Genomic DNA, 56,689 nt, shown 5'->3' with positions numbered 1-56,689 from the left:
GGCCACCTCCTCGGCGGCATCGCGGTCGGGCAGCACCAGTACATGTCGCACGTTCACCGGGCCATTCTCGGATACGGGGTGGGAGAGGCCGCGGTGCGGGGGGCTGTCAGTGCGGCGTGGGATGCTGGACGCGATGGCCACCAGGAAGAACTCCACCGACGATCCGCTCGCCCCGCTCACCCTCGCGGTGGGGCAGGAGGACCTGCTGCTCGACCGCGCCGTCCGGGAGGTGGTGGCGGCCGCCCGGGCCGCCGACGCCGACACGGACGTGCGCGACCTCGCCCCGGAGCAACTGCAGCCCGGCACGCTGGCCGAGCTGACCAGCCCCTCGCTCTTCTCCGAGCGCAAGGTGCTGGTCGTACGCAACGCGCAAGACCTGTCCGCAGACACGGTCAAGGAGGTCAAGGCGTACCTCGCGGCGCCGTTCGAGGAGATCATCCTCGTGCTCCTCCACGCGGGCGGGGCCAAGGGCAAGGGGCTGCTGGACGCGGCCCGCAAGGCCGGGGCCCGGGAGATCGCCTGCCCGAAGATGACGAAGGCGGCGGACCGGCTGGCGTTCGTCCGGGGCGAGTTCCGGACGCTGGGCCGGTCGGCGACCCCGGAGGCGTGCCAGACGCTCGTCGACGCGATCGGGAGCGATCTGCGGGAGCTGGCGAGTGCGGCAGCGCAGCTGTGCGCGGACGTCGAGGGCACCATCGACGAGGCCGTGGTCGGCCGCTACTACACCGGCCGGGCCGAGGCCTCCAGCTTCACGGTCGCCGACAGGGCGGTCGAAGGCCGGGCCGCAGAGGCACTCGAAGCCCTGCGTTGGTCGCTGTCCACCGGCGTAGCCCCGGTGCTGATCACCAGCGCGCTGGCACAGGCGGTACGGGCCATCGGCAAGCTCGCCTCCGCGCCGCGGGGGGCCCGGCCGGGAGACCTGGCTCGGGATCTCGGCATGCCGCCGTGGAAGATCGACCGGGTGCGTCAGCAGATGCGGGGCTGGTCGGCGGACGGGGTCTCGGAGGCCCTGCGTGCCGTGGCCGCGGCCGATGCGGGGGTCAAGGGCGGGGGCGACGACCCCGAGTACGCGCTGGAGAAGGCCGTCGTGGCAGTGGCCCGCGCGGCTCGCCCGGCACGCCGCTAGGCCCTGTCGTCAAAGTAGCGCCGGTCAGGCCCGCGGCGTCCGGTGCCGTGCATCGCAAGGCGGAGGGGCTCCCGATTACTGGGCGTACTTGGGTGCCCCGACAACGCTGGGGGCACCTCCCAGCGGTAGCTGGGGGACGAGGTGCGGTACCGGGCGTCGCAGGCCTGGGGGCACCTCCCAGCGGTAGCTGGGGGAGGGACTTTGATGACAGGGCCTAGCTCCTCCGGCCAGGCCCCTGGCCTCGGGCCCCCGCCGAGTCCGCGCTGCCCCGGGCTCCCCATGCCGCCCCGGGCCCGCCCGGGCCGGCTCGCCCGCTGAGCCGCCCCCGGCTTGGATGCACCTTGCGGTGAACCCGACCGGTCGCCGAGGCCCGGAGCCGGGCGGGGCGCCGCTGCACGGGCCGGCCCCTCCCCGCCCTTCGCCCTCCCCCGGCTACCGCTGGGAGGTGCCCCCACCCGGGGCTGCGCCCGCACCCCGTACCTCAAGCGCCGACCGCGCCGGGGGTGCCGCCCGGACCCCGAGCGCCGACCGCGCCGGGGCGGGGGCGTGTTCCCGGAAAGGCGAAGGCCCCGGCCACCGCCCTGGGGAAGGGGGTGGCCGGGGCCTTCGGTCACTGCTCGGTTGCACCGCACCCGCGTGGCGAACGCTTCGTGTGCGGCGCGGGGGGCCGGTCAGGAGCGGGAGAGAGGGCCCGCTGGATCCGTTCCGGCGATCACATCAGAGCTCAGCCCTGAAGGGTGGCAACCTTGGAGGCCAGCGCCGACTTCTTGTTGGCGGCGGCGTTCTTGTGGATGACGCCCTTCGAGACGGCCTTGTCGAGCGCACGCGAGGCGGCGCGAGAAGCCACGGTGGCCTTCTCGACGTCACCGGCGGCCACGGCCTCGCGGGCCTTGCGGATCGCGGTCTTGAGCGAAGACTTGACGGCCTTGTTGCGCAGGCGCGCCTTCTCGTTCGTCTTGTTCCGCTTGATCTGGGACTTGATGTTCGCCACGAAAGAGCCTTTTCAGGTTCAGAGTTTGATCTTCGGATTGTGTCCCGACAGCTGAGAGGGCATACGAGACACAGCTGCCCAGGCTACCAGGCACGCTCCGACCGGCCCAAACCGAGCGCATCGCCCCGTCCATGGGACCATGGGAGCCTGCGTACAGATCCGACGAGAGCCGGACTTCGCTCAGACCGACGCTCCGACAACGCTTCCGACTGCGACCCGAGAATCAGGACACTGCGTGCCCGCGATCCCCAGCCACGTGCCCGAGCCGAGCCGTACCGACCCGGCGCTGATCCGCAACTTCTGCATCATCGCGCACATCGACCACGGCAAGTCGACGCTTGCCGACCGGATGCTCCAGCTCACCGGTGTCGTCGACCAGCGGCAGATGCGCGCCCAGTACCTCGACCGCATGGACATCGAGCGTGAGCGCGGCATCACGATCAAGTCCCAGGCGGTCCGACTGCCCTGGGCGCCCACCACGGGCGAGGACGTGGGCAAGACGCACATCCTCAACATGATCGACACCCCCGGGCACGTCGACTTCACCTACGAGGTCTCGCGCTCCCTCGCCGCCTGCGAGGGCACGATCCTCCTGGTGGACGCCGCCCAGGGCATCGAGGCCCAGACCCTCGCCAACCTGTACCTGGCGATGGAGAACGACCTCGCGATCGTCCCCGTCCTGAACAAGATCGACCTGCCGGCCGCCCAGCCGGAGAAGTTCGCCGAGGAGCTCGCGAACCTGGTCGGCTGCCAGCCCGAGGACGTCCTGCGGGTCTCGGCGAAGACCGGCCTCGGCGTCGACGCCCTCCTCGACAAGGTCGTCGCCACCGTCCCGGCCCCGGTCGGCGTCAAGGACGCCCCCGCCCGCGCGATGATCTTCGACTCGGTCTACGACTCGTACCGCGGTGTCGTGACGTACGTCCGTGTGGTCGACGGCCAGCTCAACAAGCGCGAGCGCATCCGGATGATGTCCACCGGCGCCACCCACGAGCTGCTGGAGATCGGTGTCTCCTCCCCGGAGATGACCCCGGCCGACGGCATCGGCGTCGGCGAGGTGGGCTACATCATCACCGGCGTGAAGGACGTCCGTCAGTCCAAGGTCGGTGACACGATCACCAGCCTGCACAACGGCGCGACCGAGGCCCTCGGCGGCTACAAGGACCCGAAGCCGATGGTCTTCTCGGGCCTCTACCCGCTCGACGGCTCCGAGTACCCGGACCTGCGCGAGGCCCTGGACAAGCTCCAGCTCAACGACGCCGCGCTCGTCTACGAGCCGGAGACCTCGGCGGCGCTGGGCTTCGGCTTCCGCGTCGGCTTCCTCGGCCTGCTGCACCTGGACGTGGTCCGCGAGCGCCTTGAGCGCGAGTTCGGCCTCGACCTGATCGCCACCGCGCCGAACGTGGTCTACCGCGTCGTCATGGAGGACGGCAAGGAAGTCACGGTCACCAACCCGAGCGAGTTCCCCGAGGGCAAGATCTCGGACGTGTTCGAGCCGGTCGTCCGGGCCACCGTGCTCGCGCCCACCGAGTTCATCGGCGCGATCATGGAGCTCTGCCAGACCCGCCGCGGCACGCTGCTCGGCATGGACTACCTCTCCGAGGACCGGGTCGAGATCCGCTACACCCTCCCCCTCGCGGAGATCGTCTTCGACTTCTTCGACCAGCTGAAGTCCAAGACGCGCGGTTACGCGTCCCTCGACTACGAGCCCACCGGCGAGCAGTCCGGCAGCCTCGTCAAGGTCGACATCCTGCTGCACGGCGACAAGGTCGACGCCTTCTCTGCCGTCACCCACAAGGACGCCGCGTACGCCTACGGCGTGCGGCTCGTCGCCAAGCTGCGCGAGCTCATCCCGAGGCAGGCCTTCGAGGTGCCGATCCAGGCAGCCGTCGGCTCGCGCGTCATCGCCCGCGAGACCATCCGCGCCATCCGCAAGGACGTCCTCGCCAAGTGCTACGGCGGTGACATCTCCCGTAAGCGGAAGCTGCTGGAGAAGCAGAAGGAAGGCAAGAAGCGCATGAAGATGGTCGGCTCGGTGGAGGTGCCCCAGGAGGCCTTCATCGCCGTCCTCTCCAGCGACGAGTCCGGCGGCAAGAAGAAGTAGCCCGCCTGGCTTGAACGGCCTCGAACTGCCGTGGATCGCATACGGAACAGGCCCCCGCGCAGAGGCGCAGGGGCCTGTTTCGTTATGAATCGGCGTCTCAAGGGCTCTTACGCGCCAGGCGGAGGGCCCCTAGTCTGATCACTGCCCCTTGGTTACTCGCCAGTTACAAGCCCTGGTTGCAAGCCCTGTTGGAAGCCGTCATTCACCGCCTTGGATGACAGGCCCTGCCGCGTGGTCCGGAGGACGTCCGTGAGCGACACACAGACCTTGATCGAGAACCGCCCGCCCACCGTGGCGGCACTCTTCCTTGAGCGTGTCGCCGCCACGCCGGACGCCGAGGCCTACCGCTTCCCGGTGCCGGCGGCCGGCGGCACCGGTCCCGACGACTGGAAGTCGCTGAGCTGGGGCCAGGCGGCCGAGCGGGTCTTCGGCATCGCCGCGGGCCTGCTGACCCTCGGCCTGCAGCCCGAGGAGCGGGTCGCGCTCGCCTCCAACACCCGCGTCGAGTGGATCCTCGCCGACCTGGGCGTCATGTGCGCCGGCGGCGCCGTGACCACGATCTACCCCAGCACCAACGCCGAGGAGTCGGCGTTCATCCTCTCCGACTCGGCCAGCCGCGTGCTGATCGCCGAGGACGCGTCCCAGCTGGCCAAGGCCCGCGAGCGGCGCGCCGACCTGCCCGAGCTCGCCCACGTGGTGGTCCTCGACGCCGCCGACGCGGTGCCGGCCGAGGGCGACCCCGAGGGCTGGGTGCTCTCCCTCGCCGACCTGGAGGCGCGCGGCAACGAGTACCTCGTCCAGCACCCCGCGGCGGTCAAGGAGCGGATCGCGGCCATCACGGCCGACCAGCTCGCCACGCTGATCTACACCTCGGGCACCACCGGCCGCCCCAAGGGCGTACGGCTCCCGCACGACAACTGGTCGTACATGGCCAAGGCCACCGTCGCCACCGGCATGATCTCCAGCGACGACGTCCAGTACCTGTGGCTCCCGCTCGCGCACGTCTTCGGCAAGGTCCTGACCTCCGGCCAGATCGAGGTCGGGCACGTCACTGCCGTCGACGGCCGCATCGACAAGATCATCGAGAACCTGCCGGTCGTCCAGCCCACCTACATGGCGGCCGTCCCGCGCATCTTCGAGAAGGTCTACAACGGGGTCGCGGCCAAGGCCCGGGCCGGCGGCGGCGCCAAGTACAAGATCTTCCAGTGGTCCGTCGGCGTGGCCCGCGAGTACGCCAAGGTCACCCAGGACAACTACCGGCGCACCGGCAACGCCACGGCCCCCTTCGGCCTCGCCACCAAGCACAAGATCGCCGACACGCTCGTCTACGCCAAGCTCCGCGAGGCCTTCGGCGGCCGGCTGCGCGCCGCCGTCTCCGGAGCCTCCGCCCTGGCCCCCGAGATCGGCTACTTCTTCGCCGGCGCCGGCATCAACATCCTGGAGGGCTACGGCCTCACCGAGTCCAGCGCGGCCTCCTTCGTCAACCCCGGCGAGGCCTACCGCACCGGCACCGTCGGCAAGCCGCTCCCCGGCACCGAGGTGCGGATCGCCGACGACGGCGAGATCCTGCTCCGCGGCCCCGGCATCATGCAGGGCTACCACCTCCAGCCCGAGAAGACCGCCGAGGTGCTGGAGGAGGACGGCTGGCTGCACACGGGTGACATCGGCGAGCTCTCGCCCGACGGGTACCTGCGCATCACCGACCGCAAGAAGGACCTGATCAAGACCTCGAACGGCAAGTACGTCGCCCCGGCCGAGATCGAGGGCCGGTTCAAGGCGATCTGCCCCTACGTGTCGAGCATCGTGGTGCACGGCGCCGACAGGAACTTCTGCGCCGCCCTGGTCGCGCTCGACGAGCCCGCGATCCTGGGCTGGGCCGCCGAGAACGGCCTCGAAGGCAAGACGTACGCCGAGGTCCTGGCCGCGGCCGAGACGAACCGGCTGATCGAGACGTACGTCCAGACCCTGAACGAGGGCCTCCAGCGCTGGCAGACGATCAAGAAGTTCCGGATCCTGCCCCGCGACCTCGACGTGGAGCACGGCGACCTCACGCCCAGCCTCAAGCTGAAGCGGCCGGCCGTCGAGCGTGAGTTCAAGCACCTGATCGACGAGATGTACGAGGGCTCCCGCGAGGCGTAGCGCCTGCTGCGGGCGGTACGGGGCCGGCGGCCCGGGGGCGGCCGGCCCGCCGCACGGCCGCCGGGCGTCTTCCGGACGGCCCGCACCCCGGCCGGGGTGCGGGACAATGGGTGCATGCCTTCCGCACTCCCCGACGGTGAACCCATGCCCGAAGACGGTTCGCTGCCGTCGCATGCCCTGGCGGGTGCCGGGGACCGGCCGCTCGGGTTCTACCTGCACGTCCCGTACTGCGCCACGCGGTGCGGGTACTGCGACTTCAACACGTACACCGCGACCGAGCTGCGCGGCACCGGCGGCGTGCTCGCCTCCCGGGAGAACTACGCCGACACCCTGATCGACGAGGTCCGCCTCGCCCGCAAGGTGCTCGGCGACGACCCGCGGGCCGTGCGGACCGTGTTCGTGGGCGGCGGCACGCCGACGCTGCTGCCGGCCGCGGACCTCGTGCGGATGCTCGCGGCGATCCGCGAGGAATTCGGCCTGGCCGAGGACGCCGAGATCACCACCGAGGCCAATCCGGAGTCCGTCGACCCGGCGTACCTGGCCGAACTGCGGGCCGGCGGCTTCAACCGGATCTCCTTCGGCATGCAGAGCGCGAAGCAGCACGTCCTGAAGGTGCTCGACCGCACGCACACGCCGGGCCGGCCCGAGGCGTGCGTCGCGGAAGCGCGCGCGGCGGGCTTCGAGCACGTCAACCTGGACCTGATCTACGGCACCCCGGGGGAGTCGGACGAGGACTGGCGGGCGTCCCTGGCGGCCGCGCTCGGGGCCGGACCCGACCACATCAGCGCCTACGCGCTGATCGTCGAGGAGGGCACGCAGCTGGCGCGGCGGATCCGCCGGGGCGAGGTCCCGATGACGGACGACGACGTGCACGCGGACCGGTACCTGATCGCGGACTCGGTGATGGCCGAGGCCGGGTACTCCTGGTACGAGGTCTCGAACTGGGCCACCTCGGAGGCGGGCCGCTGCCTGCACAACGAGCTGTACTGGCGCGGGGCCGACTGGTGGGGGGCGGGGCCCGGGGCGCACTCGCACGTGGGCGGCGTGCGGTGGTGGAACGTGAAGCACCCCGGTGCGTACGCCGCGGCGCTGGCGGAGGGCCGCTCCCCGGGCGCGGGGCGCGAGCTCCTGTCGGAGGAGGACCGCCGCGTGGAGCGGATCCTGCTGGAACTGCGGCTGGTGGACGGCGCCCCGCTGTCCCTCCTGGCCCCGGCCGGGCTTGCGGCGTCGCGCCGCGCCCTGGCGGACGGCCTGCTGGAGGCGGGCCCGTACGAGGCGGGCCGCGCCGTCCTCACCCTGCGCGGGAGGCTCCTCGCCGACGCGGTGGTCCGCGACCTGGTGGACTGAACACTCGGCGGAGTGGATCCGTGCGAAACCGGGGGGCCGGTGTCCACGCTCGTCCACAGGCTGCCGTCGTTGCTGGACACCGGCGAATTCGGCACCCTGCCCAAGTTCAAGCGGCACCGCCGACCGTGACGAAGTCGATCAGCTCCTCGACGCGGCCCAGCAGGACCGGCTCCAGGTCCTTGTAGGACGTCACGCGGGACAGGATGTGCTGCCACGCGGCTCCGGTGTTCTGCGGCCAGCCCAGGGCCCGGCAGACGCCCGTCTTCCAGTCCTGGCCCCGCGGGACCACCGGCCACGCCCCGATGCCCAGCGCGGACGGCTTCACCGCCTGCCAGACGTCCACGTAAGGGTGGCCGACGATCAGGACGTCCGGGGAGGCCGCCGACGCCGCGATACGGGACTCCTTCGAGCCCGGGACCAGGTGGTCCACCAGGATCCCCAGGCGGGCGTCCGGGCCCGGGCCGAACTCCGCCACGATCGCGGGCAGGTCGTCGATGCCCTCCAGGTACTCCACCACCACCCCCTCGATCCGCAGGTCGTCGCCCCAGACCCGCTCCACCAGCTCGGCGTCGTGCCGGCCCTCGACGTAGATCCGCCCGGCGCGGGCCACGCGGGCGCGCGCCCCGGGGACCGCCACGGAGCCCGACGCGGTGCGCAGCGGCGCCTGCGGCGCCCGCGAGGGGCGGGTCAGCGTCACCACGGCGCCCTCCAGCAGGAACCCCCGCGGCTCCAGCGGGAACACCCGCCGCTTGCCGAAGCGGTCCTCCAGGGTCACCGTGCCCGCCTCGCAGGCCACCACCGCGCCGCAGAAGTCCGTACCCGCCACCTCGACCACCAGGTCGGGCTCGGCCGGCACCTCCGGGACGGGCTGGGCGCGCTTCCACTGGGGGGTCAGGTCGGGGGAGTACTCACGCATCCGGCCGACAGTAGAAGAGCGCGCGCCCTCAGAGGCCCGACACGCCGAACTGCGCGCGCAGTGTGTCCCGTTGCGCACGGACGAAAGCCGCGGAGACCACCGCTCCGTGACCCGGCACGTACAGTGCGTCGTCCCCGCCCAGCGCGAGCAGCCGGCCGATGGCCGCCGGCCACTGCGCCGGCACCGCGTCCGGGCCCGCCTGGGGTTCGCCCGACTCCTCCACCAGGTCCCCGCAGAACACCACCTCGCGCTCGCCCGGCACGCACACCGCCAAGTCGTGCCGGGTGTGCCCGGGCCCGACGTTCGCCAGCAGCACCTGCACCCCGCCCAGCTCCAGCGTCCACTCGCCGGACACCGGATGCCTCGGCACCACCAGCAGGTCCGCCGCCTCGGCCGCCTCCGCCGCGTCCAGTCCCTGCCGTACCGCGTCGTCGCGCAGCTCCTCGCGGCCGGCCGACAGCTCCGCGTCCAGCCCGACCGCCCCGAACACCTCGGCGCCGGCGAACGCGGCCCCGCCCAGCACGTGATCGAAATGTCCGTGGGTGAATGCGATATGCGTCACGCGCCGGCCGGTCAGCCGTTCCGCCTCGACCCGCAGCTGTGCGCCCTCCCGTACGCACGAGCCCGGATCGATCAGGAGGACCGACTCGTCCCCCACCACCAGTCCCACGGTGCAGTCCCACACCGGAAGCCGCCGTCGGCCGGTCCGCCCGGTCAGCCGCTCCCAGCCCGCCTCTTCCCAATGCACGTCCATGCCGCGACGCTACCTTGGCGGGCCGCCCTTGCCAGGGGCTGACTACCCGGCCGTACACTGGCCGGGGGATCTCTGGCACTCGAACGCCCGGAGTGCCAACGCAGCAGATGTGACCGACCACGACAAGCGCCGACGACCAGCTGGAGGTGTGCGCGATGCTCAGCGAACGCAGACTCGAGGTGCTGCGCGCCATCGTCCAGGACTACGTCGGGACGGAGGAGCCGGTCGGCTCCAAGGCGCTCACCGAGCGGCACCGTCTCGGCGTCTCGCCGGCCACCGTGCGCAACGACATGGCCGTGCTGGAGGAGGAGGGCTACATCGCCCAGCCCCACACCAGCGCCGGCCGGATCCCCACGGACAAGGGCTACCGGCTCTTCGTCGACAAGCTGGCGGGGGTCAAGCCGCTGTCGACGCCCGAGCGCCGGGCCATCCAGAACTTCCTCGACGGCGCCGTCGACCTCGACGACGTCGTGGGCCGGACCGTACGGCTGCTCGCGCAGCTGACCCGGCAGGTCGCCGTCGTCCAGTACCCGAGCCTGACCCGGTCCACGGTCCGGCACGTCGAGCTGCTGTCGCTGGCTCCGGCGCGGCTCATGCTCGTGCTGATCACCGACACGGGCCGGGTCGAGCAGCGGCTCGTCGACTGCCAGACGCCGTTCGGCGAGACCTCGCTCGCCGATCTGCGGGCGCGGCTCAACAGCCGGGTCGTCGGCCGCCGGTTCACCGACGTGCCGCAGCTCGTGCAGGACCTGCCGGAGTCGTTCGAGCCGGAGGACCGAGGCACGGTGTCGACTGTGCTCGCGACCCTGCTGGAGACGCTGGTCGAGGAGGCCGAGGAGCGGCTGATGATCGGCGGAACCGCCAATCTCACGCGCTTCGGACACGATTTTCCCCTGACGATCAGGCCGGTGCTCGAAGCGCTGGAGGAGCAGGTCGTGCTCCTCAAGCTGCTGGGCGAGGCCAATGAGTCGGGAATGGCCGTACGGATCGGGCATGAGAATGCCTACGAGGGACTGAACTCCACGTCCGTCGTCTCGGTCGGCTACGGTTCGGGCGGCGAAACTGTCGCCAAACTCGGCGTGGTCGGACCGACCCGCATGGACTACCCCGGAACGATGGGAGCGGTACGCGCAGTGGCACGTTACGTCGGACAGATCCTGGCGGAGTCGTAAGTGGCCACGGACTACTACGCCGTTCTCGGCGTACGCCGCGACGCATCTCAGGACGAGATCAAGAAGGCCTTCCGCCGCCTCGCGCGGGAACTCCACCCGGACGTGAATCCGGATCCGAAGACGCAGGAGCGCTTCAAGGAGATCAACGCGGCCTACGAGGTGCTCTCGGACCCGCAGAAGAAGCAGGTCTACGACCTCGGCGGAGATCCGCTGTCCTCCTCGGGCGGCGGCGGTGGCGCGGGCGGATTCGGGGCGGGTGGCTTCGGCAACTTCTCCGACATCATGGACGCCTTCTTCGGCCAGGCCTCGCAGCGCGGCCCGCGCTCGCGGACCCGCCGCGGCCAGGACGCCATGATCCGCCTCGACCTGGAGCTGGACGAGGCCGCCTTCGGCACGACCAAGGACATCCAGGTCGACACGGCCGTCGTCTGCACCACCTGCTCCGGCGAGGGCGCAGCCCCCGGCACCTCGGCGCAGACGTGTGACATGTGCCGTGGTCGCGGTGAGGTGTCGCAGGTCACCCGGTCCTTCCTGGGCCAGGTCATGACCTCGCGCCCCTGCCCGCAGTGCCAGGGCTTCGGCACCGTGGTCCCGACCCCGTGCCCCGAGTGCGCGGGCGACGGCCGGGTCCGCTCCCGCCGCAGCCTCACGGTCAAGATCCCGGCCGGTGTCGAGAACGGCACCCGGATCCAGCTCGCGGGCGAGGGCGAGGTCGGCCCCGGCGGCGGCCCCGCCGGCGACCTGTACGTGGAGATCCACGAGCTGTCGCACCCGACCTTCCAGCGGCGCGGGGACGACCTGCACTGCACGGTGACCATCCCCATGACGGCCGCGGCCCTGGGCACCAAATGCCCGCTGGAGACGCTGGACGGCATGGAGGAGATCGACATCCGCCCCGGCACCGGGTCGGGCCAGTCCATCCCGCTGCACGGGCGCGGCGTCACGCACCTGCGCGGCGGCGGGCGCGGCGACCTGATCGTCCACGTCGAGGTCACCACCCCGGGCAAGCTGGACGCCCAGCAGGAGGAGCTGCTGCGCCAGCTCGCCAAGCTGCGCGGCGAGGAGCGGCCCATGGGCCAGTTCGCGCCGGGTCAGCAGGGACTGTTCAGCCGCCTGAAGGACGCCTTCAACGGCCGCTGACCGGCCCGCGGTCACACGTACGAGCCCGGTCCGGGGGCACCCCGGACCGGGCTCGCCGCATTGATCCGGACGCCCCCGGCGGAGCGGACTATGCCAGGCGAATGCGGTGATTCGGCCCGGTGGTCGGGACGTGGCACGATGCAGTCCATGTCCTCCGCACCGAACGGTCTCTCCCCGTACCCGATCGTGCAGGCTCCCATGGCGGGCGGCGCCTCCTGTCCGCCGCTCGCGGCCGCCGTGTGCGAGGCGGGCGGGCTGGGCTTCCTGGCCGGCGGCTACAAGACCGCCGACGGCATGTACCAGGAGATCAAACGGCTGCGCGCACTCACCCGGCGCCCGTTCGGCGTGAACCTCTTCATGCCGCAGACCGGGTACGTGGACCCGGCCGCCGTGGAGGCGTACCGGGGGCAGCTGGCCGGCGAGGCCAGCTGGTACGAGATCTCCCTGGCCGACGAGGACATCATCGGCACCAGCGACGACGGCTACGACGCCAAGCTCGCGATCCTCCTCGAAGACCCGGTTCCCGTGGTCTCGTTCACCTTCGGCTGTCCCACGCCCGCGGTCCTCGCCTCCCTGCGCAAGGCGGGCACGTACTCCGTCGTCACCGCCACCTCGGTCGACGAGGCCCGCGCCGCGCAGGCCGCGGGCGCCGACGCCGTCTGCGTCCAGGGCGTGGAGGCGGGCGGCCACCAGGGCACCCACCGCGACGACCCGCAGGCCGACGGCACGGCGGGCGTGGGCCTGCTCGCGCTCGTGGCCCAGGTACGGGAGGCCGTGGCCCTCCCGATCATCGCGGCGGGCGGTCTGATGCGGGGCTCGCAGATCGCGGCGCTGCTCGCGGCGGGCGCGGAGGCGGCGCAGCTCGGCACCGCCTTCCTGGCCTGCCCCGAGTCGGGCGCGCACCCGCTGCACAAGAAGGCGCTGACGGACCCCCTGTTCGCCCACACTGAGCTGACCAGGGCGTTCTCGGGGCGGCCGGCCCGGGGCCTGGTAAACCGTTTCATGCGCGAGCACGGGCCGTACGCCCCGGCCGCGTATCCGCAGATCCACCACATGACCGCCGGGCTGCGCAAGGCGGCCGCCGCGGCCGGGGACCCGCAGGGCATGGCCCTGTGGGCGGGCCAGGGTCACCGGCTGGCGCGGGCGCTGCCCGCGGGGGAGCTGGTGGAGGTGCTGACGGCCGAACTGGCCGAGGCGCAAAGCGCGTTGAAAGCAATGCAGAAGAGGAGTGCGTCATGACCGCCCCCGTGTTCGTGGTCGAAGAGGTCCCCGCGGGGCCGGAGTTCGTGCTCGACGGCCCGGAAGGCCGGCACGCGGTCTCCGTGAAGCGGCTGAACCCGGGCGAGGCGGTGGTCCTCACGGACGGCCGCGGCGGCTGGGCGCAGGCCGTGGTCAAGGTGGCCGAGGGCAAGGACCGGCTGGTCGTCTCGGTGTCCGATGCCGGCCGGGAACCGGAACCGGCCGTCCGGATCACCGTCGTCCAGGCCCTCCCCAAGGGTGACCGCGGCGAGCTCGCCGTCGAGACGATGACCGAGACCGGCGTCGACGCGATCGTCCCCTGGCAGGCCTCGCGCTGCATCACCCAGTGGCGCGGCGACCGCGGCGCCAAGTCCCTGGCCAAGTGGCGGGCCACGGCCCGCGAGGCGGGCAAGCAGTCCCGCCGGGTCCGCTTCCCGGAAGTGGCGGAGGCCATGTCCACCAAGCAGGTCGCGGCGCTGCTCGCCGGGGCCGACCTGGCGATGGTCCTCCACGAGGACCGGGACGCCCCCTCGGGGGCCCTGGCCACGGCCGAACTCCCGGCCGGCGGCTCCATCGTCCTGGTGGTCGGCCCGGAGGGCGGGGTCTCCCCGGAGGAGCTGGCCGTCTTCGCCGAAGCAGGCGCCCACCCCTATCGTCTGGGCTCCTCGGTCCTGCGCACCTCCACCGCGGGCACCGCGGCGACGGCGGTCCTCCTGGCGCGCACCGGCCGCTGGTCCTGAAACGCGGGTGAGGGCGCCGACGGCGCCGGATACGATGCCCAGGCTGATCAACACCGGCGTCGACGGCCCGTCAACGCCACTGTCACGGAAGGCGGAGCAATGGCCGGGGAACCGCAGGCGGACTGCCTGTTCTGCAAGATCGTCGCGGGGAGCATTCCGGCGACCGTGGTCCGGGAGACCGAGACGACGTTCGCCTTCCGGGACATCAACCCGCAGGCGCCCACGCACATCCTCGTGATCCCCCGGGTCCACTATCCCGACGCGGCCACGCTCGCCGCCGCCGAGCCGGCCGTCGCCGCCGATCTGCTGCGCGAGGCCGGTGAGATCGCCGCCGAGGAGAAGGTCGACGACCACGGCTACCGCGTGGTGTTCAACACCGGCGCCGGTGCGGGCCAGACCGTCTTCCACGCGCACGCGCACGTCCTCGGCGGGCGCGGCCTCCAGTGGCCCCCCGGATAGTCCGTGTCCGTACGAGAGTTCGTGGTGCTGGGCACCGCCAGCCAGGTGCCCACCCGCCACCGCAACCACAACGGCTACCTCCTGCGCTGGGACGGCGAGGGCATCCTCTTCGACCCGGGTGAGGGCACCCAGCGCCAGATGGTCCGCGCCGGCGTGGCAGCGCACGACATCAACCGGATCTGCGTCACCCACTTCCACGGTGACCACAGCCTCGGCCTCGCCGGGGTGATCCAGCGCATCAACCTGGACCGGGTCCCGCACCCCGTGACCGCCCACTACCCGGCATCCGGACAGGAGTTCTTCGACCGGCTCCGGTACGCCACCGCCTACCGGGAGACCGTCGCGCTCTGCGAGGAACCCGTGTCCGCGGACGGGACGCTGGCCCGGGGGCCCTCGTACACCCTCGACGCCCGCCTGCTCTCGCACCCGGTCGAGTCCTTCGGCTACCGGATCACCGAGCCCGACGGGCGCCGCATGGTGCCCGAACTGCTCGCACGGCACGGGATCAAGGGGCCCGACGTGGGCCGGATCCGGCGCGAGGGGCAGCTGGGCGGGGTCACGCTCGACGACGTCAGCGAGCACAAGCCGGGGCAGAGCTTCGCTTTTGTGATGGACACCCGGTTGTGCCCCGGCGTGGACGCCCTCGCCGAGGGGTGCGACATGCTGGTGATCGAGTCCACGTTCCTCGACGAGGACGAGGCGCTGGCCGCCGACCACGGGCACCTCACCGCCGGCCAGGCGGCCCGGGTCGCGCGCGACGCGGGCGTGCGGCACCTCGTGCTCACGCACTTCTCGCAGCGTTACGCGGACCCGCAGGAGTTCGAACGCCAGGCCCGCGCGGCCGGTTTCGAGGGCCGGCTGACGATCGCCGCGGACCTCGTACGGGTCCCCCTGCCGAAGCGCGCCTAGAGCCCGCTAGAGCCCGGACGACTCCTGCTCCCGGTTCCGGGAGCGGCGGGACGCCGGGGAGAGCAGCAGCACCCGGCGCGGGGTGCGGCGGTCGCGGACGGGCGTGCCCGCAGGCTCCGGTCCGGTCGCGGTCGCGGTCGCGGTTCCGGTCCCGACCCCGGGATCGGGCCGCGCCGCCGTGGCCGGCGCTCCGCCGCGGCGGACCGGCCCTTCGGCCGCGGCCGGGCGCAGCGCGACCGCGGTCATCGGCCCGGCCACGACCAGCAGCAGCCCGCCGAGCACCAGCCCCATGCCCGGGAAGCCGAACCCCTCGGCGAGCAGGCTGCCGGCCACGGGGCCGCACGCCGTGCCCAGCGAGGAGGCGGATCCGGCCAGCACCGCCCAGCGGCCGCGCGGGTCGAGGGCCGCCGCGAGCCCGATCACGTACGAGAGGACGACCGGGTACACCGCGTTCCACAGGATCTCCCCGGTGGCGAACCGGGCGAGCCCGTCCGCGGAGGCGGTCAGCACCACGCAGCCGGCGATGGCCGCCGTGCCCGCGCCGATCGGTACCGCCCGGCCCAGCCGGGCGCCGAACCCGGAGGCGGCCGTGACCCCGAGCAGGCCCGCGCCCAGCGCTACGGCGAAGACGATCCCCAAGGTGGGCTCGGGCAGGCCCGCCTGCTCGGCGCCGATCCGGCCGCTGACGCCCCACAGGGCCTCCTGGGTCAGCGACCAGAGCAGCAGGCAGCCCGCCAGCACCGCCCCGGCTCGCGGGTACGGCAGCCGTCCCGAGCCCCGTACGGCAGGACCGGGGCCGGTGGGCCCGCCGAGCCGGCCGGTCGCGGGCCAGGCCAGTGCCGCGACCAGGGCGATGGCCGCGAACGGCAGCCCGTGGCCGCCGCCGAGGCGCGGCAGGGTGAGGTACAGCGCCCCCGCGGTCGCCGAGACCGACAGCAGCCCGAGGGCGGAGGTGCGGTGCGGATCGCGCTGCCCGGCGATCCCGGAGGCGGCCACGGCGGTGGCGGTGCCGGAGCCGAAGCCGCCGACCACCACGCCCGCGACCACCAGCGGGAGCAGGGCGGTCGAGGCCGCCGTGCCGTAGCCGAGGGCGGCGAGCAGCAGTCCGAGCCGGGCCAGCGGACGCGGCCCGCGGCGGGGGATGCGGGAGGCCAGGGTGAATCCGGCCGTGGCGGAGCCGAGCAGCAGGGCCGTTCCGACGAGCCCGGCCTGCGCGGGGCTCAGCGGGAGATGGGTGTCGAGTCGTCCGACCACGGTGGGGAGCAGGTACGAGGCGAGGTACCCGGCCGTGAAGAGGGCCACCACGGGCCAGGCGGCGGGCGGCGCGGAGGTGTTGTCGGACACGGCTGTTCCCGGTGATGCGCAGGTGGGGGCGAGATCTTCCGCGGGACCCGCGGCGCCCTTGTCTATCAAGTGGTTCACGACGCACAGAAGAGCGGCACGGGAGTGATGTGAGACACACTGGGTTTTGGGCCTGCCGGGGGCGGGCAAGGCTGGCAGCTTTCCACCGAATGCCCGCTTGCAGAAACGAGCCTTCGTACCAAACGGGGAGTACACCGTGACCAGTCGGGACAGCCGCACCAGCCGCAACGCAGCCGTGGACCCGCTCGGTCCGTTGCGGGACCCCGCGGAAGCGGGGTTCGACGTCTACCTGACCGGCACGGTCTTCCTCGACATCATCTTCACCGGCCTCGACTCGGCCCCCGTCCGCGGTACGGAGTCCTGGGCGCGCGGCATGGGCTCCAGTCCCGGCGGAGTGGCCAACATGGCCACCGCGCTGGCCCGGCTCGGCCTGCGCACCTCGCTGGCCGCGGCGTTCGGCGACGACCACTACGGCGAGTACTGCTGGGACGCGCTGGAGCAGGGCGAGGGCATCGACCTGTCGATGTCGCGGACCATCCCCGGCTGGCACAGCCCGGTCACGGTCTCGATGGCGTACGAGGGCGAGCGCACGATGGTCTCGCACGGCCACGAGGCCCCGCCCCCGGCGGGCCCCGGGCCGCTCCCGCAGTGCCCGCCGCGCACCCGGGCGGCCGTGGCCTCGCTGGGGCCGGGGCGGACGGACGCGTGGATCGCGGAGGCGGCGCGGCACGGGGCGAGGATCTTCGCGGACGTCGGGTGGGACGAGAGCGGGTGCTGGGACCTGGGGGCACTGGCGGACCTGGAGCACTGCGAGGCCTTCCTCCCGAACGCGGGGGAGGCGATGCGGTACACGCGGACCGACTGCCCGAGAGCGGCGGCGCGGGCGCTGGCGCGGAAGGTGCCGGTCGCGGTGGTGACGATGGGGGCGGAGGGCTCGTACGCGGTGGACGGGCGGACCGGCGAGACGGCGGAGGTCCCCGGGATCACGGTGGACGCGCTGGACCCGACGGGGGCGGGGGACGTCTTCGTGGCGGGCTTCGTCACCGGCACCCTGGCGGGGTGGCCGCTGGCGGACCGGCTGGCCTTCGCGGGCCTGACGGCGGCCCTGTCGGTCCAGGAGTTCGGCGGCTCGCTGTCGGCCCCGGGCTGGCCGGAGGTGGCCCACTGGTGGAGCGCGGCCCCCGAGGCCCTGCGGCCGCGCTACGGGTTCCTGGACGCCCTGGTTCCGCCGGGCACGGAGCCGGCCTCCCGGCGCAGGGCCGTCCCGACGATCGGGTTCCGGCACCCGGCGTAGCGGCGCGGCCCCGGGAGGCCCTCGCAGGGTGCGGGAAAACCCCTCGGGGATGCCGCGGCGGAGTCGTACCCTTGGTATTCCGGAGGTCGTCGATCGGCGCGGCCCCTCAGCAGGAGGTATGTGCAGGCCACAGTGCCGGCCCATGACTCAGACACCCACAGCCCAGACACCGGCGCCGGGGCAGGCGCGAGCCCATTTCACCGTTCCGGCCAGGCATCCGATGGTCGCGGTGCTCGGCTCGGGGGACGCCCTGTTGCGCGTGATCGAGAAGGCCTTCCCGAAGGCCGACATCCATGTTCGGGGCAATCAGGTCAGCGCGATCGGAGACGCGGCGGAAGTCGCCCTGATCCAGCGCCTGTTCGACGAGATGATGCTGGTGCTCCGCACCGGGCAGCCGATGACGGAGGACGCAGTGGAACGCTCGATCGCCATGCTCAAGGCGAGCAGCAACGGCGACGGCCCGGACGAGACGCCGGCAGAGGTGCTCACCCAGAACATCCTCTCCAGCCGCGGCCGCACCATCCGCCCCAAGACCCTCAACCAGAAGCGGTACGTCGACGCGATCGACAAGCATACGATCGTGTTCGGCATCGGCCCCGCCGGTACCGGCAAGACCTACCTCGCCATGGCCAAGGCGGTCCAGGCCCTGCAGTCCAAGCAGGTCAGCCGGATCATCCTGACCCGCCCCGCCGTCGAGGCCGGCGAGCGGCTCGGCTTCCTGCCCGGCACGCTCTTCGACAAGATCGACCCGTACCTGCGCCCGCTGTACGACGCGCTGCACGACATGATCGACCCGGATTCGATCCCGCGGCTCATGGCCGCCGGGACCATCGAGGTGGCCCCGCTCGCGTACATGCGCGGGCGCACGCTCAACGACGCCTTCGTCGTCCTCGACGAGGCTCAGAACACCACCCCCGAGCAGATGAAGATGTTCCTGACCCGCCTCGGCTTCGACTCGAAGATCGTCATCACCGGTGACATCACCCAGGTCGACCTGCTGCCGGGCGGTACCAGGAGTGGTCTCCGCCAGGTCCAGACGATCCTCGAAGGGGTTCCGGACATCCACTTCTCCCGGCTCACGTCCGAGGATGTCGTCCGGCACAAGCTGGTCGGCCGTATCGTCGACGCGTACGAGAAGTACGACGACAGCCAGGACGCCCAGCAGTCCCGGAACGGCTACCAGCGGAAGTAGAACCCAGCGCACCATGTCGATCGACGTCAACAACGAGTCCGGAACCGAGGTCGACGAGCGGGCGATCCTCGACATCGCCCGCTACGCACTCACCCGGATGCGGATCCACCCGCTGTCCGAGCTCTCCGTCATCGTCGTCGACGAGGACGCCATGGAGCAGCTCCACATCCAGTGGATGGACCTGCCCGGCCCCACCGACGTCATGTCCTTCCCGATGGACGAGCTCCGGCCGCCGTCGAAGGACGACGAGGAGCCCCCGCAGGGCCTCCTCGGCGACATCGTGCTCTGCCCCGAGGTGGCGAAGAAGCAGGGCGAGGACGCCCCGACGCAGCATTCCATGGACGAGGAGCTCCAGCTCCTGACCGTCCACGGGGTGCTGCACCTGCTCGGGTACGACCACGAGGAGCCGGACGAGAAGGCCGAGATGTTCGGCCTCCAGGCGGCCATCGTCGACGGCTGGCGCGGTGAGCGCGGCATGACCGGTCCGTCCCCGGCCCCGACCGTCTCGTGACCGCCCCGCAGCTGATCACCGGCGCGGTGCTGCTGGTGGTGGTGGCCTGGTTCGCGGCGTGCGCCGAGTCCGGGATCGCCCGGATCTCCAGCTTCCGCGCCGAGCAGGCCGTACGGGAGGGCCGGCGCGGCAGCGCGAAGCTCGCGCAGGTCGCCGCCGACCCCACCCGCTACCTCAATGTGGCGCTGCTCGTGCGGGTCACCTGCGAGATGGCGGCGGGCGTGCTCGTGACCTACGTCTGCCTCGACGGGTTCGGCGACAACTGGAAGGCACTTCTCGTCGCGATCGCGGTGATGGTGCTCGTGTCCTTCGTGGCCGTCGGGGTCTCCCCGCGCACCATCGGCCGCCAGCACCCCCTCAACACGGCGACGGCGGCCTCGTACGTCCTGGTCCCGCTCGCCCGTGTGATGGGGCCCATTCCGCAGCTGCTGATCCTCATCGGCAACGCGCTCACGCCCGGGAAGGGCTTCCGCAAGGGGCCGTTCGCCTCCGAGGCCGAGCTGCGCGCGATGGTCGACCTGGCGGAGAAGGAGTCGCTGATCGAGGACGAGGAGCGCCGGATGGTGCACCAGGTCTTCGAGCTCGGCGACACCCTGGTGCGCGAGGTGATGGTGCCGCGCACCGACCTGGTCTGCATCGAGCGGTACAAGACGATCCGTCAGGCGACCACGCTGGCGCTTCGGTCGGGTTTCTCGCGCATCCCGGTGACCGGGGAGAACGAGGACGACATAGTCGGGATCGTGTATCTGAAGGACCTGGTCCGCAAGACGCACATCAGCCGGGAGGCGGAGACCGACCTGGTCACGACGGCGATGCGGCCGGCGGTGTTCGTCCCGGACACCAAGAACGCGAGTGATCTGCTGCGCGAGATGCAGCAGGTGCGCAACCACGTGGCCGTGGTCATCGACGAGTACGGCGGCACGGCCGGCATCGTCACCATCGAGGACATCCTTGAGGAGATCGTCGGTGAGATCACCGACGAGTACGACCGCGAGCTCGCGCCCGTCGAGGACCTGGGCGAGGACCGCTACCGGGTGACGGCGCGCCTCGACATCACCGACCTCGGGGAGCTGTTCAAGGTCGAGGACTTCGACGACGAGGACGTGGAGACGGTCGGCGGGCTGCTGGCGAAGGCGCTCGGCCGGGTGCCGATCGCGGGCGCCTCGGCGGTCGTGGAGCTGCCGGACGGGCGGCCGCTGCGGCTGACGGCCGAGTCCCCGGCCGGCCGGCGGAACAAGATCGTGACGGTGCTGGTGGAGCCGATGGCCCCGGCGGCGGGCGAGGGCGGGGAGGGCGAATGACGCCGGCGGAGTTGCGTGCGTTCTGCCTGGGTTTCAACGCGGCGGTGGAGGAGTTCCCGTTCAACGCCGAGACCTCGGTGTTCAAGGTGCTCGGCAAGATGTTCGCGCTCTGCGCGCTGGACGGGGACCCGCTGACCGTGAACCTCAAGTGCGAGCCGGAGCTGGCGGTGCGGCTGAGGGAGGAGCACGAGGCGATCGCGCCGGGCTGGCACATGAACAAGCGGCACTGGAACACGGTGACGGTCGGCGGACTGCCGGACGCGATGGTGCGGGAGCTGATCGAGGACTCGTACGACCTGGTGGTCGCCGGCCTGCCCAGGGCGGAGCGGCTGCGGCTCGACCGGCCGTGAAGCCCGGCCGGCAGTGAAGCCCGGCCGGCAGTGAAGGCGGGGCGGGGTCGTTGCGCGGCCCCGCCGAGGGCTCCCTATGCTTTCGCCCATGACCGACACCACCGGGATCAACCCCGAGGACAGCAAGATCATCACGCTGGCGCGCAGCGCCCGGGCCCGCAACGGGGTGCCCGAGGGCGCGGCGGTACGGGACGAGACGGGCCGTACGTACGTCGCCGGGACGGTGGAGCTGGAGTCCCTCAAGCTGAGCGCGCTGCGGACGGCGGTCGCGATGGCGGTGGCGAGCGGGGCCGAGTCCTTGGAGGCCGCGGCCGTGGTCAGCTCGGCGGAGGCGGTGACTGACGCCGACCTCGCGGCGGTCCGCGACCTCGGCGGCCCTGCCACCCCCGTCCTCCTGGCCGCCCCGGACGGCACCCTCAAGTCCACCACCCCGGCAGGCGCCTGAGTCCGGCGCGGGGGCCGCTGTCAGGCTTCGCGCCAGACCAGGGCGTACCGCCGGAACAGCCTTCGGCGCAGCCGCGCGCCCGGCAGTACGGCCCCGGCCTCGCGGGCGGCTGCCCGGAAGCCCATGCCCGCCGGGCGGGTCGGGGCGGTCGTCGAGGGCGGCCGGGGAGCCGTGCGGCCCTTGTTCTTGATCCAGCCCAGGGCGGCGGCCCCGGCGGCAGCTCCGTCGGCGCGTCACCGACGGCGAACGTCACCGGGGCGCCGGGGATGCCCGGCGGGGTCAGCTCCCGCGCCCGGGCGACGATCGCCGCATCGGCGTCGGTGGCGTGCACCGCCCCGGCCCGGCCGGCAGCCGGGCCAGATCGCCGCTGCCCGAGCCGATGTCCAGGGCCCGGCCGAACCGCCCGGGCAGCTGCCGCAGGATCCAGCGGTGTTAGTGGGCGTTGTGGTCCCACGGGTGAGCGTCGTTGAACCGGTCGATCGCCTCGAAGGCGCGCTGCGTCAGTGCCGTCGTCACACAGCGAGTTGATCATTTCCGCGGCGGCGGATCACCATGGCCATCAGCGCCGCCATCGCGCAGAGCGCGCCCGACGCGTACCAGACCGGGTCGTACGAGCCGAAGGCGTCCCGGGCCAGGCCGCCCAGGAAGGCCACCGCCGCCGCGCCCACCTGGTGCGAGGCCAGGACCCAGCCGAAGACGATCGCGCTGTCCTCCCCATAGTGCTCGCGGCACAGCGCGATGGTCGGCGGGACGGTCGCGACCCAGTCCAGCCCGTAGAAGACGATGAAGAAGACCATCGGCGGGTGCACGGCCGGCGCCAGCAGCACGGGCAGGAACAGCAGCGAGATCCCGCGCAGCGCGTAGTACACCGCCAGCAGGCGGCGCGCCGCGAAGCGGTCCGTGAACCAGCCGGAGGCGATGGTGCCGACCACGTCGAAGACGCCGACCACCGCCAGCAGCCCCGCGGCCGCCGTCACCGGCATGCCGTGGTCGTGCGCCGCCGGTACGAAGTGGGTCTTGACCAGGCCGTTGGTCGAGGCCCCGCAGATCGCGAAGGTGCCCGCCAGCAGCCAGAACGGGCCGGTCCGGGCCGCCTTGGACAGCACCGTCACCGCCCGGCGCGCGGCGCCCGTGGCGGGCGCGGGCTTCTCGGCGTAGGCGCCCCCGTACGGCGCGAGCCCCACGTCCGCCGGGTGGTCGCGCAGCAGCAGACAGACGAACGGGACGACCAGCAGGGCCGCGAGCGAGACCGTCACCGCCGCCGGACGCCAGCCGTGGTGCTCCACCAGCCAGGACAGCAGCGGCAGGAAGATCAGCTGCCCGGAGGCCCCGGCCGCGGTCAGGATCCCGGTGACCAGCCCGCGCCGCGCGGTGAACCAGCGGTTGGTCACCGTCGCCGCGAAGGCCAGCGCCATGGAGCCGCTGCCCAGGCCCACCAGCACGCCCCAGAACAGCACCAGCTGCCAGGACTCCGTCATCCACAGGGTGGCCACCGTGCCGCCGGATATGACCAGCAGGGCCAGGGCCACCACCTTGCGGATGCCGAAGCGGTCCATCAGCGCGGCGGCGAAGGGGGCGGTGAGCCCGTACAGCGCGAGGTTCACCGAGACGGCGAAGCCGATCGTGCCGCGCGACCAGTCGAACTCCTCGTGCAGCGGTTCGATGAGCAGTCCGGGCAGGGAGGCGAAGGCGGCCGCGCCGATGATCGTCACGAAGGCGACGGCCGCGACGAACCAGGCGCGGTGGATGCGTCCCGGGGTGGCCGGAGGCGTGGTCGTGAGGGTGGGGGCGGGGGTGGGGGCTGTCTGCGTCACGCAGAAAGCTTCCGGCAGGGAGGGCTCGTACGACAGTGGCCTGACCGACACCCTTCGATACGATTGGGCCATGGCCCCCCATCGAGTCGTCGTCCTCGCGCTCACCGGGCTGCTGCCCTTCGAGCTCGGCATCCCGCACCGGATCTTCGGCCGCGCCAAGGATCCCGCCGGAGAGCCGCTGTACGAGATCCGCACCTGCGCCCTGGCCCCCGGGCCGGTGCGCACGGACGCCGATTTCGCGGTCCAGGTCGAGCACGGCCCCGAGCTGCTGGCCACGGCCGACACCGTGGTGGTGCCCGCCTCGTACGAGCTGGGGCCGGTGTACGAGGACGGCCGGCTGAGCGGCGAGCTCGCCGCGGCGCTCGCGCACGTCCGGCCCGGTACACGGCTCGTCTCCATCTGCACGGGCGGTTACGTACTGGCCGCCGCCGGTTTCCTGGACGGCCGCCCGGCCACCACCCACTGGGCCCACGCCGAGCACTTCCAGCGGCTCTTCCCGGCCGTACGGGTGGACGCCGACGTGCTCTACACCGACGACGGGGACGTGCTGACCTCGGCCGGGGTCGCCGCCGGCATCGACCTGTGCCTGCACATCGTGCGCCGCGACCACGGCGCGGCCGTCGCCAACGACGTGGCCCGGCGGACCGTCGTACCGCCGCACCGGGACGGCGGGCAGGCGCAGTTCATCGACCGCCCGGTGCCCCAGCCGGAGCTGGCCAGTACGGCGGCGGCCCGCGCATGGGTGATGGACCGGCTGCACGAGCCGGTGCGGCTGGTCGACCTGGCCCGGCAAGAGGCCATGTCGGTACGGACGTTCACCCGCCGGTTCCGGGAGGAGTCGGGGGTCAGCCCGGGCGAGTGGATCGTCGGACAGCGGGTCGAACGGGCCCGGCGGCTGCTGGAGCGGACGGACCTGCCGATGGAACAGGTGGCGCGGGAGGCGGGGTTCGGGACCGCACAGTCGTTGCGCAAGCACGTACAGGCGGCGCTGGGGGTGAGCCCGACGGCGTACCGGCGCACGTTCCGCGCGACGGGCGGGGTGCCGGCGGGGACGGACGCGGCGCCCTGACCGGGGCGGAGGGCATGAGCCTGCCATCTCCTGATGGGCCATCAGGCAATGCCGGGTCCGTGCATTGACTTCTCCCGCCGCCCGCTCGTGAATGGCCCCCTGTCGGCGCGAGGGAACCCAGGGGGTGGGCCGTGCGAACACGGGCGGGCAGCAGGGGATGGCCGGTGGCCGTCGGCATGGCCGTGCTCGCGGCGGCGACCGGCGGTGCGCTGAGCGCGCCCGCCGCCGAGGGGGCCGGGCCGGCTGCCGGGCCCCCGGGACAGGTCGAGTTCCCGACGCACTGCCTGCCAGCGCAGGAAGCCGGTCTTCCGCCCGCCGACGGGCCGACCACGGCCCGGATCACGGCGGACGACCCGGCGCCGGAGGTCGGCGACACGGTCACCGTGACCTACCAGGTGGCCCGGACCCCCGCGGTGAACCCGACCGGCGCCGCTCTCCCGGCCGACGTGCTGACCTCGACCGGGCGGATCCTGCTGGGGGGTGCGCAGAGCGGTGAGGTCACCGTCGTCGGGGCGAAGCGCAGTGATCCCGTCCAGGCAGGTGCCGGCCTGCCCGCCGTCACCATGACCGGCACGTTCACCGTCACCGCGCCCGGCGAGATCACCCTGGCCCCGGGGGGCTACACCCTGCACACCAGTCACCTGCTGGACCTGGACACCACCTGCGCCGCCACCGGGGCCCCGGTGGCCGAACGGCTCACCGCGAGCCCGCTGCCCCTGGCCGACCTCCGGTCGCTCGCGCTCGGCACCGCGTACGGGAAGCCGGGCGCCAGGGTCAAGGTGACCGGAGCCGGCTTCGCCCCGGGCGCGGCCGTGACGGTGGCCGGCCGCGCGGGCGCCGCCGAGACCGCGGACCGGGTGGCGGCCACGGCGGACGAGCACGGCGCGGTCCTGGCGGAGCTGCCCGTCACGGACAGGGCCACGACGGCGGTGGTCGCGTACGAGGGCGCGGCGTGGTCGGCGCAGCGGGGCTCGGGACCGGCGGCGTACACGGTCGTCGACGCGGCGCCGCTGCCGCAGGGGACGCAGAAGGTGACGGCGGTGGTGGAGCCCGGGGCCCTGTCGATGACCCAGGCGGGCGAGGCGATCGTGCTGGGCGCGGTCCCGTACGGGGAGGGCGGCGCGGCCCCCGGCCGGATCGGGACGGTCACGGTCAGGGACACCCGGGGCGGCCCGGCGGGGTGGTCGCTGATCGGAAAGGTCACGGACTTCACGGGCCCGGATGGGGGTAGCCCCGGCGGCAGCCGGGGGAGGGTCCGGATCCCCGGGGCCTCGCTGAGCTGGACCCCGTCCTGCACGGCCGCGGCGGGCAGCCCGAGCCGGTGCGTGCCGGGCAGTGCGGGGGTGGTCGGGCCGGAGGGCGCGGTACTCGCCTCCGTGCCCGGTACGGAGCCGGCGGGCGGGACCTTCACGATCGACGCGACGGTCGCCCTCACGGTCCCCCCGTACACCCCGCCGGGCGCGTATCGGGCGGTCCTGACCCTGACCCTCTCGTGAGATCCGCCGCTGCACGGCGGGTCCCGCTGCGCGGGGCCTTCTCCCCGCCCCGCCCTTCCGCCGTTCGCTGTGGCTGCGCCCCAGACCCCGCGCCGCCTACGCCGCACGGCCCCCGCTCGCGGCCGTGCTCGCGGGCGCCCTCGTCCTCGTCGCGGCAGGCTGGTCGGCGCTGGGAGCCGCATCGGGGAGAATGGCCCGTATGAGCGATCGTTCCCCCGAGTCCACCGGCCCGCACCGTGCGGGCTTCGCCTGCTTCGTCGGCCGCCCCAACGCGGGGAAGTCGACCCTGACCAACGCACTCGTGGGCACCAAGGTCGCGATCACCTCCAACCGGCCGCAGACCACCCGCCACACCGTCCGCGGCATCGTGCACCGCCCCGACGCCCAGCTCGTGCTGGTCGACACCCCCGGTCTGCACAAGCCGCGCACGCTCCTCGGCGAGCGGCTGAACGACGTCGTGCGGACCACCTGGGCCGAGGTCGACGTCATCGGCTTCTGCCTGCCGGCCGACCAGAAGCTCGGCCCCGGCGACAAGTTCATCGCGAAGGAGCTCGCGGGGATCAAGAAGACCCCCAAGATCGCCATCGTGACGAAGACCGACCTCGTCGACTCCAAGGCCCTGGCCGAGCAGCTCCTCGCGATCCACCGGCTCGGCGAGGAGCTCGGCATCACGTGGGCCGAGATCGTCCCCGTCTCGGCGGTCGGCGACGCCCAGGTCCAGCTGCTGGCCGACCTGATCGCGCCGCTGCTGCCGGAGAGCCCGCCGCTGTACCCGGAGGGCGACCTCACCGACGAGCCCGAGATGGTGATGGTCGCGGAGCTGATCCGGGAGGCCGCGCTGGAGGGCGTACGGGACGAGCTCCCGCACTCCATCGCCGTCGTGGTCGAGGAGATGATCCCGCGGGAGAACCGCCCGGCGGACCGCCCGCTGCTGGACATCCACGCGAACGTCTACATCGAGCGGCCCAGCCAGAAGGGCATCATCATCGGCCCGAAGGGCTCCCGGCTGAAGGAGGTCGGAATGAAGTCGCGCAAGCACATCGAGGCACTCCTCGGCACCCCGGTCTTCCTCGACCTGCACGTCAAGGTCGCGAAGGACTGGCAGCGCGACCCCAAGCAGCTGCGCAAGCTCGGCTTCTGATCCTTTCGGCGCGCCGGGCCCCGTCCGGCGGGCTGCCGGGCTGACCTAGCGGAGCCGGCGGACCTTCACCGCGTTGTCCGTGCGGGTCCCGGGCCGGCCGTCAGGCTGGTTCTGGACCCGTTCGTGTTCCTCGGCGAGCAGGAGCTCCCAGCCGCCTTCGGGCAGCTCCAACTGCGCGACGACCTCGTCCGGGGTCGGGAAGTCGGCCTCGGGGCGCGAGTCCTTCTGCCAGGACGGCCACCCGGCATGGCCGGCGATCAGCAGGATCCCGCCGGGGGCCACCGCCGAGGCGGCGCTGCGCAGGATCCGGTCGCGGGGGAAGTCCCCGAACGAGTGCAGGAAGCACGCGGAGACGAGGTCGAACTCCCCGGCGGGGAAGGACTCGGCGAGGTCGTGCCGCTGCCAGTCGATCCGGTCGCCGACGCCCGCGTCGGCGGCGTGCCCGGCGGCCCGCTCCAGGGCCACGCCCGAGATGTCGGTCCCGGTGACCTGCCAGCCCCGGCGGGCCAGCCAGACGGCATCGGCCCCTTCGCCGCAGCCGAGGTCGAGGGCGCGCCCGGGCGCGAGGTCCGCGGCCTCCCGCACCAGGACGGCGTTGGCGTCCCCGCTCCAGATCCGGTCGCTCTCGCGGTAGCGGGAGTCCCAGAACTCCACGCCCACGAACTCGGATGCGGACTCGGATGCGGACGGGGACGAGGACGGGGACGAGGACGGGGACGCGGGGGACGTGTGGTGCTGCCGGTGCTGCGACATGGGGACCTCTTCCGGTACGGGTGCCTGTCCCCTCGATGCTCCGCCCGGCGTCGCCGGGCGGGCAAACATCGTTGCCGTTTCGGCAAAACCCCCGTCTCCGCCGGCGCGGCACGGGGGCCGGTTCCGGCCACCCGTGCCTCAGGCGCCTTCCTTCAGCAGCCGGGAGATCAGCGTCCGCTGCGCCTGTGACAGGTTCGGCTCCCGGCACGAGACCGTCCGCCCGTCGACGGTGATCCGGTACGAGAACCCGTCCCGTACCCGGTCCGACCCCGGGGCGGGCGGGACGGGCTGCAGCGCCAGCCGGGCCAGGGCCTGCCACTCGGCCTCGTCGGGCCGGCCCGAGGTGTCCACCTCGGCCCGGCGCTCGATGCCCGCGAAGCCGCCCGTCCGCACCACCAGAATCCGCATGCCCACCTTTCCGCCACGGATGGGCCGGCTACCCCAGGCCGACCGTCGACCACGCCTTCTGGAGGGCCTGGTGCTCCGCGCCGCCGTCCCCGTACCGGGCCACCGCGGCCGCCACCGACAGCCGGGCGAAGTCCTTGAAGCCGGCGTCCGAGGCCAGCCGGCCGCCGGTCAGGGTGTCGTACCAGATCTGCCCGGCCCGCTCCCACGCCTTGCCGCCGAGTTCGGTCGCCACCAGGTAGAACGCGTGGTTCGGAATACCGGAGTTGATGTGCACCCCGCCGTTGTCCCGGGCGGTGTCCACGTAGCCGTCCATCGTCGCCGGCTGCGGGTCCTTGCCGAGCTCGTCGTCGTCGTACGCCGTGCCCGGCGCCTTCATCGAGCGCAGTGCGACCCCGCTGACGTTCGGTCCCAGCAGCCCGGCCCCGATCAGCCAGTCCGCGTCCGCGGCCGACTGGTCCAGCGAGTACTGCTTGATCAGCGAGCCGAAGACGTCGGACATCGACTCGTTCAGCGCGCCCGACTGCCCGTGGTACTCCAGGTTGGCCGTGTACTGGGTGACCCCGTGGGTGAGCTCGTGCCCGATGACGTCCACGGAGACGGTGAAGTCGAGGAAGAGGTCCCCGTCCCCGTCGCCGAAGACCATCTGCTGCCCGTCCCAGAAGGCGTTGTCGTAGTCCTGGCCGTAGTGGACGCTCGCGTCCAGGGCCAGCCCGGAGTCGTCGATCGAGTGCCGGCCGAAACCCTTCAGGAACAGCTCGTACGTGGCGCCGAGCCCTGCGTACGCACGGTTGACGGTGGCGTCCTTGACCGCCGCGTCGCCCTCGCCGCGCACCTTCTTCCCGGGCAGCCGGGTGCGGTGCTGCGCGTCGTAGATGGTCCGGCGGGGCTCGTCGGAGACGGGCGTCCCCAGCGTGGGGGCGATCCCGCGGACGGTGGTGACCCGCCGCCGGGTGCGCAGGAGGGCGTCCTGTTCGAGGGTGCGCTGGGCGGCGTCGGCGCGCCGGGTGTCCTCGGACCGGGCGATCTTGTCGAGCAGGTGGGGCGGAACCACCGTGCAGAAGACGGGGTGGTGGTGAGCGTGGGAGGCATCCATCCCGGCAATGTGGCAGTGAGTCATCTCGGTGTCACTACCTGCAACCATGATTCATTCAGTTGTCTGAAAGTCGTCACGCCGCGTTGACGACTCGACCGAACCTGTAATGGAGGATCGAGGCGTAGCTCACATTCGGTACAAATCGGACACTGCGGTCTTGCATACTGAACAAGTCCTCGCGTCACGGCGCGGCTCGGCTAGGCTCGGCCCATCATGCGTTTCGGGCTGCTTCTCCTTAGCTGCCGCGGCGAGGGTCTGTAGTCGTAGGCCGACACCCTCCCCGCGGAGATCGGTGTTGCGGTTTTTACGACCGCCGTCGGCCGTCCCAGCGAACTACACGCGGACACGCGAGGAGCCCAGCGCCATGAGCCAGCAGCCTTTTGTCGGTCGCCCCACGCCCATCACGAACGCGACCCACACCCAGCAGTCCTCCGGGATGCCGATCCACAAGTACGGCCAGTACGAGCAGGTGGACATCCCGGACCGCACCTGGCCGGACGCCCGTGTCACCAAGGCTCCCCGCTGGCTCTCCACCGACCTGCGCGACGGCAACCAGTCGCTGATCGACCCGATGACCCCCGCCCGCAAGCGCGAGATGTTCGACCTGCTGGTGCGCATGGGCTACAAAGAGATCGAGGTCGGCTTCCCGTCCTCCGGCGAGACCGACTTCGCCTTCGTGCGCTCCATCATCGAAGAGGGCGCGATCCCGGACGACGTCACCATCTCCGTGCTGACCCAGGCCCGCGAGGACCTGATCGAGCGGACCGTCGAGTCGCTGGTCGGCGCCAAGCGCGCCACCGTGCACCTGTACAACGCGACCGCCCCGACCTTCCGCCGGGTCGTCTTCCGCGGCTCCAAGGAGCAGATCAAGCAGATCGCCGTCGACGGCACCCGCCTGGTGATGGAGTACGCCGGGAAGCTGCTGGGCCCGGAGACCGTCTTCGGCTACCAGTACAGCCCGGAGATCTTCACCGACACCGAGCTGGACTTCGCCCTGGAGGTCTGCGAGGCCGTCTGCGACGTCTGGCAGCCGGCCGAGAGCCGCGAGATCATCCTGAACCTGCCGGCCACCGTGGAGCGCTCGACGCCGTCCACGCACGCGGACCGCTTCGAGTGGATGGCCCGCAACCTGACCCGCCGCGAGCACGTCTGCATCTCCGTGCACCCGCACAACGACCGCGGCACCGCCGTCGCCGCCGCCGAGCTGGCCCTGATGGCCGGCGCCGACCGCATCGAAGGCTGCCTGTTCGGTCAGGGCGAGCGCACCGGCAACGTCGACCTGATCACGCTGGGCATGAACCTGTTCTCGCAGGGCATCGACCCGCAGATCGACTTCTCGCAGATCGACGAGATCCGTCGCACCAGCGAGTACTGCAACCAGATGCCGGTCCACCCGCGCCACCCCTACGCGGGCGACCTGGTCTACACGGCCTTCTCCGGCTCCCACCAGGACGCCATCAAGAAGGGCTTCGACGCCATGGAGGCCGACGCGGCCGCCCGGGGCAAGACGGTCGACGAGATCGAGTGGGCCGTCCCGTACCTGCCGATCGACCCGAAGGACGTCGGCCGCTCCTACGAGGCGGTCATCCGCGTCAACTCGCAGTCCGGCAAGGGCGGCATCGCGTACGTCCTGAAGAACGACCACAAGCTGGACCTGCCGCGCCGCATGCAGATCGAGTTCTCGCGGATCATCCAGGCCAAGACCGATGCCGAGGGCGGCGAGGTCACGCCGAAGGCGATCTGGGACATCTTCGCGGACGAGTACCTGCCCAACCCCGAGAATGCTGCGGCTCAATGGGGTCGCATCCAGCTGCGCTCCGGCTCGACCGCCACCGACAAGGACGGCACCGACACGCTGACCGTCGAGGCCGTCGTGGACGGCGTGGAGACGGTCCTGAACGGCACCGGCAACGGCCCGATCTCGGCTTTCTTCGACGCGCTGGCCGGCATCGGCGTCGACGCCCGCCTGCTGGACTACACCGAGCACACGATGAGCGAGGGCGCCTCCGCCGTCGCCGCCTCGTACATCGAGTGCGCGATCGACGGCCGCGTCCTGTGGGGCATCGGCATCGACGCCAACACCACCCGTGCCTCCCTGAAGGCGGTCATCTCCGCCGTCAACCGCGCGGGCCGCTGACCCGTCACTCCCTCGTGGCCCCGCCCCTCCGACCGGAGGAGCGGGGCCACTGCGTTCAGCGGGCCAGGTAGCCGCCGTCCACCGGCAGGACCACGCCCGTCACGAACGAGGCCGCGTCCGAGGCCAGGAAGGCGATGACCCGGGCCACCTCCTCCGGCTCGCCGAGCCGGCCCATCGGATGGGCCGCGGAGACCTCCGCCAGGTACTCCGGGCCGCCCGGCTCGTCCTTCAGCGCCAGCACCCGCTCCGTACGGATGGTGCCCGGGGCCACCGCGTTGACCCGGATCCCGTGTGCCGCCCACTCCACCGCCAGGTGCTTGGTCAGCCCCGACGCCACGAACTTCGCCGGCCCGTACGCCGCCTGCCGGGCCTGCCCGGCGACCCCCGAGACCGAGGACACGCAGACCAGCGCCCCGCCGGGGTCGGGCTGCGACAGCATCGCCGCGATGGCGTACTTGCAGGTCAGGAACATTCCCCGGCCGTCGATCGCCATGACCCGGTCCCAGTCGTCCGGGCTGGTCTCCCGTACATCCGAAAGAGGGATCACTCCGGCGTTCGCCACGGCGACGTCGAGCCGTCCGTACGCCCCGAGCGCGGCCTCGACCATCGCGCTGTTGGCCTCCGGATCGGAGACGTCACCGGCCGCGACCGTGATGTCGTACCCCTCCTCGGCCAGTTCCGTACGCAGTTCCGCGACGCCAGGGCCATTGATGTCGGCCGCGGTCACGAAGGCGCCGGAGCGGGCCAGCAGCCGGGCGGTGGCCCGGCCGATCCCGCTCGCCGCGCCCGTGACCAGACAGGATTTCTCGTTCACGCGGGGAGCGTAGGGAAAGTCCGGCGTCCACATGCGCGGCGGCGGGGACGCAGACCGGCCAAGTGCGCGCGGCGGCACATGTTGTCTTGTCACACGACTGACGCTTCCTCACCGATGTGGCTAACATCACGCCAACCCGGCGATGCTGCCTGGGGTTCCCGCCCGTGCCCGCAGGGCCACGGGGGAGTTACGGAGGTGCGACGTGCTGCCAGTTCGGGGTGGGGACGGCCGGAAGGTGACGGTCTGGGGCATCCGTACCACCTGGAGCACCGTGGGCGACGGGGAGTTCTTCTGCCCCGGCTGCGGTGGCGACCGCAACTACCGCCGCCGCACCGGGCGCCGCCGGTTCACCGTCCTCGGCGTCCCGCTGCTGCCGCGCGGACAGGCGGGGCCCGTCATCGAGTGCCAGGGCTGCCGGGAGCGCTTCGAGACCGAGGTCCTCGACCACCTGACCACCACCCGCTTCTCGGCGATGCTGCGCGACGCCGTGCACACCGTGACGCTGGCCGTGCTCGCGGCGGGCGGGACCGCCTCGCGCGGCGCGCTGGAGGCCGCCGTGTCGGCCGTACGGACCGCGGGCTTCCAGGACTGCACAGAGGAGCAGCTGGAGTCCCTGGTGGAGGCGCTGGCCACCGACGAGGGCCGGCTCGGGCTGTACGACGGGCCCGAGTGCTGCGGCGCCGCGCTGGCCATCGAGCTCCACGAGGCGCTGGAACCGCTGGCGCCGCACCTGGCCGCAACCGGGCGGGAATCGATTCTGCTCCAGGGCGCGAGGATCGCCCTCGCCGACGGCCCGTACACCCCGGCCGAGCGCGAGGTGCTCGCCACGGTGGGCGCCGCACTGCGGATCGCCTCCGACGAGGTGACCCGCCTCCTGTCGGCCGTACGGGCGCCGTAGCCCCTCTGCCGGGCCAGGTGCGCCGCGCAGCCGCCCGGGGCCCGGCGGACGGTTTCCGCGCGCCTCGCGTGAGGTGAGGGCCGGGCGCGGGATGCGGTCGCCGTGCGCGCCGGCGGGGAGCCCGGCGCTGCCGGCGCCGTTCCGCGGGCCGCTACGGCCCCCAGTGGCATCGATTCGGCCAAAACGCGGCGACTTCGGTGATCGTCATCCCGGAGGGCGCCGTCTTGCCCGGGCGTGTGAACCACCCCCCCCGGAGCCGTTCCCGACGGTGTCCGAGGCGGCTGCCGCGATCGTGGTGGCGGCGGCCGTGCGCGGCTCATCCGGACCGGTTCCCACCGCCCCACCCACCCGCAAAACCGCCTGAAACGGCCTCGATCGAGGTAACAATCCGGCCTCGCGCGTCCGAATCCGTGTCCCGCGCACGCTGCGCGAAGGGGGGATCTGTGCGCTCCGGACTCGGTTGATCCACCAATTGGACACCCGGAGGGGAAGTCTCGGGTTTGCGTCGCCGAACCACGCAAAGTCCGTATGGGCAGGTCGCAGGCCGTGGATTCGCTGCCGGGTAACGGGAGGGGGTCCCTCCGAAGGGTTTCGGCCATACGCCGTTGCGGCGGCATCCGCCACCGGAGAAACCTACAGATCCAGCATCCCCAGGCGTCAACACTTTGTGGAAGTCGACGATACCTGTGAGCGCCCCCACAGGCGTTCAATTCCGGTCACACGACGAGACGCCGCCAGTAACACAGCGGGGCTTCGATTCACGTGAACGCACTGACAACCCCGGCGGATCAACGGGATAGCGACCCACTCCGGCCGGGGACAACCAGATTCCTCTCGATTACCTACCTCTTGAAGGGCAAGGCAGAGATGGCACGTGTCGCCGCCCGGCTCACCGGCAACGGAGAGCCCAGCACGCACCCGGTGGACGAGGTGCTCCCCCTCCCCAAGCTCGCGCTGTACGGCTTCCAGCACGTACTCGCGTTCTACGCCGGTGCGGTGATCGTCCCGATCATCGTGGGCGGTGCCCTCGGCCTGACCACCGAGCAGCTGGTCTACCTGATCAACGCAGACCTGTTCACCTGCGGTATCGCCTCGATCATCCAGGCGTGGGGCATCGGCCGGATCGGCGCGCGCCTGCCGCTGATCCAAGGTGTCACCTTCACCGCGGTGTCCCCGATGATCGCCATCGGTCTCGGAGCGGGCGGCGGGACGGCAGGCCTTCTCGTCATCTACGGCGCGGTGATCACGGCCGGCATCGCCACCTTCGCCTTCGCCTGGCTGCCCCCCAAGGCGTTCCGGGCCGTCATGAGGCTCTTCCCGCCGGTCGTCACCGGAACGGTGATCACCGTCCTCGGCATCGTGCTGATCCCCGTCGGCCTCAACGATGCCGCGGGAGGCCTCGGCAGCCCCGGTTTCGGCGACCCGAAGAACTTCGCGTACGCCGGCGGCACGATGCTCTTCATCCTCGTCCTGATGAAGCTCGGCAAGCCCTTCCTCTCCAGCATCGCCATCCTGCTCGGCCTGGTCGGCGGCACCACCGTCGCCTTCCTGCTGGGCGATGCCAAGTTCGGCGACGTGAGCAACTCCGACTGGATCGGCGTCACCACCCCGTTCCACTACGGAGCACCGAAGTTCGCCTGGTTCCCGATCCTGCTGATGCTCATCGTCATGCTGATCACCATGGTCGAGACGACCGGTGACACGTACGCCGTCGGCGACATCGTCGGCAAGGACATCGACAGCGAAACCGTGGCCCGTGCCCTGCGCGCCGACGGCGCCGCGACCGCCCTCGGCGGAATCCTCAACTCCTTCCCCTACGTGGCCTTCGCCGAGAACGTCGGCCTGGTCCGCATGACCAAGGTCAAGAGCCGGTTCGTCGTGGTCGCCGCGGGCGTCTTCATGATCGCGCTCGGGCTGATCCCCAAGGCCGCCGCGATCGTCGCCGCGGTCCCCCACGGAGTGCTCGGCGGCGCGGCCACGGTGATGTTCGCGATGGTGGCCCTGGCAGGCATCCAGACCCTGGCCAAGGTCGACCTCAAGGAGGAGAAGAACGCCCTCGTCGTGGGTGTCTCCCTGGCCTTCGCACTGCTCCCCGCCACCGTCCCGGTGCTCTTCAAGGACCACATGGACGCGGACCTCTCCTCGCTCCTCAACAGCGGTGTGACGCTCGGTGCCACGGCCGCGATCGTGCTCAACCTGATCTTCAACGGCCTGGCCAAGGACGATGCGCACGGCGCCGCACCGGTCGCGGTGCCGGCCCAGGCGGCGGCACCGGCCGAGGAGGCGGCACCGGCCGAGGAGGCGGCACCGGCCGAGGAGGCGGCACCGGCCGAGGCCGAGACGGTGGCCGAGGCCACGGTCGGCGCCGCCGTGACCGCGGCGGTCGCCGGAGCCGCGACAGCAGACGCGGACGAGGAGGCCGCGCCCGCCTCCTGACCCTCCCAAGGGGTGACGGCCCTCCGTCCGGACACGAGTCCGGGCGGGGGGCCGTCGCTGTCAGCGCACCAGGCGACAATGGGCGCATGAGTCTGTTCCGCGACGACGGCATCGTGCTGCGCACCCAGAAGCTGGGTGAGGCGGACCGCATCATCACGCTGCTCACCCGGGGGCACGGCCGGGTACGGGCCGTCGCCCGCGGGGTGCGGCGTACGAAGTCCAAGTTCGGCGCCGGGCTGGAACCTTTCTCCCACGCCGACGTGCAGTTCTTCGCCCGGGGCAGCGAGCTGGTCGGCCGCAGCCTCCCGCTCTGCACCCAGACCGAGATCATCGCCCCGTACGGCAACGGCATCGTCACCGACTACGCCCGCTACACCGCCGGCACCGCGATGCTGGAGACCGCTGAGCGGTTCACCGAGAACGAGGGCGAACCCGCGGTACAGCAGTACCTGCTGCTGATCGGCGCCCTGCGCACGCTCTCGCGCGGCGAGCACGAGCCGAACCTCATCCTCGACGCGTTCCTGCTGCGCTCGCTCGCCGTCAACGGCTACGCGCCCAGTTTCACGGACTGCGCGAAGTGCGGGATCCACGGCCCCAACCGGCACTTCTCCGTCTCCGCGGGCGGGGTCGTCTGCGGGGACTGCCGGGTGGCCGGCAGCGTCGTACCCTCATCGGAGGCCATCGCCCTGCTCAGCGCGCTGCTGACGGGCGACTGGGGGCATGCGGACGCCTGCGAGGCGCGGTACGTGCGGGAGGGCAGCGGGCTCGTCTCCGCCTATTTGCACTGGCATCTGGAGCGCGGGCTACGCTCCTTGCGATACGTCGAGAAATAGGAGCTGGGCACATGGCACGACGCGGGATTCTGGGACGCTCTCGCCGCGAGTACAAGGTTCCCGAGCCGCACCCGTCCGGTGAGCGCCCGCCGAAGATCCCCGGCGAGCTCGTCCCGAACCACGTCGCGGTGGTCATGGACGGCAACGGCCGCTGGGCCAAGGAGCGCGGCCTGCCGCGCACCGAGGGCCACAAGGTCGGCGAGGGCGTCGTGCTCGACGTGCTCAAGGGCTGTCTGGAGATGGGCGTCAAGAACCTCTCCCTGTACGCGTTCTCGACGGAGAACTGGAAGCGCTCGCCCGACGAGGTCCGCTTCCTCATGAACTTCAACCGCGACGTCATCCGGCGCCGCCGCGACGAGATGAACGAGCTGGGCATCCGGATCCGCTGGGTCGGCCGCATGCCGAAGATGTGGAAGTCGGTCGTCCAGGAGCTCCAGGTCGCGCAGGAGCAGACCGTCGACAACGACGCGATGACCCTGTATTTCTGCGTGAACTACGGCGGCCGCGCGGAGATCGCGGACGCGGCGCAGGCGATCGCCCGCGACGTGGCCGCGGGCAAGCTGGACCCGTCGAAGGTCAACGAGAAGACCTTCGCCAAGTACATGTACTACCCGGACATGCCGGACGTGGACCTCTTCCTGCGGCCGAGCGGCGAGCAGCGCACCTCCAACTACCTGCTCTGGCAGAGCGCGTACGCGGAGATGGTCTTCCAGGACGTGCTGTGGCCGGACTTCGACCGCCGCAACCTCTGGGCGGCCTGCCTGGAGTACGCCCAGCGCGACCGCCGCTTCGGCGGCGCCGTCCCGAACCAGGCCGAGCCCACCGCCTGATCGGCACCCCGGTCCCGGACCGCACCCGGCGGCGCCGCCCGCTGCCGGGTGCGCGGTCACCGGCCGGAACCGGCCCGGCCGGTAGGGTTCGTGTCATGGACATGAAAGATGGGGAGGCGCCCCCGGCCGCGCAGGCCGTGGAGCTCGTCTACAGGACCACCACGGCGGACATCGCGCAGGCGATCCGGGTCCGGGACGCGAACACGGCTGCGGGGCGCCGCAGGCGCTGGCTGTTCCCGCTCACGGGAGCACTGGCGCTGCTGCTGGCCGTCCAGGCGATCGCGGAGGAGGGCCGCTTCGGCCCCAGGGCGGCCGGATTCACGGCCGGTGCCGTGGTGCTCTGGACCTTCGTGCTGTTCGGCCACCGGCTCCAGGCGCGCGCTTTCGCCGGGCTGCTGGAGAAGGCTGGGGAGACCCGGACGGTGGTGGACGGATCCGGGCTCGTGGTGCGGACGGCTGCTGCCGAGAGCCGTACCGGCTGGTCCGCGCAGCCGACGTACGCGGAGACGCGGGACGCGTTCGTCATGCTCAGCGACGACAAGGCAGCCGTGTGCATGACGGTGCTGCCCAAGCGAGGCGTCCAGGACCCCGCCGACGTCGACCGGCTGCGGGCGGTCCTGGACGTGAACCTGCGGCGGCTCTAGGTCGTCTCTTTCGGATCTTGGCGGCGCGGTTCAGCCAAGATCCGGAAGAGACGGCCTAGGCGCCGGGGCCGGCGCAGTCGGCGCAGGTGCCGAAGATCTCCACCGTGTGGGCGACGTTCACGTAGCCGTGTTCGGCGGCGACGGACTCCGCCCACTTCTCCACCGCCGGGCCCTCCACCTCGACCGCCTTGCCGCATGTGCGGCAGACCAGGTGATGGTGGTGGTCCCCGGTGGAGCAGCGCCGGTAGACCGACTCGCCGTCGCTGGTGCGCAGCACGTCGACCTCGCCGGCGTCGGCGAGGGACTGGAGGGTGCGGTACACGGTGGTCAGGCCCACGGAGTCACCGCGGTGCTTCAGCATGTCGTGCAGCTCCTGGGCGCTGCGGAACTCGTCCACCTCGTCCAGTGCCGCCGCGACGGCTGCCCGCTGCCGGGTGGACCGTCCTCGTACTGGCGCGGTGTTCATCTCGCCAGGCGCAGTCGCCACCGGTTCCTCCTCGTATCGGCCTCGGCCCATTGTGCCAGGAGGCCGTAGCTCCTAGACCTTCACATCATCGCGCGTGCAGACCTCTTCGGGGGCGCGGGCCGCATTCGCCCGGCGCCGGGCCAGGGGCGTCGACAGGGCCGTCATGACCATGAAGACGCCGATCGCGAGCAGCACGATCGTGCCACCGGAGGGGGCGTCGATGTAGTACGTGGCGACCGTGCCGGAGAGCGAGACCAGCACGCCGATCCCCATGGCCACCGACAGGGTGGCCGTGAAGCCGCGGGTGACGCGCTGCGCCGCCGCGACCGGGATCACCATCATGGCGCTGACCAGCAGCAGGCCGACGATCCGCATGGCCACGGTCACGGTGACGGCGGCGGTGACCGCGATCAGCAGGTTCAGCAGGCGCACCGGCAGGCCGGTGACCCGGGCGAACTCCTCGTCCTGGCACACGGCAAACAGCTGGCGCCGCAGGCCCAGCGTCACGGCGATCACGAACGCGGCGAGGATCACGACCGCGGTGACGTCCTCGGCGGAGACCGTGGTGATCGACCCGAAGAGGTAGCTGGTCAGATTGGCCGTCGAGCCGCCCGGAGCCAGGTTGATGATCATTACGCCGCCGGCCAGGCCGCCGTAGAACAGCATGGCGAGCGCGATGTCGCCGCTGGTCTTGCCTCGGGAGCGGATCAGCTCCATGCCGACCGCGCCGAGGACGGCGACCAGGGTCGCCATCCACACCGGGCTCGCGTTCAGCAGGAAGCCGAGGGCGACGCCGGTCATGGCCACGTGCCCGATGCCGTCGCCCATGACCGCCTGGCGGCGCTGGACGAGGTACGTGCCGATGGCGGGGGCGGTGACACCGACCAGGACGGCCGCGAGCAGGGCCCGCTGCATGAAGGCGTAGGTGAAGAGGTCCATCAGCTCAGCAGTCCCGTCCGCAGGGGCTCGGCGTCGTGCGCCGCGTGGGGGTGTACGTGGTCGTGGCCGGGCAGGGCGTGCTGCCCCACGGCCTCCGGGGGCGGGCCGTCGTGGACGACGCAGCCGTCGCGCAGGACGACGGCGCGGCCGATCAGCGGCTCCAGCGGGCCCAGCTCGTGCAGGACGAGCAGGACGGTCGAACCGGCGGTGACCTGCTCGCGCAGCGCGTTCGCGAGGACTTCCTGGTTGGCGAGGTCCACACCGGCCATCGGCTCGTCCATGATCAGCAGCTCGGGCTCCACGGCGAGCGCCCGCGCGATGAGCACGCGCTGGTGCTGCCCGCCGGAGAGGGCGTTCACCGAGGCGTCGGCGTACCCGCCCATGTCGACGAGGGCCAGGGCCCGCTCGACGGCCGCCTTGTCGGCCTTGCGCAGGACGCCGAAGCGGGAGCGGGCGAGCCGGCCGGAGGAGACGACCTCGCGGACGGTGGCCGGGACGCCGCTGGCGGCGGTGGTGCGCTGGGGAACGTAGCCGATGCGCGACCAGGCGCGGAAGCGCTTGAGGTCCGTGCCGAACAGCGCCAGCTCGCCGCCGGAGAGCGGGACCTGGCCGACGACGGCGCGAACGGCCGTGGACTTGCCGGACCCGTTCGCGCCGAGCAGGGCGACGACCTCGCCGCGCCGGACGGAGAGGTCGACCCCGCGCAGCACGGGGCGCGAGCCGAGCGAGGCCGTGGCCCCGCGCAGGGATATGACGGGTTGGTCCGCTGCCTCGGCGGGCTTGGATTCCATGGCGTGCGCCTCCGTTACTGCCATCACTTGCTACCGAGCGCCTTCTGCAGGTTCTTCAGGTTGGACCGCATGACCTCGAAGTAGTCAGCGCCCTGGGACTTGTCCGAGATGCCTTCGAGCGGGTCGAGGACGTCGGTCTTCAGACCCGTGTCGGCGGCGAGCGTTCTGGCCGTCTTGTCGCTGGCCAGGGCCTCGAAGAACACGGTCGAGACATTCTCCTTCTGCGCGAGGGCCTGGAGCTCCTTCATCCGGGCCGGGCTCGGCTCGGACTCGGGGTCGACACCGGAGATGCCCTCCTGGTCGAGGCCGTAGCGCTCGGCGAGGTAGCCGAAGGCGGAGTGCGTGGTGATGAAGGTCCTGGACGCAGTGTTCCCCAGGCCGCCCTTGAACTCCGCGTCCAGCGCGTCCAGCTTGCCGACCAGCTCGCCGGTGTTCTTCCGGTAGTCCGCCGCGTGGCCGGGGTCGGCCTTCTCCAGTGCTGCGCCGACGCCCTTGGCGACCTCGGCGTACTTCACCGGGTCGAGCCAGATGTGCGGGTCCTTGCCCGCCTCGCCGTGGCCGTGGTCGTGGCCCTCCTCGCCCTCGTGGCCGTGGTCGTGGCCGGAGGAGCCGTGGACCTCCAGCTCGGTGAGGGCGGCGGCGTCGACGACGTGCTTCACGCCGGACTGGGTGACGGCCTTGTCGACGGCGGGCTGGAGGCCCTTGAGGTAGAGGACCACGTCGGACTGTTCGAGCTGCCCCGTCTGCTTCGGGGTGATCTCCAGGTCGTGCGGTTCGACGCCCGTCTTGGTCAGGGTGGCGACCTTCACGTGATCCTTGCCGATCTGCTCGGCGAGGAACTGCATCGGGTAGAACGACGACATGACGCCGAGCCTGCCGTCCTTGCCGCCGCCGGCAGCGGAGGCTCCGGAGCAGGCGGTGAGGGCCGTGGCGGCGAGGGCGACGGCTCCGGCGAGGGCGGCGGCGGGTATGAGGCGTCGTGCGTTCATGACATCCATTTTCATCAAAGATGGAAACGGTTGTCAAAAACCCTGGTGGAGAGCCCCGGGGAGGGCCGCGAAGGGGGATCCGATTTGAAAGGGGGGGTGCGGGCGCCGGTAATCTTGAGTCTTCGCCGTTCGTCCTCGTAATGAAGAGAGCACCGTGGCCGCCGACAAGATCGAGACCATCGTCAGCCTCAGCAAGCGCCGTGGCTTCGTTTTCCCGTGCAGTGAGATCTACGGCGGCTCCAAGGCCGCCTGGGATTACGGTCCGCTCGGTGTCGAGCTCAAGGAGAACATCAAGCGCCAGTGGTGGAAGGCGATGGTCACCGGGCGTGAGGACATCGTCGGCATCGACTCCTCCGTGATCCTGGCCCCCGAGGTCTGGGTGGCCTCCGGCCACGTCGCGACCTTCTCCGACCCGCTCACCGAGTGCACCTCCTGCCACAAGCGCCACCGCGCCGACCACCTGGAGGAGGCGTACGAGGCCAAGCACGGCCGTCTGCCCGAGAACGGCCTTGCCGACATCAACTGCCCCAACTGTGGTGTGAAGGGCCAGTTCACCGAGCCCAAGCAGTTCTCCGGCATGCTGGAGACCCACCTCGGCCCGACCCAGGACACCGGCTCGAAGGCGTACCTGCGCCCCGAGACCGCCCAGGGCATCTTCACCAACTTCGCCCAGGTGCAGACCGCCTCGCGCAAGAAGCCCCCGTTCGGCATCGCGCAGATGGGCAAGTCCTTCCGCAACGAGATCACTCCGGGCAACTTCATCTTCCGCACGCGCGAGTTCGAGCAGATGGAGATGGAGTTCTTCGTCAAGCCGGGCGAGGACGAGCAGTGGCAGGAGTACTGGATGGCCGAGCGGTGGAACTGGTACCGCGACCTCGGCATCCGCGAGGAGAACATCCGCTGGTACGAGCACCCGAAGGAGAAGCTGTCCCACTACTCGAAGCGCACCGCCGACATCGAGTACCGCTTCAACTTCGGCGGCAACGAGTTCTCCGAGCTGGAAGGTGTGGCCAACCGCACCGACTTCGACCTCAAGGCGCACTCCGCCGCCTCGGGCCAGGACCTCACCTTCTTCGACCAGGAAGCCGGTGAGCGCTACACCCCGTACGTCATCGAGCCGGCGGCCGGCGTCAACCGCGCCATGCTCGCCTTCATGCTCGACGCGTTCAACGAGGACGAGGCCCCGAACGCCAAGGGCGTCATGGAGAAGCGCACCGTGATGCGCTTCGACCCGCGCCTGGCCCCGATCAAGGTCGCCGTCCTGCCGCTGTCCCGCAACCAGCAGCTGTCGCCGAAGGCCAAGGGCCTCGCCGCCGACCTGCGCAAGAACTGGAACATCGAGTTCGACGACGCGGGCGCCATCGGCCGCCGCTACCGCCGCCAGGACGAGATCGGCACGCCGTTCTGCGTCACCGTCGACTTCGACACCCTGGACGACAACGCGGTGACCGTGCGCGAGCGCGACACGATGAAGCAGGAGCGCGTCTCCCTGGACCAGATCCAGAGCTACCTCGGCAGCCGCCTGCTCGGCTGCTAGGACCCGGTCCGGCCGTACGAAGACCGGTGGCCCGGTGCGCGGATCGCGCACCGGGCCACCGGTCTTTTCGCGTGTGCCGCGGGCGGCCTGGTCAGGCCGCGGAGCCCGCGGCCTGACTTGCCGCGGCGGCCGTCGCGGCGGCCCGCTTCGCGCCCTCCGCCTTGGTGCGCTTGACGAAGCGGACCGTCCAGAGGGCCAGGCCGCCGAGCGTCCCGTAGATCATGAACGGGCTGAGGGTCACCATGGTGGAGGTGCTCAGCACGTACGACAGGACGATCCGGACCGCCGCCTCGATGAGGTAGACCACGCCCCAGACCAGGGTCATGCGGCGCTGGGCGTTGCGGAAACCCTCGAACTGCCACAGGCCGTTGTAGTAGGCCACGCCTGCCGGGGTGCCGTCCGTGCCGAACTTCCGGCCGAAGTAGAACATCAGCGGACGCGGCGCGAGCAGCGTGGCCAGGCACAGGAGCCCGAACAGCCCCGTGACGGCAGAGTCCTTGACCAGCAGGGCCCGGGTGGACTGGGCGCCGACGAGGGAGACCGCGGCAGTGATCACCAGGAACACCAGGGTGACGATCGCGAACTCGTCGAGCTTGCGCCGCCAGGCCACCATGATGGCGCTGTCGAGCACCGGCCAGGCGCCACTGACCAGCAGCGCCGAGGCCTCGCTCCAGCCGTGGTCGTCGACGAGCGTGTTGTAAGTGAGGATCGGCGCGACCACGCTGAGGGCGATGGTGAGGATCAAGCCGATCGCGGCGGCTCCGCCGGAGCGCGCGGGAGGTGAGGGCTGGACTGCTGCCGTGGACAAGGTTCCCCCTGGAACGTACCTGAGTAGTGCGGTAAGGGGACCGTAAGGAACTGTCACTGACATGTACAAGTCGGCCTGGCTCAAAATGATCACCAAGCCGTCCGGAGTGCCTAGTTCCGGATAACGGGTTGCGCTGCAAGGCCAGTTCAGGCGCGCAGGCCTCTGATGACGAGCGCGACGACCGCCTCGAACTCCGTGGTGATCGTGGGGGAGAGCCACTCCGCCGCGTACTGGGGATCATGGAACCGGCCCGTGGCGTCGAAGACGGCGCGCGCGGCGGCCGGTACGTCGGCCGCGGCCAGGGTGCCGGCGGCAACACCCTCGGCGATGATCCGGGCCAGCTGGTCGATCAGCTCCGTCAGGTGGACGTCGACCACCCCGCTGTTTTCGGCGAGCAGCACCGTGTACGTCGCGAACAGCTCCGGGTCGTCGCCCGCCTTGTGGCGCTTGGCCTCGAAGAGGGCCTCCAGCCAGGACTCCAGCTTGGTGGGGGCGGCCTCGTCCGGGGCGGAGGCGATCCCCTCCAGCATGACCACGCTCTTGGCGAGCCAGCGGTCCGTGACGGCCTCGCGCAGCGCCGCCTTCGACGGGAAGTGCCGGTACACGCTGCCGTGGCTGACGCCCAGGGCGCGGGCCACGTCCACCACGGTCGCCTTGGTCGGGCCGAAGCGGCGCAGCACCTCCTCGGTGGTCTCAAGGATGCGCTCGGGTGTCAGGGGCTCGGCGGCAGCGGGGGGCATGGGTACGACCGTACCGCCCGCTCAGTGCTCGCTGTCCAGGTGGGCCATCTGAGCTGCCGGGTACCGGTCGCCGGCCGCGGCTCCCGCCGGGACCGCCTCCTCGATCGCCGCAAGGTCCGCAGGGGTCAGCTCCACATCCATGGCACCCAGTGCCTCGGAGAGTCTGTCGCGGCGGCGGGCGCCCACCAGCGGCACGATGTCCTCGCCTCGCGAGAGCACCCAGGCGATGGCGGTCTGGGCCACGCTGACCCCCTTGTCCTCCGCCACCTTGCGCAGGGCGTCGACCAGGTCGAGGTTGTGCTGGAGGTTCTCGCCCTGGAAGCGGGGGCTCATGCCGCGGAAGTCGCCCGGTGCCAGCTCGCGGTCGCGGCTGAAGTGCCCGCTGATCAGGCCGCGGCTCAGCACCCCGTACGCAGTGACCCCGATGCCCAGCTCGCGGGCGGTCGGCAGGATCTCCTGCTCGATGCCGCGGGAGATGAGCGAGTACTCGATCTGGAGGTCCGCGATCGGGGCCACGGCCGCGGCCCGGCGCAGGGTGTCCGCGCCGACCTCGGAGAGGCCGATGTGCCGCACGTGCCCGGCTTCGACGGCCTCGGCGATCGCGCCGACGGTCTCCTCGATCGGGACGGCCGGGTCGACGCGCGCGATCCGGTAGATGTCGATGTGGTCCCGGCCCAGCCGCTGGAGCGAGTAGGCCAGGAAGTTCCTGACGGCATCGGGGCGGCCGTCGTAGCCGGCGAATCCGCCCTCGACCGTCCGCAGGGCGCCGAACTTCACGCTGGTCAGCGCCTGCTCGCGGGCCGCGGCAGGCGCGGTGCGCAGGGCTTCGCCGATGAGCAGTTCGTTGTGCCCCATGCCGTAGAAGTCGCCGGTGTCGAGCAGGGTGACCCCGGCATCGAGGGCGGCGTGGATGGTCGCGATCGACTCGGCGCGGTCGGCCTCCCCGTAGAGGGCGGACATGCCCATGCAGCCCAGCCCCAGGGGGAAGACGGAGGGACCGGTCGAGCCGAGGGTGCGGGTGTGGTGGGTGGTGGTCGTCCGGGAGTTCTCGTTCGGCGTCATGGAACAAGAATGGCATGACGGGTGACAGATTTCAATATCTGTCACTCGTCAGGATGGCTATGCCGCCACCCGCAGGACCAGCGCCGCAGCTGCGATCAGGGTCAGGACCGCCGCCGGTGCCAGCTCGAAATCCCTGACGCGCACGTGGCTGATGACCGCGCCGATGAAGTAGAGGGTCACGCCGACGGCTGCGGCGATGCCCAGCGGAGTCACCCACAGGCCTGCGACCAGACCGATCGCGCCCGCCGCCTTGAGGGTGGCCAGTCGCGGCAGCCAGCCGTCCGGGACCTGGACCTTCCGCATGCTCGCCACGATCGCCTCGTTGCGCTGGAGGGTGAACGTGGCGGACGCCGCCAGGACGAGTGCGAGCAGGCCGGCGACGACGGCGTAGGCGATGAACATGATGAGCTCCAATGGTTGGCGATGTCGGATCATTGAACAGCATCAACGATCGAATGCGCGCAACCATTCCCCGATTGTTACGATGTCCGATATGACGGCAGCTCAGGAATCCCCGCACCCATCGCAGCGGCTGGGCCTGCTGCTGGCCTGGCACGGCTCGATCACCGAGACGCGCATGAGGAAGGCGCTCAGCGCGGCCGGGCTCACCCCGCGGCACGCGATGACCCTGATGCACCTGGAGGGTGGCCCCATCGGCCAGCGGACACTCGCCGAGCGGCTGGAGGTGGACCCGAGCGTGCTGGTCGGGATCCTCAACGACCTGGAGGGCGAGGGCCTGGCCGTGCGCCGCCGGGACCCGGCCGACCGCCGTCGCCACAACGTGGGCATCACCGAGGCCGGATCGGCCGCCCTCGCCAAGACGAACGCGGCGCTCGACGAGGTCGAACTCGCCATGTTCGCCGGGCTCTCCCGGCAGGACCGGGAGGCGCTGCGCGGCCTGCTGGCCCGGATCGACTCGAACCCCGACGACTTCAGCTGCGGCGAATAGCCCAGGCGCCCCCCGGCCGTACCGCCGCCCCCGGCCGTACCGCCCCGGCCGCGTTCCCCTGCGGCCTCCGGCTCGTCAGCCCCGCGGCGGGGCTCCGGCCCGCGACGGCCCCGCGGCCGCCTGCTCCAGCGTGCGGGCGGTCCGCGCCGCCGTCTCCCGGGCCCACCGGCCACTGGTCACGGCGCCCACGAGGAGCGCGAGCAGGCCGCAGGCCGTGATGATCCACCAGGCCGGCCGGGTCGCCTCGGCGAAGTCGGCGCCGCCCGCCGTGCCCGCCGCCAGGACCGTGCCGATCACGGCCACGCCCAGCGTGCCGCCGGTCTGCCTGCTGGTGGAGGCGACCGCGGCCGCCACCCCCGCCTGGGCCCGGGGCATCCCGGAGACCGCCGTGTTGGTTATGGGTGCGTTCACCATGCCGAAGCCCAGCCCGAACAGCACGTAGCCGGTGAACAGCAGCGGTGTCGAGGCCTCGGCCGAGAAGACGGCGAACAGCAGCCCGCTCGACGCCATCGCCGAACCCGCGATCAGCAGCGACGGCCGGGGCCCCCGACTGCCCACCAGCCGCCCCGACAGCGGCGCGCAGAGGAAGGTCAGCAGGGCCATCGGCAGCATGTAGAGCCCGGCCTCCAGCGCGCTCAGCCCCCGTACGTCCTGCAGGTACAGCGTGTTCAGGAACAGGAACCCGGACAGCGCGGCGAAGGAGCCGACCGCGATCACCGTCGCGCCGCTGAAGGGAGCGCTCCGGAAGAACCGCAGGTCGATCAGCGGCTCCGCCTGCCGCGGTTCGTGCAACAGCAGCCCCGCCAGCGAGGCCACCGCCAGGGCCGCGCAGCCGAGGATGACCGGAGAGGTCCAGCCCGCGGTCGGCGCCTCGATGATCCCGTACGTCACGGAGCCCAGCAGGGTCATGACCAGCAGCTGTCCCACCGGGTCCGGGCGGCGCGGGTGCCCGGCCCGCGACTCCGGGACGAACCGCAGGGTCAGCGCCAGGGCCAGCAGCCCGACCGGCAGGTTGATCCAGAAGATGGAGCGCCAGCCGACCGAGTCCACCAGCAGTCCGCCGATCAGCGGGCCCACGGCCATGGAGATGCCGACCACCGCGCCCCAGACGCCGATGGCGCGGGCCCGCTCGCGCGGATCCGTGAAGGTGTTGGTGATGATCGACATGGCGACCGGGTTGAGCATCGAGCCGCCCACGGCCTGGAGCATCCGGAACGCGATCAGCCACTCCAGGGTCGGCGCCAGGGAGCAGAGCAACGAGCCCGCCGTGAAGAGCACCAGGCCCGCGGCGAAGACCCGGCGGCGGCCGATCCGGTCCGCCGTGGAGCCCGCCAGCATCAGCAGAGAGGCCATGACCAGCGTGTACGCGTCGATCGTCCACTGCATGCCGGAGACCGAGGCGTCCAGTTCACGGCGCATCGAGGGCAGGGCGACGTTGAGGACGGTCACGTCGAGGCTGACGATGAGCAGGCTCATGCAGCAGATCGCCAGGACCAGCGTTCTGCGTCGGCGGCTCATCTCGGACATGGTTACGATAGTACGCCTAACTAAAGAAATATGTGACGCGTTTCGCCTGGGCGACAATGGGGGAATGACCACGCTCCCCCCGCCGCTCGCGATCGGCCCGCACACCGTGCAGCCCCCTGTGGTGCTCGCCCCCATGGCAGGCATCACCAATGCCCCGTTCCGTACCCTCTGCCGCGAGTTCAGCGGCGGCAAGGGGCTGTTCGTGAGCGAGATGATCACGACCCGCGCCCTGGTCGAGCGCAACGAGAAGACCATGCAGCTGATCCACTTCGACGAGACCGAGAAGCCCCGCTCGATCCAGCTGTACGGAGTCGACCCGGCGACGGTCGGCAAGGCGGTCCGCATGATCGTCGAAGAGGACCGCGCCGACCACATCGACCTGAACTTCGGCTGCCCGGTCCCCAAGGTGACCCGCAAGGGCGGCGGCTCCGCGCTCCCGTACAAGCGGAACCTGCTGCGGGCGATCCTGCGCGAGGCCGTCGCGGGCGCCGGCGACCTGCCGGTCACCATGAAGATGCGCAAGGGCATCGACGACGACCACATCACCTACCTGGACGCCGGCCGGATCGCCGTCGAGGAGGGCGTCACCGCCATCGCACTGCACGGGCGCACCACCGCCCAGCACTACGGCGGCACCGCCGACTGGGACGCCATCGCGCGGCTCAAGGAGCACGTGCCGGAGATCCCCGTGCTCGGCAACGGCGACATCTGGTGCGCCGAGGACGCGCTGCGCATGGTGCGCGAGACGGGGTGCGACGGCGTGGTCGTGGGGCGGGGCTGCCTGGGCCGCCCGTGGCTGTTCAACGACCTGGTCGCGGCCTTCGAGGGGCGCCCCGAGGACTTCCACAAGCCCACGCTGCGCGAGGTCGCGGGCACCATGCACCGGCACGCCGAGCTGCTGGGGGAGTGGATCGGCGACGAGGCGCGCGGGGTGATCGACTTCCGTAAGCACGTGGCCTGGTACCTCAAGGGCTTCGCAGTGGGTTCCGAGATGCGGAAGAAGCTGGCGGTCACCTCGTCGCTGGCCGAGTTGGATGCTCATCTGAGCGAGCTCGACCTGGATCAGCCGTGGCCGGAGAGCGCGGACGGGCCGCGGGGCCGGACGTCCGGAAACAACCGGGTTGTCCTCCCGGATGGCTGGTTGAAGGATCCGTACGACTGCGCCGGCGTGAGCGAGGAAGCCGAACTGGACACGTCCGGAGGCTGAGAAACAGCTGACAAACTATGCCGCCGGCGGCGTGACATACGCCACGCATGGGTGGGGTTGCGCTCACATGAGCGCGCAAATCACGGGTAAGACTTCCAAAGGGTGGCACTGGGTGCCACCCTTTGTTTGTTCAAGACTTGAACGCAAATGTATCGATGATCGCTCATTCGAGCGGAAACAAGCCTCAGGAGCCCCTTCCCCCTTCGGGATGTGAACGCTCTTGGTGTGTTCTGGCTACTCATCGGTTACTTTCGATCTGCTGGCGCACGGGTGGTTACAGCCGTATGACGACCAAGTGGACGTACCCAGAAGCCTTCGATCTGGGTATGTTCCTGGCCGTCAGGGCAGCCACCGAGTCCTCGAGGAGTCGAGACCCGTGTCGGAAAACAAAGATCAGAAGTTCGTCTACGACTTCACCGAGGGAAACCGCGACCTCAAGGACCTTCTCGGCGGCAAGGGGGCCAACCTCGCCGAGATGACCAACCTGGGTCTGCCGGTCCCTCCCGGCTTCACCATCACCACCGAGGCCTGCAAGGTCTACCTCGCCAGCGGTGAGGCCCCGGCCGCACTGCGCGACGAGGTCAGCGCCCACCTTGCAGCCCTTGAGGCAAAGATGGGCAAGAAGCTCGGCCAGTCGGACGACCCGCTGCTGGTCTCCGTGCGCTCCGGTGCCAAGTTCTCCATGCCCGGCATGATGGACACGGTCCTCAACATCGGCCTCTCCGACGAGTCCGTCACCGGCCTTGCCTCCCAGGCCGGTAACGAGCGCTTCGCGTGGGACTCGTACCGCCGCCTCATCCAGATGTTCGGCAAGACCGTCCTCGGCGTCGACGGCGAGCTCTTCGAGGAAGCCCTCGACGAGGCCAAGGCCGCCAAGAAGGTCACCGTCGACACCGACCTCGACGCCGGCGACCTGAAGAAGCTGGTCACCCGCTTCAAGAAGATCGTCGCCAAGCAGGCCGGCCGCGACTTCCCGCAGGACGCCCGCGAGCAGCTGGACCTCGCCGTCGAGGCGGTCTTCAACTCCTGGAACACCGACCGCGCCAAGCTCTACCGCCGCCAGGAGCGCATCCCGAGCGACCTCGGCACCGCGGTCAACATCTGCTCCATGGTCTTCGGCAACCTCGGCCCGGACTCCGGAACCGGCGTCGCCTTCACCCGCGACCCGGCCAGCGGCCACGCCGGCGTGTACGGCGACTACCTGCAGAACGCCCAGGGCGAGGACGTCGTCGCGGGCATCCGCAACACCGTGCCGCTCGCGGACCTCGAGACGATCGACAAGACGTCGTACGACCAGCTCATGACGATCATGACGACGCTGGAGACCCACTACAAGGATCTCTGCGACATCGAGTTCACGATCGAGCGCGGCCAGCTGTGGATGCTGCAGACCCGTGTCGGCAAGCGCACCGCCGGTGCCGCCTTCCGGATCGCCACCCAGCTCGTCGACCAGGGCCTGATCGACGAGGCCGAGGCCCTCCAGCGCGTCAACGGCGCCCAGCTGGCGCAGCTGATGTTCCCCCGCTTCGACGAGGGCGCCACGACCACGCTGCTCGGCCGCGGCATCGCCGCCTCCCCGGGTGCGGCGGTCGGCAAGGCCGTCTTCGACTCGTACACGGCCGTCAAGTGGTCCCGCTCCGGCGAGAAGGTCATCCTGATCCGCCGCGAGACCAACCCGGACGACCTGGACGGCATGATCGCCGCCGAGGGCATCCTGACCTCGCGCGGCGGCAAGACCTCGCACGCGGCCGTCGTGGCCCGCGGCATGGGCAAGACCTGCGTCTGCGGCGCGGAGGACCTTGAGGTCGACACCAAGCGCCGCCGGATGACGGTCGGCGGCCAGGTGATCGAGGAGGGTGACGTCGTCTCCATCGACGGCTCCACCGGCAAGGTCTACCTGGGCGAGGTACCCGTCGTACCGTCCCCGGTCGTCGAGTACTTCGAGGGCCGCATGCACGCCGGCGCCGACGACGCCGACGAGCTGGTCGCCGCCGTCCACCGGATCATGGCCTACGCGGACCGCGTCCGCCGGCTGCGGGTGCGCGCCAACGCCGACAACGCCGAGGACGCGCTGCGCGCCCGCCGCTTCGGCGCCCAGGGCATCGGCCTGTGCCGCACCGAGCACATGTTCCTCGGTGAGCGCCGCGAGCTGGTCGAGCACCTGATCCTCGCGGACACGGACAAGGAGCGCGAGGATGCACTGAGTGCCCTCCTGCCGCTCCAGAAGAAGGACTTCGTCGAGCTGTTCGAGGCGATGGACGGCCTGCCCGTCACCGTCCGCCTCCTCGACCCGCCGCTGCACGAGTTCCTGCCCGACATCACCGAGCTGTCGGTGCGCGTCGCCCTCGCCGAGTCCCGCAAGGACGCGAACGAGAACGACCTGCGCCTGCTCCAGGCCGTGCACAAGCTGCACGAACAGAACCCGATGCTGGGTCTGCGCGGTGTCCGTCTCGGCCTGGTCATCCCCGGTCTGTTCGCCATGCAGGTCCGGGCGATCGCCGAGGCCGCGGCCGAGCGCAAGAACGCCAAGGGCGACCCGCGCGCCGAGATCATGGTCCCGCTCGTGGGCACCGTCCAGGAGCTGGAGATCGTCCGCGAGGAGGCCGACGCGGTCATCGCCGAGGTCGAGGCCGCCACCGGCACCAGCCTCAAGCTGACCATCGGCACGATGATCGAGCTGCCCCGTGCCGCCCTCACGGCCGGGCAGATCGCCGAGGCCGCGCAGTTCTTCTCCTTCGGCACGAACGACCTGACCCAGACGGTGTGGGGCTTCTCCCGCGACGACGTCGAGGCCAGCTTCTTCACCGCGTACCTGGAGAAGGGCATCTTCGGGGTCTCGCCGTTCGAGACCATCGACAAGGACGGCGTCGGCGCGCTGGTCCGCAGCGCGGTCCAGGCCGGCCGGGCCACCCGCCCCGACCTCAAGCTCGGCGTCTGCGGCGAGCACGGCGGCGACCCCGAGTCCGTCCACTTCTTCCACGAGGTGGGCCTCGACTACGTCTCCTGCTCGCCCTTCCGGATCCCGGTGGCGCGCCTGGAGGCCGGCCGTGCCGCCGCCGAGGCGAAGGGCAGCGACAGCCGCTGACCCCTTCACGGCCCTGACAGGGCCCGCTGACTGCGCGTCCGCCCCCGGGTTCCCTGACCCCCGAGGGCGGACGCGCCCATTTTTTGTTGTTCAACAAATCTTTACGCCAGCAGGCGGTGGACGGATCCCCACCCGTCCACCGCCTGCTGTCAATCTGCCAGGCACGTCGGCGCTTCCCGGTGCGACCGACCGCCAGGCCCCGCAAAGCCCCCCACGGCCTTCACGGAGCGTTTCGGTCGCACTGGAGTGTGCCTGGCGGAGTACAGGATTTCGGTTGTCACGCCCCTGCCGAAAGGGGTTTCAACTGTGGCCGAAAGGGCGTGGTGACGTCGTGTGACGGCATGCATACTCATGAGGCGGGGGGATTGCGGTTGCACAGGTGGGGGTTCGGTGCTGCGTATCCATTTCACTGGAGTGGACCTGGCACGCGTACGGATGGCAGGGCGTCCCGATGCGTTGTGGGAAACGATTCTGAGTTTTCACCGCTTAAGAGACCGGCGGGATGCCCGTCTCTTCGGTGAATGGCGTACGGAAACCCGGAGCAGGTTGAATAGTGAAACACGTTTGCTCGGTGCGCTCATACCGAGTCGTGGTTATTTTCCCGATTTCCTGACCCCTGTGGAGGGGCAGTACGGGTGGGACGTGGGCCTGGACGCGTTGCGCGGGATCCGCCCCGAGCGGATGCGGAGCGAGCTCGCACTGCTGGGCGCGGGCACCGGCGTCGGGGCGGCGTTCGGCATGCCCTCGGCCGTGAGCGGGGGCGCCGACACGCTCGTACCGCGGCGGCTGCGGGACTTCATGGAAGGCGGCACCAAGCACATCCCGAGGCTGCTGGGCGAGCTGCGCGGCTACCACCGGGCGGCCGTGGAGCCGTACTGGACGCACATCCAGGCCCAGATCGAGGCCGAGCGGGCCGCGCGCGGCCGGGCCCTGCTGGACGGGGGCGCGGACGAGCTGCTGGCCTCCCTGCCGCCCATGCTGCGCTGGCGGGCTCCCGTCCTGGAGTGCGACTACCCCGTGGACCGCGACGTACGGCTGCGGGGGCGCGGGCTGCTGCTCCAGCCGTCGTTCTTCTGCCGGAAGACCGCCGTGACCCTGCACGATCCGGAGCTGCCCCCGGTGCTGGTCTACCCGGCGGCTGCGCAGCTGGCGTCGGCGCCCACCGGAGCCGAATCGATTCGGCCCTTGGAGGAGCAACGCCAGCGGACGCTGGGCAAGCTCGTCGGGCACACCCGCTCGGTGGTGCTGCGGGCCATCGGCGACGGCGCCACCACCAGCGAACTGGCCCGCCGGGCCGGGGTCTCGCTGGCCTCCGCGAGCCAGCACGCCTGCGTCATGCGCGAGGCGGGCCTGGTCACCACGCTGCGCCGGGGCAACGCCGTCCTGCACACGGTGACCCCGCTGGGGGCCGCGCTCCTGAAGGGCGGCGCGGTGGCCTCGTAGCCGCTGCGGCGGCCCCGGACCGGCAAACCCGGTCCGGGGCCGGAGCCGCCTTTCCCGCGATGTGACGAACCGCGGGACTTTCAGCCCTGGGCAATCCGTGCTGTTGCAAGGATGGTGGGGAAATGAACCAGTTCGCCGCGGACAACGACATCTCCGGCCGCGCCGACCTTGCCGTCGTGCTGCGCCGCTTCTACACGGCCGCATTCGCCGACCCGCGGATCGGGCCGTTCTTCACCGAGATCGCCGGCACGGACCTGGAGGCCCACCTGCCGCGGATCACCGACTTCTGGGAGCGGGCCCTGTTCCGCACGGCCGCCTACGGGCGGGACGCCTTCGCCCCGCACGCCGCCCTGCACGCGGCGCGGGCGATGACCGCCGAGGACTTCGGGCGCTGGGTGCAGCTGTGGCACGCCGCCGTCGACGGCCTGCACCGGGGGCCGACCGCGGAGCGGGCGAAGGCGACGGGCGAGCGGATCGCGCGCGCCCTGCACGGGCGGCTGGCCGGGCCCGACCCCGCGCTGCTCCACGGGGAGGACACCCGGGGCTTCGTCCCGCTGGCCGCCCTGAAGCTCCGCTCCACGGCCTGACCTGCGGCGACGGTCCTCGCCCGGCTGCCCTGCGGGGATCTTCCGAAAAAAGTTTCCGCGGGGGCGATGAGTTTTCCCGGCGCCCCCGGTCCATCTCTCGAAAGCACACCACGAGAGAAGAGGAACCGAGATGCCCACCATGATCTTCGTCAACCTGCCCGTCAAGGACATCGAGGCCGCCAAGGCGTTCTGGGGCAAGCTCGGGTACTCCTTCAACCCGCAGTTCAGCGACGACCGCACCGGCTGCCTCGTCATCAGCGACACGATCTTCGCGATGCTGATGACCGAGGACCGCTTCAAGGACTTCGCGACCAAGGAGGTGGCGGACGCCACCAAGAGCACCGAGGTCATGCTCGCCCTGAGCGCGGAGAGCCGGGAGAAGGTCGACGAGGTGGTCGGCGCCGCCCTCGCGGCCGGCGGCACCGAGCCCCGCCCGGCCCAGGACCTCGGCTTCATGTACGGCCGCGCCTTCGAGGACCTGGAGGGCCACGTCTGGGAGTACGTCTGGATGGACCCGGCGGCCGTCCAGGGCTGATGCCCCGCCACACGGGCGCGTGCCCCGCTAGACGGGCGCGCCCGAGGTCACGGCGGTCCGCACCGGGTAGGTCCGGACCGCCGCCTTCTCGTCGTCCAGGCAGCGCCCCGAGGCGAGGTCGAAGCGCTGCTTCAGCAGCGGCGAGGCCACGAAGGGCTGCCCGTCCACGCATCCCACCAGTCCCCGCGAGAGCACGGCCGCCCCGGTGAAGGGGTCCTGGTTGTCGATGGCGTACGTCCAGCCGGAGCGGCCGAGGAACACCGCGGCCTGGCTCCCGTCCGGCAGCAGGACCGCGACCCCGCGTCCCGGCGTCATGTCGGACAGCTCGCACACCGTCAGCCAGCCTTCGTCCACCTGCAGTTCCACGGTCATCGGGTGCCTCCCACGGCTTCGAGCGGCTGAATGGTCAGGATGGCCAGGTCGGGCTTGACCTGGTCGCGTTCGGGGACGAAGCGCACGGTCGGGTCGGGGGCTCCGGGCGCGTTGACGAAGGAGACGAACCGGCGCAGCCGCTCCGGATCCTGCAGCGTCTCGGCCCATTCGTCGCGGTAGTTCGTGACGTGGTCGGCCATCAGCGACTCCAGTTCGGCGCACAGGCCGAGCGAGTCGTGCACCACCACGTCCCTCAGGTGGTCGAGGCCGCCCTCCAGCCGGTCCAGCCAGGTGGAGGTGCGCTCCAGCCGGTCCGCCGTGCGGATGTAGAACATCAGGAACCGGTCGATGAGCCGGACCAGTTCGGCGTCGGACAGGTCCTGGGCCAGCAGGTCTGCGTGGCGCGGGGTGGCCCCGCCGTTCCCGCCGACGTAGAGGTTCCAGCCGTTCGCCGTCGCGATCACCCCGAAGTCCTTGCTCTGCGCCTCGGCGCACTCGCGCGCGCAGCCGGACACCGCCGACTTGAGCTTGTGCGGGGCGCGCAGGCCCCGGTAGCGCAGCTCCAGGTCGATGGCCATCCGCACGCTGTCCTGGACCCCGTAGCGGCACCAGGTCTGGCCCACGCAGGACTTCACCGTGCGCAGCGCCTTCCCGTACGCGTGGCCGGACTCGAACCCGGCGTCGACGAGGCGGGCCCAGATCCGCGGCAGCTGGTCGACGCTGGCACCGAAGAGGTCGATGCGCTGACCGCCGGTGATCTTCGTGTAGAGCCCGAAGTCGCGGGCCACCTCGCCGATCACGATGAGCTTGTCGGGGGTGATCTCGCCGCCGGGGATGCGCGGCACGACCGAGTACGAGCCGTTGCGCTGGAGGTTCGCGAGGAAGTGGTCGTTGGTGTCCTGCAGGGCGGCCTGCTCCCCGTCGAGGACGTAGCCGCTCGCGCCGAGCGTGGGGGCGAGCGAGGCGATGATCGAGCCGACGGCCGGCTTGCAGACCTCGCAGCCGTCCCCGCCGCGGGCGCCTTCGCGGCCGTGGCCGTCGAGGAGCTGCTCGTACGAGGTCAGCCGGCGGGTCCGGACGATCTCGTACAGCTCGGCGCGGGTGAAGGGGAAACAGCCGCACAGCCCCTTGTCGGCGGCCGCGGGCAGCAGCTGGCCGATCACCTTGAGGCAGCTGCCGCAGCCGGTGCCGGCCTTGGTGCACTGCTTGACCTCGGGGAGGGTCGAGCAGGCGGTGATGGCCTTCTTGGTGACGTTGTGGCAGGAGCAGATCACCGCGGAGTCGGGGAGCGCCGACGGGCCCAGCGCGACGGGTGCGCCGAGGCCGGCGGGCAGGACCAGCTGGTCGGGGCTGACGGGCGGGACGCTGCCGGTGAGCGGGCGCAGCAGGCCGTACGAGTCGGCGTCGCCGACCAGGACCCCGCCGAGCAGGACCCCCTCGGGGGAGACGACCAGCTTCTTGTAGACGCCGGAGCGGGAGTCGGAGTAGACGACGTCGAGGCTGCCGGGGGCCGCGCCGTGGGCGTCGCCGAAGGAGGCCACGTCCACGCCGAGCAGCTTGAGCTTGGTGGAGAGGTCGGCTCCGATGAACTCCTTGTCGCGGCCCAGGAGGTCTTCGGCGGCGGTCTCGGCCATCTCGTAGCCCGGCGCGACCAGTCCGTACACGCGGCCGTCGGTGGCCAGCGCGCACTCGCCGATGGCGTAGACGTGCGGGTCGGAGGTGCGGCAGCGGGCGTCGACGCTGATGCCGCCGCGCTCGCCGACGGTCAGGCCCGAGTCGCGGGCGAGCTGGTCGCGAG

At 71.4% G+C, this 56,689-nt stretch carries 53 protein-coding genes and 1 pseudogene (2 of these 54 cut by a window edge); 32 read left to right on the top strand and 22 right to left on the bottom strand.

Annotated features, from left to right (window positions below; genetic code table 11):
- Positions 1-57, bottom strand: the 5' portion of a protein-coding gene (locus tag ABTY04_RS20030; RefSeq protein WP_352214679.1) for a hypothetical protein. The gene continues 186 nt to the left of window position 1, outside the view; only the first 57 of its 243 coding nucleotides appear in the window; the start codon lies at positions 55-57; the stop codon falls past the left edge of the window.
- A 76-nt stretch (positions 58-133) separates the two neighbouring features.
- On the opposite strand from ABTY04_RS20030, the gene holA reads away from it, so the two are divergent.
- A complete protein-coding gene (gene holA, locus ABTY04_RS20025; RefSeq protein ID WP_352214678.1) occupies positions 134-1,126 on the top strand; it encodes a DNA polymerase III subunit delta in 993 nt (330 codons plus the stop codon).
- Positions 1,127-1,850: 724 nt separating this feature from the next.
- On the opposite strand, the gene rpsT is transcribed toward holA, so the two are convergent.
- Positions 1,851-2,117, bottom strand: coding sequence for a 30S ribosomal protein S20 (rpsT, locus tag ABTY04_RS20020; protein ID WP_352214677.1), 267 nt, complete (start codon positions 2,115-2,117; stop codon positions 1,851-1,853).
- 235 nt (positions 2,118-2,352) lie between these two features.
- Here rpsT and lepA point away from each other — a divergent pair, with 235 nt between their 5' ends.
- From lepA to hemW, 3 genes are all read left to right on the top strand, one after another.
- Positions 2,353-4,218 (top strand): translation elongation factor 4, encoded by a 1,866-nt coding sequence (gene lepA, locus ABTY04_RS20015; RefSeq protein WP_352214676.1) that lies wholly within the window; start codon positions 2,353-2,355, stop codon positions 4,216-4,218.
- A gap of 249 nt (positions 4,219-4,467) precedes the next feature.
- Entirely contained in the window at positions 4,468-6,357 is a 1,890-nt protein-coding gene (locus tag ABTY04_RS20010; protein ID WP_352214675.1) for an AMP-dependent synthetase/ligase, read from the top strand.
- A 114-nt stretch (positions 6,358-6,471) separates the two neighbouring features.
- A complete protein-coding gene (hemW, locus tag ABTY04_RS20005; protein WP_352214674.1) occupies positions 6,472-7,704 on the top strand; it encodes a radical SAM family heme chaperone HemW in 1,233 nt (410 codons plus the stop codon).
- Between the two features lie 106 nt (positions 7,705-7,810).
- Here the strand turns inward: hemW and ABTY04_RS20000 are convergent, their stop codons facing one another.
- Both ABTY04_RS20000 and ABTY04_RS19995 read right to left on the bottom strand, forming a co-directional pair.
- Positions 7,811-8,620 (bottom strand): DUF3097 domain-containing protein, encoded by an 810-nt coding sequence (locus ABTY04_RS20000; protein ID WP_352214673.1) that lies wholly within the window; start codon positions 8,618-8,620, stop codon positions 7,811-7,813.
- 28 nt (positions 8,621-8,648) lie between these two features.
- On the bottom strand, positions 8,649-9,374 hold the full coding sequence (locus ABTY04_RS19995) for an MBL fold metallo-hydrolase (protein WP_352214672.1): 726 nt from the start codon (positions 9,372-9,374) through the stop codon (positions 8,649-8,651).
- Positions 9,375-9,529: 155 nt separating this feature from the next.
- Between ABTY04_RS19995 and hrcA the strand changes: the two genes are divergently transcribed.
- The 6 genes from hrcA to ABTY04_RS19965 all read left to right on the top strand — a co-directional run bounded on the left by hrcA (position 9,530) and on the right by ABTY04_RS19965 (position 15,033).
- Positions 9,530-10,546, top strand: a complete 1,017-nt coding sequence (gene hrcA / locus ABTY04_RS19990; protein ID WP_352214671.1) for a heat-inducible transcriptional repressor HrcA — start codon at positions 9,530-9,532, stop codon at positions 10,544-10,546.
- Positions 10,547-11,686 (top strand): molecular chaperone DnaJ, encoded by a 1,140-nt coding sequence (dnaJ, locus tag ABTY04_RS19985; protein WP_030297168.1) that lies wholly within the window; start codon positions 10,547-10,549, stop codon positions 11,684-11,686.
- Positions 11,687-11,833: 147 nt separating this feature from the next.
- Positions 11,834-12,925 carry a nitronate monooxygenase gene (locus ABTY04_RS19980; protein WP_352214670.1) on the top strand — a complete coding sequence of 364 codons (1,092 nt, stop codon included), beginning with the start codon at positions 11,834-11,836 and terminating at the stop codon, positions 12,923-12,925.
- Positions 12,922-13,665, top strand: coding sequence for a 16S rRNA (uracil(1498)-N(3))-methyltransferase (locus tag ABTY04_RS19975; RefSeq protein WP_352214669.1), 744 nt, complete (start codon positions 12,922-12,924; stop codon positions 13,663-13,665). The genes ABTY04_RS19980 and ABTY04_RS19975 overlap by 4 nt, the downstream gene beginning before the upstream one ends.
- 99 nt (positions 13,666-13,764) lie before the next feature.
- Positions 13,765-14,124: a histidine triad nucleotide-binding protein gene (locus ABTY04_RS19970; protein ID WP_352214668.1), complete on the top strand. Its 360-nt coding sequence runs from the start codon at positions 13,765-13,767 to the stop codon at positions 14,122-14,124.
- A gap of 3 nt (positions 14,125-14,127) precedes the next feature.
- Positions 14,128-15,033, top strand: a complete 906-nt coding sequence (locus ABTY04_RS19965; RefSeq protein ID WP_352214667.1) for a ribonuclease Z — start codon at positions 14,128-14,130, stop codon at positions 15,031-15,033.
- Between the two features lie 6 nt (positions 15,034-15,039).
- On the opposite strand, the gene ABTY04_RS19960 is transcribed toward ABTY04_RS19965, so the two are convergent.
- A complete protein-coding gene (locus ABTY04_RS19960) occupies positions 15,040-16,377 on the bottom strand; it encodes an MFS transporter (protein ID WP_352214666.1) in 1,338 nt (445 codons plus the stop codon).
- A gap of 214 nt (positions 16,378-16,591) precedes the next feature.
- On the opposite strand from ABTY04_RS19960, the gene ABTY04_RS19955 reads away from it, so the two are divergent.
- From ABTY04_RS19955 to ABTY04_RS19930, 6 genes are all read left to right on the top strand, one after another.
- Complete coding sequence (locus tag ABTY04_RS19955; RefSeq protein ID WP_502996677.1) at positions 16,592-17,689, top strand: carbohydrate kinase family protein; 1,098 nt, start codon at positions 16,592-16,594, stop codon at positions 17,687-17,689.
- A 142-nt stretch (positions 17,690-17,831) separates the two neighbouring features.
- Positions 17,832-18,881 carry a PhoH family protein gene (locus tag ABTY04_RS19950; RefSeq protein WP_352214665.1) on the top strand — a complete coding sequence of 350 codons (1,050 nt, stop codon included), beginning with the start codon at positions 17,832-17,834 and terminating at the stop codon, positions 18,879-18,881.
- A 13-nt stretch (positions 18,882-18,894) separates the two neighbouring features.
- Complete coding sequence (gene ybeY / locus ABTY04_RS19945; protein WP_229339819.1) at positions 18,895-19,392, top strand: rRNA maturation RNase YbeY; 498 nt, start codon at positions 18,895-18,897, stop codon at positions 19,390-19,392.
- Positions 19,389-20,693, top strand: a complete 1,305-nt coding sequence (locus ABTY04_RS19940; RefSeq protein ID WP_352214664.1) for a hemolysin family protein — start codon at positions 19,389-19,391, stop codon at positions 20,691-20,693. Before ybeY ends, ABTY04_RS19940 begins: the two co-directional genes overlap by 4 nt.
- A complete protein-coding gene (locus ABTY04_RS19935) occupies positions 20,690-21,043 on the top strand; it encodes an MmcQ/YjbR family DNA-binding protein (protein WP_352214663.1) in 354 nt (117 codons plus the stop codon). The genes ABTY04_RS19940 and ABTY04_RS19935 overlap by 4 nt, the downstream gene beginning before the upstream one ends.
- A gap of 88 nt (positions 21,044-21,131) precedes the next feature.
- On the top strand, positions 21,132-21,488 hold the full coding sequence (locus ABTY04_RS19930; RefSeq protein WP_502996676.1) for a cytidine deaminase-like protein: 357 nt from the start codon (positions 21,132-21,134) through the stop codon (positions 21,486-21,488).
- Between the two features lie 20 nt (positions 21,489-21,508).
- On the opposite strand, the pseudogene ABTY04_RS19925 reads toward ABTY04_RS19930, so the two are convergent.
- Positions 21,509-22,004, bottom strand: a pseudogene (locus tag ABTY04_RS19925) (class I SAM-dependent methyltransferase).
- Positions 22,001-23,302 (bottom strand): MFS transporter, encoded by a 1,302-nt coding sequence (locus tag ABTY04_RS19920; protein WP_352214661.1) that lies wholly within the window; start codon positions 23,300-23,302, stop codon positions 22,001-22,003. Before ABTY04_RS19920 ends, ABTY04_RS19925 begins: the two are co-directional and overlap by 4 nt.
- Positions 23,303-23,372: 70 nt before the next feature.
- Between ABTY04_RS19920 and ABTY04_RS19915 the strand changes: the two genes are divergently transcribed.
- The 3 genes from ABTY04_RS19915 (at position 23,373) to era (ending at position 27,008) form a co-directional block, all read left to right on the top strand.
- The gene (locus ABTY04_RS19915; RefSeq protein ID WP_352214660.1) at positions 23,373-24,371 is read left to right on the top strand and encodes a GlxA family transcriptional regulator; all 999 of its coding nucleotides are present in this window, start codon (positions 23,373-23,375) and stop codon (positions 24,369-24,371) included.
- A gap of 176 nt (positions 24,372-24,547) precedes the next feature.
- Positions 24,548-25,867: a beta-xylosidase gene (locus tag ABTY04_RS19910; RefSeq protein WP_502996678.1), complete on the top strand. Its 1,320-nt coding sequence runs from the start codon at positions 24,548-24,550 to the stop codon at positions 25,865-25,867.
- Positions 25,868-26,057: 190 nt separating this feature from the next.
- Positions 26,058-27,008 carry a GTPase Era gene (era, locus tag ABTY04_RS19905; protein WP_352214707.1) on the top strand — a complete coding sequence of 317 codons (951 nt, stop codon included), beginning with the start codon at positions 26,058-26,060 and terminating at the stop codon, positions 27,006-27,008.
- 45 nt (positions 27,009-27,053) lie between these two features.
- On the opposite strand, the gene ABTY04_RS19900 is transcribed toward era, so the two are convergent.
- The 3 genes from ABTY04_RS19900 to ABTY04_RS19890 all read right to left on the bottom strand — a co-directional run bounded on the left by ABTY04_RS19900 (position 27,054) and on the right by ABTY04_RS19890 (position 29,262).
- Complete coding sequence (locus tag ABTY04_RS19900) at positions 27,054-27,761, bottom strand: SAM-dependent methyltransferase (protein ID WP_352214658.1); 708 nt, start codon at positions 27,759-27,761, stop codon at positions 27,054-27,056.
- A 138-nt stretch (positions 27,762-27,899) separates the two neighbouring features.
- Positions 27,900-28,169 carry a protealysin inhibitor emfourin gene (locus tag ABTY04_RS19895; protein ID WP_352214657.1) on the bottom strand — a complete coding sequence of 90 codons (270 nt, stop codon included), beginning with the start codon at positions 28,167-28,169 and terminating at the stop codon, positions 27,900-27,902.
- Between the two features lie 28 nt (positions 28,170-28,197).
- Positions 28,198-29,262, bottom strand: coding sequence for a M4 family metallopeptidase (locus tag ABTY04_RS19890; protein ID WP_352214656.1), 1,065 nt, complete (start codon positions 29,260-29,262; stop codon positions 28,198-28,200).
- Positions 29,263-29,626: 364 nt separating this feature from the next.
- On the opposite strand from ABTY04_RS19890, the gene leuA reads away from it, so the two are divergent.
- Entirely contained in the window at positions 29,627-31,399 is a 1,773-nt protein-coding gene (leuA, locus tag ABTY04_RS19885; protein WP_352214655.1) for a 2-isopropylmalate synthase, read from the top strand.
- Between the two features lie 55 nt (positions 31,400-31,454).
- On the opposite strand, the gene ABTY04_RS19880 is transcribed toward leuA, so the two are convergent.
- Positions 31,455-32,213, bottom strand: a complete 759-nt coding sequence (locus tag ABTY04_RS19880; protein ID WP_352214654.1) for an SDR family NAD(P)-dependent oxidoreductase — start codon at positions 32,211-32,213, stop codon at positions 31,455-31,457.
- Positions 32,214-32,415: 202 nt separating this feature from the next.
- On the opposite strand from ABTY04_RS19880, the gene ABTY04_RS19875 reads away from it, so the two are divergent.
- From ABTY04_RS19875 to ABTY04_RS19855, 5 genes are all read left to right on the top strand, one after another.
- On the top strand, positions 32,416-33,111 hold the full coding sequence (locus ABTY04_RS19875) for a TerB family tellurite resistance protein (protein WP_352214653.1): 696 nt from the start codon (positions 32,416-32,418) through the stop codon (positions 33,109-33,111).
- 867 nt (positions 33,112-33,978) lie between these two features.
- Complete coding sequence (locus tag ABTY04_RS19870) at positions 33,979-35,547, top strand: nucleobase:cation symporter-2 family protein (RefSeq protein WP_352214652.1); 1,569 nt, start codon at positions 33,979-33,981, stop codon at positions 35,545-35,547.
- A gap of 86 nt (positions 35,548-35,633) precedes the next feature.
- A complete protein-coding gene (recO, locus tag ABTY04_RS19865; RefSeq protein WP_352214651.1) occupies positions 35,634-36,380 on the top strand; it encodes a DNA repair protein RecO in 747 nt (248 codons plus the stop codon).
- Between the two features lie 11 nt (positions 36,381-36,391).
- The gene (locus ABTY04_RS19860; protein ID WP_352214650.1) at positions 36,392-37,210 is read left to right on the top strand and encodes an isoprenyl transferase; all 819 of its coding nucleotides are present in this window, start codon (positions 36,392-36,394) and stop codon (positions 37,208-37,210) included.
- 95 nt (positions 37,211-37,305) lie between these two features.
- On the top strand, positions 37,306-37,854 hold the full coding sequence (locus tag ABTY04_RS19855) for a YcxB family protein (protein WP_352214649.1): 549 nt from the start codon (positions 37,306-37,308) through the stop codon (positions 37,852-37,854).
- A 55-nt stretch (positions 37,855-37,909) separates the two neighbouring features.
- Here the strand turns inward: ABTY04_RS19855 and ABTY04_RS19850 are convergent, their stop codons facing one another.
- The 4 genes from ABTY04_RS19850 to ABTY04_RS19835 are packed head-to-tail and all read right to left on the bottom strand — an operon-like array spanning position 37,910 to position 41,039.
- Positions 37,910-38,341 (bottom strand): Fur family transcriptional regulator, encoded by a 432-nt coding sequence (locus ABTY04_RS19850; protein WP_352214648.1) that lies wholly within the window; start codon positions 38,339-38,341, stop codon positions 37,910-37,912.
- A 51-nt stretch (positions 38,342-38,392) separates the two neighbouring features.
- A complete protein-coding gene (locus ABTY04_RS19845) occupies positions 38,393-39,259 on the bottom strand; it encodes a metal ABC transporter permease (RefSeq protein WP_352214647.1) in 867 nt (288 codons plus the stop codon).
- Positions 39,259-40,050, bottom strand: coding sequence for a metal ABC transporter ATP-binding protein (locus ABTY04_RS19840; RefSeq protein WP_352214646.1), 792 nt, complete (start codon positions 40,048-40,050; stop codon positions 39,259-39,261). Before ABTY04_RS19840 ends, ABTY04_RS19845 begins: the two co-directional genes overlap by 1 nt.
- Positions 40,051-40,073: 23 nt before the next feature.
- Positions 40,074-41,039, bottom strand: a complete 966-nt coding sequence (locus ABTY04_RS19835; RefSeq protein WP_352214645.1) for a metal ABC transporter substrate-binding protein — start codon at positions 41,037-41,039, stop codon at positions 40,074-40,076.
- Between the two features lie 154 nt (positions 41,040-41,193).
- Here ABTY04_RS19835 and ABTY04_RS19830 point away from each other — a divergent pair, with 154 nt between their 5' ends.
- Positions 41,194-42,576 (top strand): glycine--tRNA ligase, encoded by a 1,383-nt coding sequence (locus ABTY04_RS19830; RefSeq protein WP_352214644.1) that lies wholly within the window; start codon positions 41,194-41,196, stop codon positions 42,574-42,576.
- Between the two features lie 91 nt (positions 42,577-42,667).
- Here the strand turns inward: ABTY04_RS19830 and ABTY04_RS19825 are convergent, their stop codons facing one another.
- The 4 genes from ABTY04_RS19825 to ABTY04_RS19810 form a co-directional block, all read right to left on the bottom strand.
- Positions 42,668-43,384, bottom strand: a complete 717-nt coding sequence (locus tag ABTY04_RS19825) for a VC0807 family protein (RefSeq protein ID WP_352214643.1) — start codon at positions 43,382-43,384, stop codon at positions 42,668-42,670.
- A gap of 146 nt (positions 43,385-43,530) precedes the next feature.
- Complete coding sequence (locus ABTY04_RS19820; protein ID WP_352214642.1) at positions 43,531-44,124, bottom strand: TetR/AcrR family transcriptional regulator; 594 nt, start codon at positions 44,122-44,124, stop codon at positions 43,531-43,533.
- Positions 44,125-44,145: 21 nt separating this feature from the next.
- The gene (locus ABTY04_RS19815; protein ID WP_352214641.1) at positions 44,146-45,186 is read right to left on the bottom strand and encodes an aldo/keto reductase; all 1,041 of its coding nucleotides are present in this window, start codon (positions 45,184-45,186) and stop codon (positions 44,146-44,148) included.
- Between the two features lie 57 nt (positions 45,187-45,243).
- A complete protein-coding gene (locus ABTY04_RS19810; RefSeq protein WP_352214640.1) occupies positions 45,244-45,588 on the bottom strand; it encodes a DoxX family protein in 345 nt (114 codons plus the stop codon).
- A gap of 91 nt (positions 45,589-45,679) precedes the next feature.
- On the opposite strand from ABTY04_RS19810, the gene ABTY04_RS19805 reads away from it, so the two are divergent.
- Positions 45,680-46,135, top strand: coding sequence for a MarR family winged helix-turn-helix transcriptional regulator (locus tag ABTY04_RS19805; RefSeq protein WP_352214639.1), 456 nt, complete (start codon positions 45,680-45,682; stop codon positions 46,133-46,135).
- Between the two features lie 75 nt (positions 46,136-46,210).
- Here the strand turns inward: ABTY04_RS19805 and ABTY04_RS19800 are convergent, their stop codons facing one another.
- Positions 46,211-47,662, bottom strand: coding sequence for an MFS transporter (locus tag ABTY04_RS19800; RefSeq protein WP_352214638.1), 1,452 nt, complete (start codon positions 47,660-47,662; stop codon positions 46,211-46,213).
- 64 nt (positions 47,663-47,726) lie between these two features.
- On the opposite strand from ABTY04_RS19800, the gene dusB reads away from it, so the two are divergent.
- The 5 genes from dusB to ABTY04_RS19775 all read left to right on the top strand — a co-directional run bounded on the left by dusB (position 47,727) and on the right by ABTY04_RS19775 (position 54,519).
- The gene (dusB, locus tag ABTY04_RS19795) at positions 47,727-48,869 is read left to right on the top strand and encodes a tRNA dihydrouridine synthase DusB (protein ID WP_352214637.1); all 1,143 of its coding nucleotides are present in this window, start codon (positions 47,727-47,729) and stop codon (positions 48,867-48,869) included.
- A 376-nt stretch (positions 48,870-49,245) separates the two neighbouring features.
- Positions 49,246-51,954, top strand: coding sequence for a pyruvate, phosphate dikinase (gene ppdK / locus ABTY04_RS19790; protein WP_352214636.1), 2,709 nt, complete (start codon positions 49,246-49,248; stop codon positions 51,952-51,954).
- Positions 51,955-52,344: 390 nt separating this feature from the next.
- Entirely contained in the window at positions 52,345-53,397 is a 1,053-nt protein-coding gene (locus ABTY04_RS19785; protein WP_352214635.1) for an ArsR/SmtB family transcription factor, read from the top strand.
- Between the two features lie 122 nt (positions 53,398-53,519).
- Positions 53,520-53,984: a group III truncated hemoglobin gene (locus tag ABTY04_RS19780; protein WP_352214634.1), complete on the top strand. Its 465-nt coding sequence runs from the start codon at positions 53,520-53,522 to the stop codon at positions 53,982-53,984.
- Between the two features lie 130 nt (positions 53,985-54,114).
- Positions 54,115-54,519: a VOC family protein gene (locus tag ABTY04_RS19775; protein ID WP_352214633.1), complete on the top strand. Its 405-nt coding sequence runs from the start codon at positions 54,115-54,117 to the stop codon at positions 54,517-54,519.
- 27 nt (positions 54,520-54,546) lie between these two features.
- Here ABTY04_RS19775 and nirD read toward each other — a convergent pair whose 3' ends face one another.
- Positions 54,547-54,891 carry a nitrite reductase small subunit NirD gene (gene nirD / locus ABTY04_RS19770; RefSeq protein ID WP_352214632.1) on the bottom strand — a complete coding sequence of 115 codons (345 nt, stop codon included), beginning with the start codon at positions 54,889-54,891 and terminating at the stop codon, positions 54,547-54,549.
- Positions 54,888-56,689: the 3' portion of a nitrite reductase large subunit NirB gene (gene nirB, locus ABTY04_RS19765; RefSeq protein WP_352214631.1), read on the bottom strand. 745 nt of this gene lie beyond the right edge of the window; the window shows 1,802 of its 2,547 coding nt (coding positions 746-2,547); its start codon lies off the right edge, out of view; the stop codon is at positions 54,888-54,890. The genes nirD and nirB overlap by 4 nt, the downstream gene beginning before the upstream one ends.

Origin of the sequence: Streptomyces sp. NPDC097981, assembly GCF_040302565.1 — a bacterium.
GTDB lineage: Bacteria > Actinomycetota > Actinomycetes > Streptomycetales > Streptomycetaceae > Streptomyces.
Note: the sequence above shows the minus strand (reverse complement) of the source record. Positions and strands in the feature narration are given on the sequence as shown.

Coding starts and splice junctions, on each gene's coding strand:
- holA (WP_352214678.1), top strand. CDS start 134: ATGGCCACCAGGAAGAACTCCACCGACGATCCGCTCGCCCCGCTCACC.
- hemW (WP_352214674.1), top strand. CDS start 6,472: ATGCCTTCCGCACTCCCCGACGGTGAACCCATGCCCGAAGACGGTTCG.
- ABTY04_RS20000 (WP_352214673.1), bottom strand. CDS start 8,620: ATGCGTGAGTACTCCCCCGACCTGACCCCCCAGTGGAAGCGCGCCCAG.
- ABTY04_RS19995 (WP_352214672.1), bottom strand. CDS start 9,374: ATGGACGTGCATTGGGAAGAGGCGGGCTGGGAGCGGCTGACCGGGCGG.
- hrcA (WP_352214671.1), top strand. CDS start 9,530: ATGCTCAGCGAACGCAGACTCGAGGTGCTGCGCGCCATCGTCCAGGAC.
- ABTY04_RS19980 (WP_352214670.1), top strand. CDS start 11,834: ATGTCCTCCGCACCGAACGGTCTCTCCCCGTACCCGATCGTGCAGGCT.
- ABTY04_RS19975 (WP_352214669.1), top strand. CDS start 12,922: ATGACCGCCCCCGTGTTCGTGGTCGAAGAGGTCCCCGCGGGGCCGGAG.
- ABTY04_RS19970 (WP_352214668.1), top strand. CDS start 13,765: ATGGCCGGGGAACCGCAGGCGGACTGCCTGTTCTGCAAGATCGTCGCG.
- ABTY04_RS19950 (WP_352214665.1), top strand. CDS start 17,832: ATGACTCAGACACCCACAGCCCAGACACCGGCGCCGGGGCAGGCGCGA.
- ybeY (WP_229339819.1), top strand. CDS start 18,895: ATGTCGATCGACGTCAACAACGAGTCCGGAACCGAGGTCGACGAGCGG.
- ABTY04_RS19935 (WP_352214663.1), top strand. CDS start 20,690: ATGACGCCGGCGGAGTTGCGTGCGTTCTGCCTGGGTTTCAACGCGGCG.
- ABTY04_RS19930 (WP_502996676.1), top strand. CDS start 21,132: ATGACCGACACCACCGGGATCAACCCCGAGGACAGCAAGATCATCACG.
- ABTY04_RS19915 (WP_352214660.1), top strand. CDS start 23,373: ATGGCCCCCCATCGAGTCGTCGTCCTCGCGCTCACCGGGCTGCTGCCC.
- ABTY04_RS19910 (WP_502996678.1), top strand. CDS start 24,548: ATGGCCGTGCTCGCGGCGGCGACCGGCGGTGCGCTGAGCGCGCCCGCC.
- era (WP_352214707.1), top strand. CDS start 26,058: ATGGCCCGTATGAGCGATCGTTCCCCCGAGTCCACCGGCCCGCACCGT.
- ABTY04_RS19900 (WP_352214658.1), bottom strand. CDS start 27,761: ATGTCGCAGCACCGGCAGCACCACACGTCCCCCGCGTCCCCGTCCTCG.
- ABTY04_RS19895 (WP_352214657.1), bottom strand. CDS start 28,169: ATGCGGATTCTGGTGGTGCGGACGGGCGGCTTCGCGGGCATCGAGCGC.
- ABTY04_RS19890 (WP_352214656.1), bottom strand. CDS start 29,262: ATGGATGCCTCCCACGCTCACCACCACCCCGTCTTCTGCACGGTGGTT.
- leuA (WP_352214655.1), top strand. CDS start 29,627: ATGAGCCAGCAGCCTTTTGTCGGTCGCCCCACGCCCATCACGAACGCG.
- ABTY04_RS19870 (WP_352214652.1), top strand. CDS start 33,979: ATGGCACGTGTCGCCGCCCGGCTCACCGGCAACGGAGAGCCCAGCACG.
- recO (WP_352214651.1), top strand. CDS start 35,634: ATGAGTCTGTTCCGCGACGACGGCATCGTGCTGCGCACCCAGAAGCTG.
- ABTY04_RS19860 (WP_352214650.1), top strand. CDS start 36,392: ATGGCACGACGCGGGATTCTGGGACGCTCTCGCCGCGAGTACAAGGTT.
- ABTY04_RS19855 (WP_352214649.1), top strand. CDS start 37,306: ATGGACATGAAAGATGGGGAGGCGCCCCCGGCCGCGCAGGCCGTGGAG.
- ABTY04_RS19845 (WP_352214647.1), bottom strand. CDS start 39,259: ATGGACCTCTTCACCTACGCCTTCATGCAGCGGGCCCTGCTCGCGGCC.
- ABTY04_RS19840 (WP_352214646.1), bottom strand. CDS start 40,050: ATGGAATCCAAGCCCGCCGAGGCAGCGGACCAACCCGTCATATCCCTG.
- ABTY04_RS19835 (WP_352214645.1), bottom strand. CDS start 41,039: ATGAACGCACGACGCCTCATACCCGCCGCCGCCCTCGCCGGAGCCGTC.
- ABTY04_RS19820 (WP_352214642.1), bottom strand. CDS start 44,124: ATGCCCCCCGCTGCCGCCGAGCCCCTGACACCCGAGCGCATCCTTGAG.
- ABTY04_RS19815 (WP_352214641.1), bottom strand. CDS start 45,186: ATGACGCCGAACGAGAACTCCCGGACGACCACCACCCACCACACCCGC.
- ABTY04_RS19810 (WP_352214640.1), bottom strand. CDS start 45,588: ATGTTCATCGCCTACGCCGTCGTCGCCGGCCTGCTCGCACTCGTCCTG.
- ABTY04_RS19805 (WP_352214639.1), top strand. CDS start 45,680: ATGACGGCAGCTCAGGAATCCCCGCACCCATCGCAGCGGCTGGGCCTG.
- ABTY04_RS19800 (WP_352214638.1), bottom strand. CDS start 47,662: ATGTCCGAGATGAGCCGCCGACGCAGAACGCTGGTCCTGGCGATCTGC.
- dusB (WP_352214637.1), top strand. CDS start 47,727: ATGACCACGCTCCCCCCGCCGCTCGCGATCGGCCCGCACACCGTGCAG.
- ABTY04_RS19780 (WP_352214634.1), top strand. CDS start 53,520: ATGAACCAGTTCGCCGCGGACAACGACATCTCCGGCCGCGCCGACCTT.
- ABTY04_RS19775 (WP_352214633.1), top strand. CDS start 54,115: ATGCCCACCATGATCTTCGTCAACCTGCCCGTCAAGGACATCGAGGCC.
- nirD (WP_352214632.1), bottom strand. CDS start 54,891: ATGACCGTGGAACTGCAGGTGGACGAAGGCTGGCTGACGGTGTGCGAG.